Annotated in this window: 51 protein-coding genes and 1 pseudogene (1 of these 52 running past the window's edge); 37 read left to right on the plus strand and 15 right to left on the minus strand. The window is 36.1% G+C overall.

Annotated elements, in window-relative coordinates:
- The first annotated feature begins 429 nt into the window (after positions 1-429).
- From ACIGHG_RS14125 to ACIGHG_RS14135, 3 genes are all read left to right on the plus strand, one after another.
- A complete protein-coding gene (locus tag ACIGHG_RS14125; protein WP_396548977.1) occupies positions 430-1,458 on the plus strand; it encodes a GlgC family sugar phosphate nucleotidyltransferase in 1,029 nt (342 codons plus the stop codon).
- A gap of 86 nt (positions 1,459-1,544) precedes the next feature.
- Positions 1,545-3,050 carry a glycogen synthase GlgA gene (gene glgA / locus ACIGHG_RS14130; RefSeq protein ID WP_396549119.1) on the plus strand — a complete coding sequence of 502 codons (1,506 nt, stop codon included), beginning with the start codon at positions 1,545-1,547 and terminating at the stop codon, positions 3,048-3,050.
- 67 nt (positions 3,051-3,117) lie between these two features.
- Complete coding sequence (locus ACIGHG_RS14135; protein ID WP_396549121.1) at positions 3,118-5,526, plus strand: glycogen/starch/alpha-glucan phosphorylase; 2,409 nt, start codon at positions 3,118-3,120, stop codon at positions 5,524-5,526.
- Between the two features lie 395 nt (positions 5,527-5,921).
- On the opposite strand, the gene ACIGHG_RS14140 is transcribed toward ACIGHG_RS14135, so the two are convergent.
- Positions 5,922-6,668 carry a lipase family protein gene (locus ACIGHG_RS14140; RefSeq protein WP_090919246.1) on the minus strand — a complete coding sequence of 249 codons (747 nt, stop codon included), beginning with the start codon at positions 6,666-6,668 and terminating at the stop codon, positions 5,922-5,924.
- A 71-nt stretch (positions 6,669-6,739) separates the two neighbouring features.
- Positions 6,740-7,522, minus strand: coding sequence for a TIGR00266 family protein (locus ACIGHG_RS14145; RefSeq protein WP_090919249.1), 783 nt, complete (start codon positions 7,520-7,522; stop codon positions 6,740-6,742).
- Between the two features lie 290 nt (positions 7,523-7,812).
- Here ACIGHG_RS14145 and cspD point away from each other — a divergent pair, with 290 nt between their 5' ends.
- Complete coding sequence (gene cspD / locus ACIGHG_RS14150) at positions 7,813-8,013, plus strand: cold-shock protein CspD (RefSeq protein WP_035432508.1); 201 nt, start codon at positions 7,813-7,815, stop codon at positions 8,011-8,013.
- Between the two features lie 44 nt (positions 8,014-8,057).
- On the opposite strand, the gene ACIGHG_RS14155 is transcribed toward cspD, so the two are convergent.
- Entirely contained in the window at positions 8,058-8,789 is a 732-nt protein-coding gene (locus ACIGHG_RS14155; RefSeq protein ID WP_396548980.1) for a yteA family sporulation protein, read from the minus strand.
- Between the two features lie 510 nt (positions 8,790-9,299).
- Here ACIGHG_RS14155 and ACIGHG_RS14160 point away from each other — a divergent pair.
- On the plus strand, positions 9,300-10,085 hold the full coding sequence (locus ACIGHG_RS14160; RefSeq protein ID WP_396548982.1) for an enoyl-CoA hydratase/isomerase family protein: 786 nt from the start codon (positions 9,300-9,302) through the stop codon (positions 10,083-10,085).
- Between the two features lie 3 nt (positions 10,086-10,088).
- Complete coding sequence (locus ACIGHG_RS14165; RefSeq protein ID WP_396548984.1) at positions 10,089-10,214, plus strand: hypothetical protein; 126 nt, start codon at positions 10,089-10,091, stop codon at positions 10,212-10,214.
- Between the two features lie 68 nt (positions 10,215-10,282).
- Here ACIGHG_RS14165 and ACIGHG_RS14170 read toward each other — a convergent pair whose 3' ends face one another.
- Positions 10,283-11,236, minus strand: coding sequence for a 1,4-dihydroxy-2-naphthoate polyprenyltransferase (locus tag ACIGHG_RS14170; protein ID WP_336473569.1), 954 nt, complete (start codon positions 11,234-11,236; stop codon positions 10,283-10,285).
- Between the two features lie 225 nt (positions 11,237-11,461).
- Between ACIGHG_RS14170 and ACIGHG_RS14175 the strand changes: the two genes are divergently transcribed.
- Genes ACIGHG_RS14175 through menB form a run of 4 tightly spaced genes read left to right on the plus strand, consistent with a single transcriptional unit; the run spans position 11,462 to position 16,246 of the window.
- On the plus strand, positions 11,462-12,856 hold the full coding sequence (locus ACIGHG_RS14175) for an isochorismate synthase (RefSeq protein ID WP_396548986.1): 1,395 nt from the start codon (positions 11,462-11,464) through the stop codon (positions 12,854-12,856).
- A complete protein-coding gene (gene menD / locus ACIGHG_RS14180) occupies positions 12,853-14,607 on the plus strand; it encodes a 2-succinyl-5-enolpyruvyl-6-hydroxy-3-cyclohexene-1-carboxylic-acid synthase (RefSeq protein WP_336473571.1) in 1,755 nt (584 codons plus the stop codon). The genes ACIGHG_RS14175 and menD overlap by 4 nt, the downstream gene beginning before the upstream one ends.
- Positions 14,604-15,431, plus strand: a complete 828-nt coding sequence (menH, locus tag ACIGHG_RS14185) for a 2-succinyl-6-hydroxy-2,4-cyclohexadiene-1-carboxylate synthase (RefSeq protein ID WP_336473572.1) — start codon at positions 14,604-14,606, stop codon at positions 15,429-15,431. Before menD ends, menH begins: the two co-directional genes overlap by 4 nt.
- Positions 15,428-16,246 (plus strand): 1,4-dihydroxy-2-naphthoyl-CoA synthase, encoded by an 819-nt coding sequence (menB, locus tag ACIGHG_RS14190; RefSeq protein ID WP_090919266.1) that lies wholly within the window; start codon positions 15,428-15,430, stop codon positions 16,244-16,246. The genes menH and menB overlap by 4 nt, the downstream gene beginning before the upstream one ends.
- 403 nt (positions 16,247-16,649) lie before the next feature.
- On the opposite strand, the gene ACIGHG_RS14195 is transcribed toward menB, so the two are convergent.
- From ACIGHG_RS14195 to ACIGHG_RS14220, 6 genes and pseudogenes are all read right to left on the minus strand, one after another.
- Positions 16,650-16,781 (minus strand): hypothetical protein, encoded by a 132-nt coding sequence (locus tag ACIGHG_RS14195; RefSeq protein ID WP_396548988.1) that lies wholly within the window; start codon positions 16,779-16,781, stop codon positions 16,650-16,652.
- A 97-nt stretch (positions 16,782-16,878) separates the two neighbouring features.
- Positions 16,879-17,364: a GW domain-containing glycosaminoglycan-binding protein gene (locus ACIGHG_RS14200; protein ID WP_396549123.1), complete on the minus strand. Its 486-nt coding sequence runs from the start codon at positions 17,362-17,364 to the stop codon at positions 16,879-16,881.
- Between the two features lie 12 nt (positions 17,365-17,376).
- Positions 17,377-17,505, minus strand: a pseudogene (locus ACIGHG_RS14205) (GW dipeptide domain-containing protein); the annotation flags it as partial.
- 21 nt (positions 17,506-17,526) lie between these two features.
- Positions 17,527-18,123, minus strand: coding sequence for a GW domain-containing glycosaminoglycan-binding protein (locus ACIGHG_RS14210; protein ID WP_396548990.1), 597 nt, complete (start codon positions 18,121-18,123; stop codon positions 17,527-17,529).
- Between the two features lie 12 nt (positions 18,124-18,135).
- Positions 18,136-18,246 carry a GW dipeptide domain-containing protein gene (locus ACIGHG_RS14215; RefSeq protein WP_396549125.1) on the minus strand — a complete coding sequence of 37 codons (111 nt, stop codon included), beginning with the start codon at positions 18,244-18,246 and terminating at the stop codon, positions 18,136-18,138.
- A gap of 3 nt (positions 18,247-18,249) precedes the next feature.
- Positions 18,250-18,825, minus strand: coding sequence for a hypothetical protein (locus ACIGHG_RS14220; RefSeq protein WP_396548991.1), 576 nt, complete (start codon positions 18,823-18,825; stop codon positions 18,250-18,252).
- A 779-nt stretch (positions 18,826-19,604) separates the two neighbouring features.
- On the opposite strand from ACIGHG_RS14220, the gene ACIGHG_RS14225 reads away from it, so the two are divergent.
- The 21 genes from ACIGHG_RS14225 (at position 19,605) to ACIGHG_RS14325 (ending at position 41,858) form a co-directional block, all read left to right on the plus strand.
- Complete coding sequence (locus ACIGHG_RS14225) at positions 19,605-19,901, plus strand: WXG100 family type VII secretion target (RefSeq protein WP_396548992.1); 297 nt, start codon at positions 19,605-19,607, stop codon at positions 19,899-19,901.
- A 375-nt stretch (positions 19,902-20,276) separates the two neighbouring features.
- Positions 20,277-23,663, plus strand: coding sequence for a type VII secretion protein EsaA (esaA, locus tag ACIGHG_RS14230; protein ID WP_396548994.1), 3,387 nt, complete (start codon positions 20,277-20,279; stop codon positions 23,661-23,663).
- Positions 23,638-24,150 (plus strand): type VII secretion protein EssA, encoded by a 513-nt coding sequence (essA, locus tag ACIGHG_RS14235; RefSeq protein ID WP_396548996.1) that lies wholly within the window; start codon positions 23,638-23,640, stop codon positions 24,148-24,150. Before esaA ends, essA begins: the two co-directional genes overlap by 26 nt.
- 13 nt (positions 24,151-24,163) lie before the next feature.
- Positions 24,164-24,415 carry an EsaB/YukD family protein gene (locus tag ACIGHG_RS14240; protein WP_098917902.1) on the plus strand — a complete coding sequence of 84 codons (252 nt, stop codon included), beginning with the start codon at positions 24,164-24,166 and terminating at the stop codon, positions 24,413-24,415.
- Positions 24,416-24,812: 397 nt separating this feature from the next.
- Positions 24,813-26,021 (plus strand): type VII secretion protein EssB, encoded by a 1,209-nt coding sequence (gene essB, locus ACIGHG_RS14245; protein WP_396548998.1) that lies wholly within the window; start codon positions 24,813-24,815, stop codon positions 26,019-26,021.
- 40 nt (positions 26,022-26,061) lie between these two features.
- On the plus strand, positions 26,062-30,591 hold the full coding sequence (gene essC / locus ACIGHG_RS14250; RefSeq protein ID WP_396548999.1) for a type VII secretion protein EssC: 4,530 nt from the start codon (positions 26,062-26,064) through the stop codon (positions 30,589-30,591).
- 19 nt (positions 30,592-30,610) lie between these two features.
- On the plus strand, positions 30,611-30,955 hold the full coding sequence (locus ACIGHG_RS14255; RefSeq protein ID WP_396549001.1) for a chorismate synthase: 345 nt from the start codon (positions 30,611-30,613) through the stop codon (positions 30,953-30,955).
- A gap of 5 nt (positions 30,956-30,960) precedes the next feature.
- Positions 30,961-31,260, plus strand: a complete 300-nt coding sequence (locus tag ACIGHG_RS14260) for a WXG100 family type VII secretion target (protein ID WP_396549003.1) — start codon at positions 30,961-30,963, stop codon at positions 31,258-31,260.
- Between the two features lie 3 nt (positions 31,261-31,263).
- Positions 31,264-31,983: a DUF5081 family protein gene (locus ACIGHG_RS14265; RefSeq protein ID WP_396549005.1), complete on the plus strand. Its 720-nt coding sequence runs from the start codon at positions 31,264-31,266 to the stop codon at positions 31,981-31,983.
- A complete protein-coding gene (locus ACIGHG_RS14270; protein ID WP_396549006.1) occupies positions 31,976-32,296 on the plus strand; it encodes a hypothetical protein in 321 nt (106 codons plus the stop codon). Before ACIGHG_RS14265 ends, ACIGHG_RS14270 begins: the two co-directional genes overlap by 8 nt.
- Positions 32,297-32,299: 3 nt before the next feature.
- Complete coding sequence (locus ACIGHG_RS14275; protein WP_396549008.1) at positions 32,300-34,048, plus strand: pre-toxin TG domain-containing protein; 1,749 nt, start codon at positions 32,300-32,302, stop codon at positions 34,046-34,048.
- Positions 34,049-34,059: 11 nt separating this feature from the next.
- Positions 34,060-34,509: an SUKH-3 domain-containing protein gene (locus ACIGHG_RS14280; protein ID WP_396549010.1), complete on the plus strand. Its 450-nt coding sequence runs from the start codon at positions 34,060-34,062 to the stop codon at positions 34,507-34,509.
- Between the two features lie 623 nt (positions 34,510-35,132).
- Positions 35,133-35,582, plus strand: coding sequence for an SUKH-3 domain-containing protein (locus ACIGHG_RS14285; RefSeq protein WP_396549011.1), 450 nt, complete (start codon positions 35,133-35,135; stop codon positions 35,580-35,582).
- A 621-nt stretch (positions 35,583-36,203) separates the two neighbouring features.
- The gene (locus ACIGHG_RS14290; protein ID WP_396549012.1) at positions 36,204-36,713 is read left to right on the plus strand and encodes a hypothetical protein; all 510 of its coding nucleotides are present in this window, start codon (positions 36,204-36,206) and stop codon (positions 36,711-36,713) included.
- Between the two features lie 744 nt (positions 36,714-37,457).
- Complete coding sequence (locus tag ACIGHG_RS14295) at positions 37,458-37,838, plus strand: hypothetical protein (protein ID WP_396549014.1); 381 nt, start codon at positions 37,458-37,460, stop codon at positions 37,836-37,838.
- A 53-nt stretch (positions 37,839-37,891) separates the two neighbouring features.
- The gene (locus ACIGHG_RS14300) at positions 37,892-38,227 is read left to right on the plus strand and encodes a hypothetical protein (protein WP_396549015.1); all 336 of its coding nucleotides are present in this window, start codon (positions 37,892-37,894) and stop codon (positions 38,225-38,227) included.
- A 129-nt stretch (positions 38,228-38,356) separates the two neighbouring features.
- Positions 38,357-38,869, plus strand: a complete 513-nt coding sequence (locus ACIGHG_RS14305; RefSeq protein ID WP_396549017.1) for an Imm6 family immunity protein — start codon at positions 38,357-38,359, stop codon at positions 38,867-38,869.
- A 123-nt stretch (positions 38,870-38,992) separates the two neighbouring features.
- Entirely contained in the window at positions 38,993-39,433 is a 441-nt protein-coding gene (locus tag ACIGHG_RS14310; RefSeq protein WP_396549019.1) for an SUKH-3 domain-containing protein, read from the plus strand.
- A gap of 86 nt (positions 39,434-39,519) precedes the next feature.
- Positions 39,520-39,981 (plus strand): hypothetical protein, encoded by a 462-nt coding sequence (locus ACIGHG_RS14315; protein WP_396549021.1) that lies wholly within the window; start codon positions 39,520-39,522, stop codon positions 39,979-39,981.
- 467 nt (positions 39,982-40,448) lie between these two features.
- Positions 40,449-40,898 (plus strand): SUKH-3 domain-containing protein, encoded by a 450-nt coding sequence (locus ACIGHG_RS14320; protein WP_396549023.1) that lies wholly within the window; start codon positions 40,449-40,451, stop codon positions 40,896-40,898.
- Positions 40,899-41,381: 483 nt separating this feature from the next.
- Entirely contained in the window at positions 41,382-41,858 is a 477-nt protein-coding gene (locus tag ACIGHG_RS14325; protein ID WP_396549025.1) for a hypothetical protein, read from the plus strand.
- Between the two features lie 232 nt (positions 41,859-42,090).
- Here ACIGHG_RS14325 and ACIGHG_RS14330 read toward each other — a convergent pair whose 3' ends face one another.
- On the minus strand, positions 42,091-43,959 hold the full coding sequence (locus ACIGHG_RS14330) for a SpaA isopeptide-forming pilin-related protein (protein WP_396549027.1): 1,869 nt from the start codon (positions 43,957-43,959) through the stop codon (positions 42,091-42,093).
- Positions 43,960-44,173: 214 nt separating this feature from the next.
- On the opposite strand from ACIGHG_RS14330, the gene ACIGHG_RS14335 reads away from it, so the two are divergent.
- Together ACIGHG_RS14335 and ACIGHG_RS14340 are read left to right on the plus strand one after the other, a co-directional pair.
- A complete protein-coding gene (locus tag ACIGHG_RS14335) occupies positions 44,174-45,016 on the plus strand; it encodes a hypothetical protein (protein ID WP_396549029.1) in 843 nt (280 codons plus the stop codon).
- A gap of 328 nt (positions 45,017-45,344) precedes the next feature.
- Positions 45,345-46,160 carry a DUF3952 domain-containing protein gene (locus ACIGHG_RS14340; protein WP_396549031.1) on the plus strand — a complete coding sequence of 272 codons (816 nt, stop codon included), beginning with the start codon at positions 45,345-45,347 and terminating at the stop codon, positions 46,158-46,160.
- A gap of 308 nt (positions 46,161-46,468) precedes the next feature.
- Here the strand turns inward: ACIGHG_RS14340 and ACIGHG_RS14345 are convergent, their stop codons facing one another.
- On the minus strand, positions 46,469-49,321 hold the full coding sequence (locus tag ACIGHG_RS14345) for a SpaA isopeptide-forming pilin-related protein (protein ID WP_396549033.1): 2,853 nt from the start codon (positions 49,319-49,321) through the stop codon (positions 46,469-46,471).
- Positions 49,322-50,909: 1,588 nt separating this feature from the next.
- On the opposite strand from ACIGHG_RS14345, the gene ACIGHG_RS14350 reads away from it, so the two are divergent.
- The 4 genes from ACIGHG_RS14350 to ACIGHG_RS14365 all read left to right on the plus strand — a co-directional run bounded on the left by ACIGHG_RS14350 (position 50,910) and on the right by ACIGHG_RS14365 (position 54,272).
- Positions 50,910-52,355, plus strand: coding sequence for an o-succinylbenzoate--CoA ligase (locus tag ACIGHG_RS14350; RefSeq protein ID WP_396549035.1), 1,446 nt, complete (start codon positions 50,910-50,912; stop codon positions 52,353-52,355).
- Entirely contained in the window at positions 52,356-53,462 is a 1,107-nt protein-coding gene (menC, locus tag ACIGHG_RS14355; protein WP_396549036.1) for an o-succinylbenzoate synthase, read from the plus strand. It begins immediately after the preceding gene.
- 4 nt (positions 53,463-53,466) lie between these two features.
- Positions 53,467-53,769 (plus strand): nucleotidyltransferase family protein, encoded by a 303-nt coding sequence (locus tag ACIGHG_RS14360; protein WP_396549037.1) that lies wholly within the window; start codon positions 53,467-53,469, stop codon positions 53,767-53,769.
- 317 nt (positions 53,770-54,086) lie between these two features.
- On the plus strand, positions 54,087-54,272 hold the full coding sequence (locus tag ACIGHG_RS14365; protein WP_336473596.1) for a YjcZ family sporulation protein: 186 nt from the start codon (positions 54,087-54,089) through the stop codon (positions 54,270-54,272).
- 52 nt (positions 54,273-54,324) lie between these two features.
- Here ACIGHG_RS14365 and ACIGHG_RS14370 read toward each other — a convergent pair whose 3' ends face one another.
- The 3 genes from ACIGHG_RS14370 to ACIGHG_RS14380 form a co-directional block, all read right to left on the minus strand.
- A complete protein-coding gene (locus ACIGHG_RS14370) occupies positions 54,325-56,307 on the minus strand; it encodes an FtsX-like permease family protein (protein ID WP_336473597.1) in 1,983 nt (660 codons plus the stop codon).
- The gene (locus ACIGHG_RS14375; protein WP_336473598.1) at positions 56,304-57,056 is read right to left on the minus strand and encodes an ABC transporter ATP-binding protein; all 753 of its coding nucleotides are present in this window, start codon (positions 57,054-57,056) and stop codon (positions 56,304-56,306) included. Before ACIGHG_RS14375 ends, ACIGHG_RS14370 begins: the two co-directional genes overlap by 4 nt.
- Positions 57,057-57,179: 123 nt before the next feature.
- Positions 57,180-57,671: the end of an FtsX-like permease family protein gene (locus ACIGHG_RS14380; RefSeq protein ID WP_396549040.1), read on the minus strand. Its footprint extends 1,473 nt past the window's final position; only the last 492 of its 1,965 coding nucleotides appear in the window; its start codon lies off the right edge, out of view — the gene reads right to left on this strand; its stop codon occupies positions 57,180-57,182.

Here is a 57,671-nt window from a genome sequence, read left to right on the forward strand (position 1 = left end):
ATTTATATGTATAGAAGTTAAAAAACATCATAAATCTCTTTTCTTAAGGGGGACGAGAGCCTCTGGCCATGCGTAGAAGCGGTCAGTGCCTTATCCTGCCACATGCAATGGTTTAAAACAAAGGGAGAAAGTGAGAGCAAGTCTTTTTTTGTTCTGCATAGCAGCGATTTATATGTATAGAAGTTAAAAAACATCATAAATCTCTTTTCTTAAGGGGGACGAGAGCCTCTGGCCATGCGTAGAAGCGGTCAGTGCCTTATCCCTGCCACATGCAATGGTTTAAAACAAAGGGAGAAAGCGAGAGAAGAATCTTTTGTTCTGCATAGCAGCAATCTTTATGTCGAAAGGTCAAAATGAATTTCTATAAGTGGTTTTTATGAATGACTATTTTACTGTCTGTTAGAGCGCGACGAAAAGGGGATGAGATGAGTGAGAGAATCAATGTTAGGAATTATTAATGCGACAGAGAATTTTCCATCATTGCAGCAAGTAACAAATCATCGATCATTGGCGGTATTGCCGTTTGGCGGACGTTACCGTTTAATAGATTTTATGCTTTCCAATATGGTAAATTCTCATATTCATAGTGTAGCTATTTTCACAAGTCATAAAAATCGTTCTCTCATGGATCATCTCGGTTCTGGGAAACAGTGGGATCTAGATCGAAAACGCGACGGCTTATTTTTATTTCCTCCAAATTGCCAATGTATGCAAGATGAGTTTGGATCGTTTGCTCATTTTAGTAGACATATTGACTACTTTTTACGTAGTAAGCAAGAATATGTTGTGATTACAAATAGTCATGTTGTAACAGCGCTTGATTTCCAAGCTGTATTAGAGCGTCATTTATATACAAACGCACATATTACGGAAGTATGTCACCGTGGTAAGTCGCTTCAGACGTATGTACTAAAGAAGGAGTTATTATTACATTTGTTTGAGACGTATCAAGAACTGGGCTACTATAGCTTACTTGATGTTGTCAAAGAAAAACGAAATGCTTCGCTGCGTATGGAAAGATATGAGCATACTGGTTATGTGGCAGTCATAGATTCAATTGAAAGTTACTATAAACATAGTTTGGAGATACTGCAGCCGTGCATTTGGAAGCAACTCTTTAAAAAAGAGGCGCCAATTTTTACGAAAGTAAAGGATGAACCACCAACAAGGTACGGAAAAGAGGCAAGTGTACATAATACGATGATTGCTAATGGCAGCATTATTGAAGGGGAAGTAGAAAATAGCGTTGTCTTTCGTTCTGTAAAGATTGGAAAAGGCTCTATCGTTCGTAATAGCATTATTATGCAAAAGAGCCAAATTGGAGAGAATTGTATACTAGATGGTGTAATCCTTGATAAAGATGTAAAGATTGAAGATGGAACAATATTAACAGGTTCAAGTTATCCATTTGTTGTAGAGAAAGGAAAGATTCAAAGTAGTGATGTAACAATTCATTAAGATAAGAATTGAGAGGAGGAATCTGCATGCGCGGCATAGGTAAATGTAGTTTACCTATGCTTGACTATTGCGGAGAGACGACTACAGTGAATATTTTATTTGCAGTATCAGAGTGCGTACCATTTATTAAATCGGGTGGATTAGCAGATGTGGCTGGGGCACTTCCGAAGGCGTTACAAAAGCTTGGGATGAACGTGCGCGTTATGCTTCCATATTATAGTTTAATTCCGGAGCATATAAGAAAAAAATGTGTGCTTCATAAAGTGATTACGGTTCAGCTTGGCTGGCGTAATCAATATTGCGGTATTTTGAAAATGGAACATAAAGAAATTACGTATTACTTTATCGACAATGAGTATTATTTTAAACGTGATTCACTATATGGTCATTATGATGATGGCGAACGTTTTTCATTTTTCTCAAAGGCAGTATTAGAGTGCATTCCATATTTAGATTTTGAAGTGGATGTTCTGCATTGCCACGATTGGCATACAGCGATGGCAAATTTTTTATTGCGAGAAAAATATCGTGAGCAGCCATTATATGAAAAGATAAAGACGGTTTTTACGATTCATAATTTGCAGTTTCAAGGGGTGTTCCCGCGCATTGTTATGAATGACTTATTAGAGCTTGGTGATGAGTATTTTCATAGTGAACAACTTGAATTTTACGGAAACATTAACTTTATGAAAGGCGGAATTATTGCCTCTGATATCATTACAGCGGTAAGTCCGACATATAAAGAAGAAATTCAATATTCGTTTTTCGGAGAGAAGTTAGATGGTTTACTGCGTAAATATAACGATAAACTTGTTGGGATTGTAAATGGAATTGATGATGTGTTGTACAACCCAAAGAATGATAAAACGATAGCGACAATGTATGATGCAAATTCACTCTATAAAAAAAGAGAGAATAAACGTGCTCTGCAGCGTTATTTTGGATTACCAGAAAAAGAAGATGCACCAATTATTGCAATGGTTACTCGTTTAACGAAGCAAAAAGGATTAGATTTAGTGCGTCATGTTTTTCATGAAATCATGCAAGAAGATGTGCAATTTATTGTGCTTGGGTCAGGCGATAAAGAATATGAACAGTTTTTTGAACACATGGCATATGAATACTCAGATAAAGTGAAAGTGTATATTGGGTTTCATGAAGAACTGGCACATCAAGTATATGCCGGGGCCGATTTATTTTTAATGCCATCTTTATTTGAGCCATGTGGTCTTGGTCAGCTCATTGCTCTTATGTACGGGGCGATTCCAATTGTACGGGAAACAGGCGGTTTAAATGATACTGTTCAATCGTATAATGAAGCTACAAATGAAGGAAATGGCTTTAGTTTTACGAACTTTAATGCGCACGATATGCTGCATACAGTGCAGCGTGCTCTGCATTATTATCACGACAAAAAGGTATGGCAGTCTCTTATGAAACGTGCGATGACAGAGGATTATAGCTGGAAGCAGTCTGCACAGCAATATAAGGAGCTATATGAAAGCTTGTCCGGCTCACATCAAGAATCGCAGTCTAATAAGGAAGAAAAGAAGAGTAATCATAAGCAACCGATTTTTTCTGTTAACAAGTAGTAGGATAGAGCGAACCACCAGTGGAAAAACCATTGCTGGAAGTTTCACTTTGAAAGAGGTGAGAAAGTTGTTCTCAAATACAGAGAATTTTAAAGCTGCTTTTTTAGAAAAGCTCGAAACAATGTATGGGAAAAGTTTTAAAGATTCGACTGTGCAAGATCAATATAATACGCTTGGTCATATGGTACGTGAATATATTAGTCAGCGCTGGATTGGGACGAATGAACGGTACCGGACAGATAATCAGAAGCAAATGTATTATTTATCTATTGAGTTTTTATTAGGACGTTTGTTAGGAAGTAATATATTAAATTTAGGAATACGCGATGTATGTGAACGAGGATTAGAAGAGCTTGGGATTTATTTGCAAGATCTTGAGGAAATTGAAGCGGATGCTGGCCTTGGAAATGGCGGTCTCGGTCGTTTAGCTGCCTGTTTTCTTGATTCGCTTGCTTCGTTAAATTTACCAGGACACGGGTGTGGGATTCGCTATAAGCACGGTTTGTTTGATCAAAAAATTGTGGATGGTTATCAAATTGAACTGCCAGAGCAATGGCTGCGGCACGGAAATGTTTGGGAGGTACGAAGGCATGACCAAGCGGTGGAAGTTAGTTTTTGGGGACAAGTTGATACATTTCAGTCTGGTGGGCGTTTGGAGTTTCGGCACATTAATGCGGAAACGATTATGGCTGTACCGTATGATGTACCTGTTGTTGGGTATGAGACAAGTACTGTCAATACGCTGTGCCTTTGGAGTGCAGAGCCGGTTCCATTTCCGCCGAACTGCAAGGACGTATTAAAATATAAGCGAGAAACAGAAGCGGTGTCGGAGTTCTTATATCCAGATGATACGCATGATGAAGGGAAAATACTTCGTTTGAAACAGCAATATTTTCTTGTGTCGGCCAGCTTACAAAAAATTGTACGGTTGCACCGGGAACGAAATGGTACGCTTCGTAATTTGCATGAGAAAATTGCCATTCATATTAATGATACGCATCCGGTTTTAGCAATTCCAGAATTAATGCGCATTTTGCTTGATGAGGAAAAGATGAGTTGGGAAGATGCGTGGTACGTTACAACACATACGATTTCTTATACAAATCACACAACTTTATCGGAAGCGTTAGAAAAATGGCCGATTCATATTTTCGAACCGCTATTACCACGCATTTATATGATTGTACAAGAAATTAATGAGCGTTTTTGTCATGAATTATGGGACCGCTATTCGTATGATTGGAATCGTATCGAAAACATGGCAATTATCGCTCATGGGCTTGTGAAGATGGCGCATTTGGCAATTGTGGGCAGTCATAGTGTAAACGGCGTTGCGAAAATTCATACGGAAATATTAAAACAGCGAGAAATGCGGTTGTTTTATGAGTTTTATCCAGAGAAGTTTAATAATAAGACAAATGGAATTACGCATCGGCGCTGGTTATTAAAAGCAAATCCACAGCTATCGAAATTAATTTGTGACACAATTGGAACAGATTGGATGAAAGAGCCGGATCAGCTGCAAGCTTTAGAAAATTATAAATACGATGCAGCGTTTCAGGATTCGCTTCATAATGTAAAACAAGTGCGAAAAGAATTGCTAATGAAACGGATTGAAAAACAAACTGGTATTGTTGTGGATCCGTATTCCATTTTTGATGTACAAGTAAAGCGTCTGCATGCTTATAAGCGGCAATTGTTAAATGTATTGCATATTTTATATTTGTATAATCGTTTAAAAGAAGATTCTAGTTTTTCCTTTTATCCGCGTACATTTATTTTTGGTGCAAAGGCATCGCCTGGTTATTATTATGCAAAAAAGATTATTAAACTCATAAATGAATTGGCGCGAAAAGTAAATGATGATCCGTATGTCAATCAATATATGAAAGTTATTTTTCTAGAAAACTATCGCGTTTCACTTGCTGAAGATATTTTTCCAGCAGCAGATGTAAGTGAACAAATTTCAACTGCAAGTAAAGAAGCATCGGGAACCGGAAATATGAAATTTATGATGAACGGTGCGATAACGCTAGGTACGCTAGATGGTGCAAATGTTGAAATTAAAGAAGCTGTTGGGAATGATGCTATTTTTATTTTTGGTTTAACGGCTGAAGAAGTGCTGCATTATTATCAAAATGGCGGATACCGTGCAAGCGATTATTATCATCATGATACACGCATTCAAAAAGTTGTTAATCAGCTGACAAATGGTTTTTTTGAAGATGCGGGTGATGAGTTTGAAGCCATTTTTGATTCTCTCCTTATTCAAAATGATGAATATTTTGTTCTTCGGGATTTCGCACCATATGCAGATATGCAAGAAAAAGTTGGAGAAACATACGAAAATCGAAAAAAATGGTTAGAAATGAGTACGATGAATATTGCGAAATCTGGTCATTTTGCAAGTGATCGAACAATTTTGCAGTACAGTCATGATATTTGGAGAATCACAGAAGGTATGTGGGTGAGATAAAGTGGGGGGCTTACTGCCTAACAATATATCGGCGGAATCAGAGCATTTATCGGCGATTCGACACAAGCTAAAGACCCTTCGACGTTGTTCGACATGAAAAACGACTTGGAAAATTCCAAGTCGTTTTACTTTACTACAGAAATAGAATAGAACGTTGTATATAATATATAGATTCACTTTGATTTTCCAACATATAAACCGCTGCTATGCAAAATACAACATGCCCGCTACTGGCCTGCTCTTTTTGTTTTAAACATCGCACGTAGCAGAAAAAGGCCCTGACCGCTTCTATACATGGCCAGTTGCTCTCCCCACCTAAAAAAGGAGGGTTTATGTCGTTTTTTTAATTTGTATTTATATATACCGTGTCCATCGTAAATAAGTATAAAAGATTACTACAATTCTTCAAATGTATCCCTTTGAAAATGAGTAGAAATTGCCATTTTATATGTTGTAATGTGATGGTTTTTTATAAAGGAATGCATATTTTTTGTAAATGTCATACTACGATGGGTATGGGAATATTCCCATTCATTTTCTTCAAATTGTACTTTACGTGGAGGAAGAAGCGGAACAACATCAAATAGATTTACGAAACGAAAGCTATTGGCAACTTGTATTTTATAATAATTTCGAAAGGCGATATCACCGACTTTTGGAGAGCCGAAACTGTAGAGTGCGTAATGAGAGAATGAAGTGTTTACACGAGCATCTAGTATGTGCAAAGTAGCAAGGGCTCCTCCTAAACTATGTCCAGTAACGAAAAGAGCTTTAGAGGAAGACAAGGAAACGAGGGTATCCATAATTGTATCTCGGCATGATTCATAAATAGAAAGAAAACCGCTATGAACATGCCCACTGTTTGCAGTAAATGGGTACGGTTTTTGTTGGACGATAGAATCAGCAATCCAATCACGGTCTGATTGTGTCCCGCGAAAGGCTACAATAATTTGATCGTCCGACTCTAAAATGAATCCAAACCATTCTGTTTCTTGAATAGCTGTTGCTTGAAAGCCTTGTACATACCGGAAACCTTTCGGAATAGTAAAAATGCCATTTTGGTTATATTGCTCATATGTTAGTTCGCAGCATGTAGCTAACAATATAGCGGTATCCTTATGAAAGGATACAGAAGTTGGCATAGAAAAATCCTCCTCATGATGAAGTATAATTCAATATATGAGGAGGATATATGTTTCATTCTTTTACAAGATTATTCGCTTCCATCAAGAATGCGGCCGATCCCGCCAAGAATACTACCTTCTCCAGAGTTTTTTGCCCCTGGTCCTATGATGCGCTCCGCTAAGCGGCTTAATGTTAAGGATTGAACCCAAACTGTTCCAGGTCCTTGTAATGTTGCGAAGAATAGGCCTTCGCCGCCGAAGATTGCGCTTTTTACATTGCCAACAAATTGAATATCATAATCAACATCTTTCGTCATAGCAACAAGGCAGCCTGTATCAATTTTGAGTTTTTCTCCTGGCTTTAAATCACGCTGATAAACTGTTCCACCAGCATGCATGAACGCAAGGCCGTCACCTTCAAGCTTTTGCATAATAAATCCTTCGCCGCCGAAGAAACCACTGCCTATTTTTTTCGTAAATTCAATACCGACAGAAACACCTTTTGCAGCACATAGGAAAGAATCTTTTTGACAGATTACCTTTCCTTGATATTTCGTTAAATCAACAGGAATAATTTTCCCAGGGTACGGAGCTGCAAATGAGACGTGACGTTTTTCATACCCTGTATTTGTAAATACAGTCATAAACATGCTCTCACCTGTCACAAGGCGTTTTCCAGCACCAACAAGTTTGCCGAAAAATCCACCTGTTTGGGCGGAACCGTCACCAAATACCGTTTCCATTTCAATATTGTCTTCCATCATCATCATAGCACCAGCTTCAGCAACTACGCTCTCCTCTGGATCTAATTCAATTTCAACAAATTGCATGTCATCGCCATATAATTTGTATTCGATTTCATGTGCTTTCATCGTTTCACCTCAAGTAATAAATATGTATGAATATATTTATATTGTACCGGAATATCTTCAAATAGAAAATACAAGTTTTGTAAATTTTCAAACAAGATATTTCTGTTTTGTTTGACGTTTTATTTCGGGCATGATATAGTAAAAGAACTATTGAGCTGCATAATGTGGTACGGAAATAAAGCGTGTTCGTTTCAAAGCATTAGCTTGTGAGAAAATCATGATGTTTATCTCTACCTTTGTATGTAGTTTCCAATAGATAGATTTCTTTTTTATTTTAGGAGGTACATGCAATGCAAACAGGAAAAGTAAAATGGTTTAACGGCGAAAAAGGTTTCGGTTTCATCGAAGTTGAAGGTGGCGAAGATGTATTCGTACATTTCTCTGCAATTCAAGGCGAAGGCTTCAAAACTTTAGAAGAAGGTCAAGAAGTTTCTTTCGAAATCGTTGAAGGTAACCGTGGACCTCAAGCTGCTAACGTTACTAAAAAGTAATGATGGCAAAAAGAAACATTCCTAAATAAGGAATGTTTCTTTTTTTATGGCCTTGAACTGGACTCGTCTGAGGAAAGTTCGCCTTTAAATGTTCTTGCTTCGTAGTCATCTAGCATTTGTTCATATTCTTCGTGTTCTTCTGTAGCGTATACTTGCACGTTTTTTCCGTACATATCTGTTCCGATAAAGTTTTCAAAATCCTCAACATATCCGCGAGGTTCCTCGGCATCTACATACATCTCATCAAAATTTTTAGAGTCGCGGCGCTCTAAATCAGAAGGTGTTTCGGATGTTCCATATAAAGCAACGTCTTGCCAAGCATCTTCAGCGTCATATCCAACGGCACTATCCATATCATATTTACCAAAAGGCGGCTCGATAAGTTCTTCCTCAATCGGACGTGCGCCAAGGATTAGCTTATTATGTGTGTGTTCGATACAAGTGGTGGCGGTTGGCATGGCTTCTAAACGTTCAAGAGGAATTGGTTCACCTGATACTTCACAAACCCCATATGTTCCAGCTTCTATTTTTTCTAGGGCGTGTTTTACATCTGTAAGTTGTTTATGCCAAAATTCTACTAATCCTAAGTCCTTCTCGCGTTCATACAATTCTGTTCCCATATCCCCAGGATGATTATCATATGCAGAGAGTTCGCCAACTGCATCGCGTTCAGAAGCTTGCCCTGAATGCTCATGATTTTGCAGCGTATGTTCCAGCTCTTGTTTTTGCTTTTGTAGTACAGATTGAAAATGATCCATTTGTTGTGGAGTTAGCATAAAATCCACCTTCCTACAATTCGGTTTCTTTAAGTAGTATGAGCTCAATTGCAGGAATTATGAAAAATAATCCGTTAATATATCGGTGGTTCAACGTAATATAGAGTGAAACTCCCATCAGTAGGAGACTTACTGTGGGTTTAAAATAAAGTCGTGACATAAAGTGAAACTTTAATCAGTGGGGGTTTTCTTTATCCCCCACTGATTATTAGTTGAACCAATCGGGCTTTTACGGGCAGTTTATCTCTCGCCTAACTTCTTTGCTTTTGCTGAATTTTGAGGGGGGAGTATTACTGCCCGTTAATGCGGGATAAAAAAATTGCGAAGTTTTTCTCCTTTAAATGTTTTGTCTGAAGAGGATTTTTATGTAAGAACATCTAATATTGAAAAGTGTTTCAAGGAAGGATAAGTGATGGCATCTCAGTAAAAGCCCGCTCTTAATGCTATAAAAAGAGTGACAACAATAAGCAACCTTTTTTGTCGGTACACTAAACTATTGGAGGGATTAAAATGTTAAATGAAAATGTCGTCCTCTACACTGAAGAAAATGGTATCGCAAGAATTACACTAAACAGACCGGAAGCACTAAATGCGTTAAACCGAGATGTTCTTGAACAACTTTCGTCCGTCTTAGACAGGGTTAAAACTGATTCAGGTGTAAAGGCAGTGATAATCATCGGTGCCGGAGAAAAGGCATTTTCCGCAGGTGCTGACATTCAGTTTCTCAATAAAGCCACTCCGTTAGAAGTACGAGATTTAGCTCAGTTAGCTGTTACAGTTACTAATAAAATTGAGTCATTGGGAAAAGTAGTTGTTGCTGCCATTAACGGCTTCGCACTAGGAGGCGGACTGGAATTAGCTGAATCCTGTACGCTCCGTGTTTGTGCTAATCATGCTAGATTAGGACATCCTGAAGTCCGTATTGGAGCAGTTGCTGGTTTTGGAGGAACTACGAGACTGCCCAGACTTATAGGTAAGGGGCGTGCTACAGAACTATTGCTCACCGGAAACGTGATAAGCGCAGACGAAGCTTATAGAATAGGACTGGTTAATAAGATTGTTGAACCCGATAAATTACTATCAGAAGTAGAAACGCTTATTTTAGAAATTTTGTCTCAGGCTCCTATCGCAGTGAAAATGACTTGGGAGGCAATTCATCGGGGAGGTAATTTAACTTTAGAAGAATCCGCACTTCTCGGTGCAGATTATTTTGGTTTGATAGCGTCCACCGAGGACTTCAGGGAAGGAACTAAATCATTTCTAGAAAAGACCCAACCATTATTTAAAGGAAGATAGTTAATGAAAACAATCATGTGTGGATTTAAAATAAAGTTTGATGAAAATAACACAAAATCTTGGGATAACCCCTTGATTTTATTAAACTTTAATCCAATTCAACACTTACTGCTCGTTCATGCGGGATAAAGACGATTTGACAACATACAACATAAATGCACCTAAAAAACGCAAGTGCTTCTACACTTGCGCCTTTTTTATAGGAAATATCCAAGTAATAACCCAATTCCCATTAAAAATCCAAAAATTGTATTTGTTTTTGCTGTGGCAATCATCGCAGGTGCCATTTCCATTGGAATGCTCTTTCCGATAAAACCTTTCGTTGCTTTAAATGCCTTTGGAACACTTAAAAAGACTACAAGCATCCATGGCGAGGCAATACCGACAAGAATAAGGGCAATCGTCCATATATAAGAAATGATAAACATAGATGCCAATATGCTAATTGCATTGTTTCTTCCAACTAAAATAGCTAATGTTCTTCTGCCGTTTTCTTTGTCGCCATCTAAATCGCGAATATTATTCGCAAGTAGAATGGCTCCGATTAAAATTGCATTTGGAATGGAGAGTAATACAACTTCTGATGTTACCATTCCGGTTTGAATAAAGAATGAAATTCCAATAATAATAACACCCATAAATAGCCCCGCTGTTAATTCACCAAAAGGTGTATAAGCAATTGGAATTGGACCGCCTGTATATAAATAGGCAACAGCCATACATACAAGACCAAGTGCTGCGAGCCACCAACTGGAGTTCATACAAATGTAAACTCCTAATAGAATTGCAATGCCAAAGAATCCGAACGCTAAACTCAATACTGTTTTTGGCTGAATCCCATCGCGAACGATTGCACCGCCAATTCCAACAGATCCTTCATGATCGAGCCCTCTTTTGTAATCAAAGTATTCATTAAACATGTTTGTTGCTGCTTGTATGAGAAGGCAAGCAAGAAGCATGATAAGGAAAAGAGGCACATTTATTTTGTTAATACCTTCAACTTCCATCGCATAAGCTGTTCCAATAAAAACAGGCACAAAGGCTGCAGTTAATGTATGAGGACGTAATAAGCTCCACCAAATACGCCAGCCTGTTTGTTTACTTGGCTTTGGCTGCATGGAAGAGGGATTTATTTCAACTTTTGCATCCATATGGAATCCTCCTATCTGTCTATCGTATAAAATAAAATGAGTCCTAACACGGGGCAAAGCCCACAATTAAGTGTAGGAAAAGCGTCATATAGTGTCAACGTTTATTTTCTAGGAATGTACTCGGATTTTCTCAGAAATGCTAAACATTGACACACCTTTCATTTGAGGTGTATCTTAAAATCAAGCGTATTTATGACTATTTTTCGCCCATAGGGGGGAGATTTTGTGATTCAAACGAAACAACATGATGTAAAAGATGTGATTCTGACTGCAATTCAGCGCGCAGCTGAGAGACAAGTACTCGTTAGTTTTGTAAAGCAAGTGGAATGGGTCGATCCACTCCTTTTTTATGCAGCAGGAACACAATTTGGATATAGAGATAGATGTTACTTTGCAGACCCAGCACAGCACGTTATTTTCGCTGGAATAGGTTCTGCTTTTACTATAGCAAATTCTTCTAAAAAGCGCTTTCAAAATGCTCGCAGGGAGTGGGCAAAGGTGAGAGAAGAAGCGGTAATTCACCGCGGTGCTTATAAATTTGGGACAGGACCGCTTTTGTTTGGTGGTTTTTCCTTCGATCCGCGAAAAGAAAGAACAGACTTGTGGAAGACATTTGACGATACGACGTTGCAATTACCAGCCTTTTTGTTAACGGTAAAAAATGAAAAAGCTTGGTTAACGGTAAACCGTTTCGTATCTGGAAATGATTGTGCGGAAAAGATTTACGAGGAATTGCAAAGTGCTGAGAAGCAATTGTTGCAGCAAAGTAAGCATCCCTTTGCAGAAGAACATGTAACCATTCTTTCAAAAGTAGAGGTAGAACCGGAGAAATGGTTGCAAGCAATTAAACAAGTGCAGGAAGAAATGAAGCGAGGCGCTGTTCAAAAAGTTGTGTTAGCTCGTGAAATGCAACTTGTTATGGATAAAGATGTAGATTCGACTTCTGTTTTGGCAGCACTTCGTATTGGACAACCGGATTGTTACGTATTTGCGTTTGATTATAAAGGAACATGTTTCTTAGGAGCAACGCCAGAGAGGCTTCTTCGCAAAGAGGGAGAAACATATACATCTATGTGTCTTGCCGGTTCGATTGGACGAGGTGCTTCAGAAGAGGAAACGAAAGAGAATGGATACGAGCTTTTGCATGATAAGAAAAATTTAGCAGAGCATGCTTATGTTGTAAACATGATTCGCAGTGTGTTAACAAAGCATTGTGAAACAGTTGATATTCCATATGAACCGAGTGTATTGAAGACGAAAAATTTACTTCATTTATATACATCAGTAGAGGCAAACGGAAATGGTGATTTGTTAACGATTATTGAAGAGCTTCACCCAACACCAGCTCTTGGCGGGACGCCGCGAGAAGAAGCACTAAAACTCATTCGTGAAGTAGAACTATTAGACCGTGGTTTATACGGAGCGCCAATTGGCTGGATGGATGAGCAGGGAAACGGTGAGTTTGCGGTGGCACTTCGCTGCGGGTTATTGTCTGGCAAACATGCTTCATTATTTTCCGGTTGCGGTATTGTCATAGATTCGAAGCCGCATTTGGAGTATGAAGAAACAAGATTGAAATTTAAGCCGATGCTTTCTGCTTTGGAGGGACTATCTAGATGAGCGATCATATAGAAGCACTATCATATTACTTAGGCGCGTTTGTTGATGAATTGGCGCGCCTAAGTGTAGAGGATGTTGTCATTAGCCCGGGTTCGCGGTCAACGCCGCTTGCCTTATTAATGGCGCAGCATGAACAAATTCGCACATATTTACACGTAGATGAAAGATCAGCGGCCTTTTTTGCGCTTGGCATTGCGAAGGCAAAAAAACGCCCTGTCGCCTTGTTATGTACGTCAGGAACAGCGGCAGCAAACTATTATCCGGCTGTATGCGAAGCATTTCATTCGCGCGTCCCACTTCTCGTGTTGACAGCGGATCGTCCGCATGAATTACGAGATATTGGTGCACCGCAAGCGATGAATCAATTTCATTTGTTCGGTTCGTTTGTGAAACAATTTATAGAAATGGCACTTCCAGAAGCAGTAGAACCAATGTATCGGTATGCGCGGATGACAGCCGGACGAGCAGTAGCTGGGGCGTTGCAAACGCCAAAAGGACCTGTTCATCTAAACTTTCCGCTTCGTGAGCCGTTAATTCCGGACTTTTCTTTAGAAGAATTATGGGAAAAAGGACGCGGAGAATATGGCGCAACCATTCATCAAGGGAAAATAGCAGTGACGGACGAATATGCAGCATCTTTACGAGAGCGCCTTTCGCATATGGAAAAGGGGCTTATTGTATGTGGAGATGATAGTCATCCGAATATTGCAGAAGCTGTCGTGGCTTTTTCTAAAGCATACGGTTATCCGATTGTTGCAGATCCGCTTTCTGGGCTGCGCAGCGGTCTTCACGATAAAGAGACAATTATCGATTGCTATGACACTTTTTTACGTAACGAACAACTTCGTGATAACTGGAAACCAGATGTGATTATTCGCTTCGGTGGTATGCCGGTTTCTAAAGCACTTACGCAATATTTAAAAAAGCAAACGGAAGCATTGCATATTGTCGTTGATGAATCTGGAAATTGGCGAGATCCGGTGCTTATGTCCACAGAAGTTGTGTATGCAAATGACGCTACATTTTGTGAGCAGCTTGCAAATGATGCGAAGCAGCGAAGCGAACGAGAGTGGCTTCATATGTGGCAACATATGAATGCCGCAGTAAAAGAGAAGCTTACAGAAATGGAATGGTATGAGCACGCATTTGAAGGAAAGGTAATTACAGAACTTGTAGATGTTTTGCCGGAAGATGCAACTTTATTTGTAAGTAATAGTATGCCGATTCGCGACACAGATACGTTTTTCTTCACAAATGAGAAGAACATTGAAGTAGTAGCCAATCGCGGTGTAAACGGTATTGACGGCATTATTTCGACGGCGCTTGGAGTAAGTGTAGCTCGCAAGCCGCTCGTATTAGTCGTGGGAGATTTAGCGTTTTACCATGATTTAAACGGATTGTTAGCGGCAAAACTACATGATTTACATGCGACGATTGTTGTTGTAAACAATGATGGTGGCGGTATTTTCTCATTTTTACCACAGTATGGACAAAAAGAACATTTTGAAGCGCTATTTGGCACGCCGCTCGGACTTGATTATGAACATGTCGTGAAGATGTATAACGGTTCATTCCAGCGCGTACATACGTGGGAAGCGTTTCGTCATGAAGTAGAGCAAGGAACGAGAGAAGATGGACTGCATGTTATTGAAATAAAAACAGATCGCGAAGAAAACTTGCAGCTTCACCGCGACGTTATGAAAAGGGCAGCAGCAACTGTTTCACGAGCATTGCAAGGTGAAGAGAAATGAAAGTAAACGTACATGGTATTTCGTACGAATATGAAGTGATTGGAAGCGGTGAGCCGCTTCTTGTCCTTCATGGCTTCACCGGCAGTATGGAAACGTGGCGTTCGTTTGTTCCGGTGTGGAGCGAGCAGTTTCAAGTCATTTTAGTTGATCTGATCGGACATGGTAATACAGAAAGTCCAGAAGAAATCCAGCACTATCACATAGAAACGGTAGCTGCGCACCTCATTGCTGTGCTTGATCATTTGCAAATCGAGAAAGCGCATCTATTAGGGTATTCTATGGGAGGGCGCCTGGCGCTTACACTTGCTTGTTTATATCCAAAGCGTGTCTCGTCTCTTTTATTAGAAAACTGTACAGCAGGACTCACAGCAGAAGAAGAACGTAAAGAGCGCAGACAGAAGGATGAACAGCTTGCTGACAAGATTGAACGAGAAGGCGTTGCTGCTTTTGTTGAAAAGTGGGAAAACATTCCGCTTTTTGCTATGCAAAAAAAGCTGCCTCTCCATGTACAAGCTCGTGTACGTGAAGAAAGATTAGCGAATCATCCCAGGGGCCTTGCAAATAGCTTACGGGGCATGGGAACAGGAGCGCAGCCATCTTGGTGGAATGAACTAGAACACTTGCAAATGCCTGTCTTACTTATGAGCGGAGAATATGATGAAAAGTTCTTTCACATCTTAACAAAGATGAAAAAACAGATCCCTCATGCTGAATTTGTACAAATTATTGGATCGGGTCATGCAATTCATGTGGAACAACCGCAAAAGTTTGATACAATAGTAAGGGGCTTTTTACAAAACATAAAAGGAGGTAGAAATAAATGACGATTGAATGGGTAAAAGAAGGAAATTATGAAGATATTATTTATTCCACATACAATGGAATCGCAAAGATTTCGATTAACCGTCCTGAAGTACATAATGCATTCCGGCCAAAAACGGTAATGGAGTTAATCGATGCGTTTGCACATGCACGCGATGATCAAAATGTTGGTGTTATCATTTTAACAGGTGAAGGTGGCCGTGCATTCTGTTCTGGCGGTGACCAAAAAGTTCGCGGTCATGGCGGATACGTTGGCGACGATCAAATTCCACGTCTAAACGTATTAGATTTACAACGCTTAATTCGCGCAATTCCAAAACCAGTTATCGCAATGGTAGCAGGTTATGCAATCGGCGGCGGACATGTACTTCACATCGTATGTGATTTAACAATCGCAGCAGAGAACGCAGTATTTGGCCAAACAGGTCCAAAAGTAGGAAGCTTTGACGGCGGATACGGCGCTGGTTATTTAGCTCGTATGGTTGGTCATAAGAAAGCGCGCGAAATTTGGTACCTATGCCGTCAATACAACGCACAAGAAGCGCTTGATATGGGCTTAATTAACACAGTTGTACCATTAGAACAACTAGAAGAAGAAACTGTGAAATGGGCAGAAGAAATTTTAGCAAACAGCCCAATGGCACTTCGCTTCTTAAAAGCTGCATTTAATGCAGACACAGATGGCCTTGCAGGTATTCAGCAACTAGCTGGCGATGCAACGCTACTATATTACACAACAGACGAAGCGAAAGAAGGCCGCGATGCGTTTAAAGAAAAACGCCGTCCGGATTTTGGACAATTCCCTCGTTTTCCGTGATAAAAGCGAAGCCGACTGTTTAGACCCGTCGGCTAAGGTTCTCTCCCGCAGAAGGCGCTTTTTGTCTTCTCGCGGGGGAGGTTCTTAGACGGAAGGGTTTAGGAGGCGTAGCTGGATAAGATAAAAGCGAAAGCGGCTCGCTCAGAATCGCAGGGCGTTGGAGTACCCGACAGAGAGGCGCTTTTTGCCTCGTCCGAGGGTGCGAAACGACTGGAGATTCTAGCCGCTGTAGCTGGATAGTAATGAAAATGAGAAGAGACTTAATGAGAATTCATTAAGTCTCTTTTTTGCATAGTAGCTACAGTTCTCAAAATTGTTTATTTTATCCCGCTATTCGTGGGCGGTAAACTTTACATTTCAAGCGCTCAAATTAGAGGTTTTGCCCTATTCCTTTATTCATATGCTAATGTGGAAACAACAACAATATGTGATAAAAATATGGTTCATCACCATAACTTGTGGTGATGAACCTTTCTTCTTTATTTACATTTATAATATATGCACCTTTATCAATTGTCTTCGTTAGTCTCCACATATCGTACTCCTGTACTGCTACATTGAGCAACTACGGTTACAATTTGGTTTGTACGTTTAGCTGTATTTGATGAGCCTACAAGTTGAGTAAATCCGTTTTAGTTCACTTTACCCTCACTCACTACATCACTATCCAGCCAAAATACACCGCCACGACCGTTATCGAAAGCAAGCCAACGTGTTTTCCCCATGTAGATTGACATTTTTGACTCTAGCTTTTTATTCTTGTACGCTACTGCTGAATCAATCCAAGAAGCGTTTTTCACACCGTATGGTTTAGACCATACACTATGACTCGTATCGTTCGTTGTTACATGATATTCCCCGCTTTGTTCAGCTGCTTGGTTTGGGATTGCCTGAAAATCTACCCAACCAATATCATGACCATCTATGTTTATGTGACACCATAAAGTACGGTCGACTCTCATTCTTTTGTCTACATGCGCGAAGTTGTTCGCATAATCACTCGCATTACCTAGGTTTCTAGCCCCCTCTATCCCGTAAGGAATCGACCAAATGGCATGACCCTTTTCTATTTGGGGGATCACAGCAAACGTGTCTTCTTCATAGATAGACCGATCCACTAGTGTTTGAGAGTCTACCCAACCAAGTACGCGGTCTCCAACTTGGATTTTACACCAAGTTATGTAACCTACTTTTGCGGAGAATATCTTCACTTTTTGAACTATTTTTACAGGTTTCAAGCTATAATCACTTACAGAACCAACCCACTGTGCATCCTCTTCTCAGTAAGGTTGAGTCCATATGCTGTGACTTGATTTTAAGTTTCCTTTCACTGACGCCGCGCCATTACCGACAGGTTTGGGGTATGCATAATTCTCTGTTGCCTTTTTCAGGTCAATCCATCTAATCACACCATTTTCGTTCTCCACTTGCCCCCACTCTGTACCTTCAATTGTTACAGTTTTATTTACTAATACCTTTTCATATGCATATTGGCGAGTTGGAGCCACATATTTGCTATATGCAAGTCCATATGGCTTTGTCCAAATTGCATGATGATTTGAGTTTCTGATTTTTACCACCTTGAAGGATACAGACTTTACAGTGCGGCCATTATCTAATGCTTTATCGTGAATCCAACCGATATGTTTTCCATCTACACTAAATGCATACCACATTTGACCATTCATCTTTGCTTGTGCTGTTATTTTGATCGTATCAAAAGAGTATACATTTGAACTTGCAATATATTTTGCACCGCTCACACCGTAAGGTAAAGACCATACTCCATCGTTTGTATCTTGACCGACAATTTTGTCATTAATTGAGGCATTCGGATAACGCCGAGATTCAACTTCTGTTAGACCATTATCAAACAATTTACTTTCTACTCAACCAATTTCTTTTCCATCTACAGTAAACTGATACCATGTTGTATTCTCTACAACCATCTTTTGAGACAAATGCACGATGATACCTGTATATGCGTTTGCAGGACCTATATATTAAGAACCCTCTAAACCTTTTGGTTTCGTCCAAATACCGTTCTCACCGTCAGTGTTTATAAGAATATTATCTTTGCTTATGCGAGTAACTTCTGTCATTTGTGAAGATAACATTTTTTCATTTGTTACATCTTGTTTCGCTTTTTCTTCCTCGACTACTTTTAAGTTGTCAGCTTTCGTTTTGCTTTCTTTTTGAACACCTTGTTTTTCTTTTTCCTCTTGTTTAATTTGGTTACCCTCTTTACTGTTAGCTGTCTCTACTTGATCCTTTTGAACTTTCTCTTTTTGACCTTCTTGCTTTTGAATGTCAGTTTTAGGAGGGTTTTTCTTTGACTCTGTCTCTACTTGATCCTTTTGAACTTTCTCTTTTTGATCTTCTTGCTTTTGAATGTCAGTTTTAGGAGAGTTTTCCTTTGATTCTATCCCTTTTACCTCTACATTCGTTTGTAGGTTACCTTCGTTTTGGTTATGTGTTTCCGCACTTAATAATGATGGAGTCGATAACAGAACACTTACCCCTAATGCACCTGCAATGACCGTTTTACTTGATTTTGTGAACTTGTTTTCTTTACTCATTTGTCTCTCCCCTACTCCGTTTAGTAGTTTGTATCCTTTGTACTGAAAATCTTTAATATTAATATAGAATTATTATAATTTATTCAAAAATTAAGATTCAATAAATTTGTAGAAATAAATGGAAAAAAACCTTTCTGCACAAAGAAAGGTTTTTTCTTGATCCCATATAGTAAATTTAGAAATCATGCGGTACTTCCGTATTTTTGCGGTGAACCTCATTTTTGTCAAACATGTAGAAACCCTTACTAGGACAAGGTGGAGATAAATTGCCGTTATATCCGTAAAAATATTTTTAAATAAATCACGAATATATGTTCTGTTTTTGGTGTTTTATGGTATAATAAAGGAAAGGAGGGGGTGGAAATGAAATCTAAAAAAGGAATATGTAACCTGCCGAATTAAGGTCAAGAAAGATTATAAGTTATACTCTTACTTCCTAGAAATAGGTTAAAACGCAAAAAATCTCTACAATACAATAAACTTCTATATTTGCTAGTTATATACAGTTATGCGTGCTTAAAAGCTATTGCAACCACTTCAACAAGAAATTCTCCATACATTACAAGTATATATAGAAGTTATGAATGAAAATCAACTTCTTATGTATCAAAAACGTGTGCAAAGCAGAAAAAATCGGCAGAAAAATACAAATAAATTTTACCAATATTGGATATTTTATATACAAAAAGGTTTTCTAATTTTGTAACTATTGCTATAATAGAATTAGTAAAATTATAGTTGATTTTACAATTTTCGCAGATTGATAGGAGGAATATTTAATGGCTGGACAAATTCGTATGAGCCCAGAGGAGCTGAAATCAAAAGCAGCTCGTTATGGTAACGGTGGTAGCACTATTGAGGATATTCTACGCGATTTAACAAACTTACAAAGCGACTTACGCGGAGAATGGGAAGGTCGTGCATTTGAAGGATTTGACCGACAATTTATCGATTTAGCACCAAAGGTAAAAAACTTTGCCCAATTACTACATGACATCGAAAGACAATTGAAGGATACAGCAGATGCTGTGGCTCGTCATGATGAAGAATTATCTCGTAATTTTGGACTTAGCTAATTACGGTGATGTTATTAGTTGAGGGGATTTTTCATGCTTTACATATTAACGGGCGCGAGTAAATTCTCTTAGTAGTGAGCCACGCAGCAATGCTGCGTGGCTTACTTATTGGTTTTATTTGTAAAGCATGGAAGAGATACTACGATTTTTCTTGAGAGTATATAAAAAAATAAATATAAATGCTCAGTAAAAAAAGATAGAAGGTAGCTTGAAGTTTGTTTGCATTTATCCCGCATTAACGGACAGTAAGGCTCCTATTAATGGAAGTTTCACTTTACCTTGGGCATTAAAAGGAGTATCCGTTTTCGCAACCACCAAAAGCAAACGAATAACAGGACATAGACAAATAGTGTTTACTAGCAGGAGTGGTGATGTGTGAAGAAAATAAAGTGGAGCGTAGTATTTTTTATTATACTGACGCTTGCGCTGTCTACTGGAACCTCCTTTCTAGCGCTGAATCAAGTGAAGAAAGGAAAGAGCGATAAAGACACGCAAAAAATGACGGTTGCACTTGTTAACGAAGACCAAGGTGCAAGCCTGGGTGGCAAAAAGATTGAATTTGGTAATGAGTTTATTACGAGTGTTGAAAAAGATACTACACACGATTGGTATGTAGTTAGCCGCGGGGTAGCGGAAAGCGGACTAGCGCGTAACGTTTATAATATGATGATCGTTATTCCGAACGATTTTTCACAAAAAGCATTATCAATTGAGTCGAATGCACCGGAAAAAGTGACGCTTAACTACAAAGTAAATGCAACTGGTAATAATGATGTGAAAGCAGAAGCGGAAAAAACAGCAAGTTCGATTCTTGAAGATTTTAACCGCCGAATTATCGATGTTTATTTTGCTAGTATTATTGGAAACTTGCAAAACGCACAGGATAACATTACAACTCTTGTAAAAAAAGAACAAACTTACAGCAATATGTACAATGATGAGGTTCATAGCCCACTAGCTGGTTACACACAGCAGTTTAAAAGTGTGCAAGATCAAACAGGCGTGTCGAAGTCCAGTTTTAAGGGCTTACAAGAGATTTTAAACGGGTTTGGCAACAATTTAAATGAGGGTATGAAATCCAATCAAACATATCAGACAACCTTTGGTGATTTCAATAAAATGAAGGAAGCGAATGGCCTTGTTGTAAAAGACTTCACGACGCAGCTGACTCAGTTTGACCAAGGTATGAATACGACAGATATCTCGCAGCGATTTGTTAATTTAGAATCAGCAAATAAATTAATCTATGATCAATTTCAGTTGAAGGAAGATAAGCCTACTATTTTATCGAATTCAGATGCTATTAAAAATTATTTTGAGGATAACGGTAAAAAAGTTCGTGATTATAGCACAGAGTTGGACAATAAATTGGGGACAGACCTAGAGACAGCAATAACCGACAAGTTGAAGAAGGACATTCCAGATTACTCTGAAGGTAATTTCTTTAGTAAACCCGATGAGCATATGAATAAAAAAATCCAAGAGCTTATTGATCAGTTGCCTTCGCGAGATCAACATGATATTCAAAATATTGGTTTATCAGATGGGACTAAGAAAGAACTGGAAAATGTTATTGCCATCACAAATGAATATATCAAGGAAGAGGAAAAGGAAGAGGAAAAGGAAGAGGAAAAGGAAGAGGAAAAACCTTATATACCCAAGCAAAATGGCATTCCGCTTGCGAATATGGTACAAGATGTGAAGAAGAAGCTAGCAGATTCAGGTGTTGAAGTAACAGATAAAGCAGTACTACCTGCTACGAAAAAAGCAGGGCAATATATCACATTAAATGTACCAGAAACTTATGAAGTGACAAGTGTGAAACTGACTATCGGAGAAGAAAAAGGTTATACTCAGGAGTACCTTGAAAATAAAAAAATTGTTTTACCAGCTACAGACAAAAGCGATTTCGAAATCAAAGTGACATTACGTTTAAAAGACGTTAACAGTGATATTTCTATTTTTGAACCTGTAACTTGGAGTTGGAATTTGATACAAGAGGACACGGATAATGTCCTAAATCAACCACCACCTGTCATAAAACCAAGACCATCTGAACCGCCTATATTAAGTCAATCACGTGCAATCGCTAATCCGAAGTCTTTGAATAAGGTAGAGAAAAGTGATAGCCAGACAGGGGGAAATGACAGTCAAACGCAAAATGGTACTAGTCAGCCAGGAAAAAATAACGGCGAGACACAAATAGAACCGCCTCCTACACAAGATAAAAAAACAGGTACAGAAGATGAATGGAAACCTGTAAATAACAATTACATTACCCACCAAGTTATGTCACCGTTAGATAAGAATGAGGATCAAAATGTGACTAATAAACTTATACAAGCAGTTGAAGAGACGATTAAAAATTATCAAAAATTATCCAGCTTGTATAACTTGTATTACGGTATTGATGCGTCAGTTGATTTACCAGATTTTAGTGAAAAATCACTTACGGATATAGCTGGTGAAGACCGTGAAGATAAAAAATATCCATTATACTACCTGTTCAACAGAAGCAATGCACTTGACTTACTAGCAGAATATGTTGCTAAGCAAACGACAGAAAAAATAGGTGAACAAAAAACAGATTTGAAAACCAAAGTAGATGCTTACAGTCAATTGGTTGAGGAAGCAGGTAAAAAATCTCAAGACTTAACAAATGCAATTGAGCAGACAACTAAGCAAGCGAGTGTAATGAATACGGATCTTACACAGACCCTAAAAGATTTAGTAACATGGCGTGAAATAAGCCGTAAGCTAATTGAACAGCAAGGAAAAGTTGTGACAAATAGCGATGGTGAGCAAACGGCAACGCTTGCGTTAGACGGGGCATTCAAGTCTATTTTTGCACAAAGTCAAACACTGGCTGATCAATCGAAGGGTAACTTAATATCAGCTGACGATGTGTATAAAACGTTTGATAATATCGATAACCAAGCGAAAACGATTCAAGATAGTGGAAATAGATTAGTGAATCAGGCAACATCGCTTTCGATCGATCTTAGTAAGAAAGTGCTTGACGATAAAGATTTCTCGAAAAACTTTACAAAAGTTTTAGCAAATAGCCGTGTTGGCGAAAGACAAAATGAAAACTTATATAGCTTCCTTGCAAATCCAGTGCAAACGAAAAATGATGGTGTTGTTGTAGCAGCAGATGCGTTTACGCCATATTTATTAGTGCTCATTTGCTTTATTGTTTCTCTATTTACAGCTTATGTCATTTCAAACCAAGAAAGAAAGCGCATAGAAGAAAGTGCTTTTGAGGAAGAGTTGTCATTGGTACTGAAAAACGTACCAACTACGACTGTTCAAGTTGGTATTGGAATTGTAGAAGGGATTCTAATTGGCGGTATTTCAGGCTATTTATTGAAAATTGGTCATGCGAAGTTTTTAGTATGGATCAGCATTTTTACCATCACTATGTTAGTGCTGGTTCTCATTTCAGGCTACTTACTACGCCAAATGAAGATGATTGGAATGTTCATTCTACTAGCTACATTTAGCCTGTACCTGTTCCTGACAGATGCAGTTGGATTGAACCTTGATAAAATGTCGACTGCTGCTAAAATACGTGAATTTTCGCCACTTCAATATATTGAGAGTATGATCACTGGTTTTACAAATGACCGAGCAGATTGGCTGACTATTATGTATGGTTTAATTGCAGTTGCCGTTATTGGCCTCGTGGCAAACTTGTTTGTCATACACAAATACCGGGAAGAAGAAGGGGATGAACATGAAGCTGATTCTCATACGAGCTAGTTTCATTACTGCTTTTTTGTTGCTTATTCTTACACCGGTGTCCATTCACGCTGAGACGGATAGCTATCTTGAACATAACGGGAAGATGGATTTGAAAACTGATCGTGTTGAACAGACGAACCAGGAAAAAATTGAAAAGGAACAAAAGGAAAACCAAGAAACTGAACTCGATAAATATGCACCAGGCTTGTTTAAAGAACAAACAAAAGATGCAATTAAAGAGAAGCAAAAACAAATAGAGGGCGACACGAAATACTTAAATAAATCATTATTTGTGACATCAAACAAGAAGGATACAACTGTGAAGGATAAACAGAACAGCTTGTTTGCTCAAGATTATTCGGTTAGCACCGCTGTTAACGCTAGCCAAAACAAGAATCAACAAGAAACGGATCCTATTAGTAAGCAAATGATAGGAATCCTAGCTGCTGTGGTATTAGCAATTTGCTGCGGCATTTATGTTGTAATACGGAAAATTTGGCGGTAAGGGAGAAGAACGTATGGCAGGACAAACACATATTAATGTCACAATTGACTTTAATAAAGGGGATGGCAGATTATATGATCTGCGCATCCCTACCCATCAGCCTATCAAGCAACTGCTTATGAACATTGCTGAGGCGCTAAAGCTTGATGTGATGGAAGTTTCTCGCTGCGCTGTTAAGGTTGTTAATAAAGAACTGTTACTAACTGATGATGATCGATTAATTGATTATCAGATAACAGACGGGGATATATTAAAAGTTTTGTAAAACCATAAAAACCCCTTTCTTTATAGGTGGGTGAGAGCAACTGGCCGTGTGTAGAAGCGGTCAGTTCCTGTTTCTGCCACGTGCGCGGTTTAAAACAAAGGTAGAAGGCGAGAGCAGGTCAGGTTTCTTTTGCATAACATTGACTTATGTGTTGAAAAAACAAAATAGATTTATATAGGAATGTAAATTGAAAAACTGATATAAAATCCTTTCGTTTGGATGGACAAGAGCAACTGACCGTGCGTAGAAGCGGTCAGGGCCTGTTCTTACCACGTGCAAAGGTCAAAACAAAGATAGAAAGAAAAAGCAGGTCACTTCTACATAGCAGCGACTTATATGTTGAAAAAACAAAATGGACTCATATAGAAAAGAACATGACAAAGAGGAGTAAAGGACTATGACAGAAAGAACGATTCAGCTAGATTCGATGCAGTATCTATTTGAAACGACTGAACATGTACGGAAATTGAAGTTATCGAAATCACAGACGCGTGTTAAGGACATACGGCAACTGGAGTTAATCACGGAAAAATCTAATTTCTTTGTACCAGCTACAGTAGAAGATCATGAAGATATGTTTACATTCGAATTCGACGTTAAGGAACAAACAAGGGAATGGCAAGATGTACAAAAACTAGGTAAAAACGATAAATTACGACTATTACTTAATGTTGCTCGTTTTCAAGAGTGTTTACAAACTCGAAAAACTTTCTTCCTTCATCCAGACAATATCGTATTCGATGACAATTATATGCCATATCTTGTTTATCGTGGTATTCGTGATATCGTACCACCGTATCGCTTAGATGATGCGAAATTTTTACGCCAGTATAAATGTTTAGTTGTTGCGCTATTCTCGAAGAAATATAGTTTTGATGAGTTATATTCTGGTTCATTGGAAAATGCGAAGGATACAGCGTTTGATCGTAGTGTTGTTGATGCTAGTACGTTTAATGATCTTGTAAAGTTGTTAAATGATCATTACAGAAGAGAACAAACGACAACAGAGAAAAATATGCAGCTTGTGCCGAAAAAACGATTCCGTTTATTTAAACGATTATCCATTTCGATGATTGTTGCTTCGATTGTTCTTGCTGTGCCGCTTGGCTATTTCAGCTTTGTGAAAATGCCGTATCAAAATAAATTGTTAGAAGCAGATAAGAATTTCTTAGCGACAGACTACGATAAAGTAATTAACACTTTAAAGGAGCAAGATCCTGAGAAACTGCCAGATGCCTCTAAGTATGTTTTAGCTTCTTCATACGTGAAAGCAGAAAAATTAACAGATGATCAAAAAGCAGCAATTATGAAGAATGTGAGTCTAAAAAGTGATAAAAATTATTTACTATATTGGATTTACAACGGGCGCGGGGATTTCTCAAAGTCTTTAGATCTCGCGAAATATATTGATGACCCGCAATTGATTATGTACGGATTAATTAAACAAATCGAACAAGTGAAAAACAATCCAAAATTAACTGGCTCGGCGCGTGAAGAAAAAGTACAGAAATATCAGAAAGAATTGGAAGAATACCAGAAGAAATACAATACAGATTCCTCAGGTGACTTATCAAATAAAAATCCATCAGGAAATAAAGCGAACTAAGCATTATACGAAATAAAAATACAAGAAACGGGAGATAGAGATGGTACAACTACTAACAATTAGTTACGGCAATCAACTGCATAAATGTCATCTTAATCCGGAAAAGCGCGATTCAGTCACAATCGGTAATGAGTGGTCTGATACTGTTACATACGCGGACTTAGAAACGCGTGTAGTGGTGAAGTGGGATGGCGAAGTATGGAACATTGAGAATGAAGCCTTACGTGTAAATGAACATGTGACAATAGATATCACGAAAGAGAAACAAATGCACTTTTACTTGACGGAATCAGGAGAAGAGTATGTGTATGATACAGCGTCCAAATATAGTATTTCGTTTGGCGCAACAGATCGCGATGATGTGATGATTAAGAATATGAAAGCTAACTTGCTGTTTATCCGTGAAACATTAGGAGATCGTTTTAAGGTTGTTGTCAATGACGGCTATGTATATCACAACCTTTTCCGTATTACTGGTGAGGAAGTGCTTGAACCGGGCGATCAACTTTATTTTGACGGTATAACAATCAAAATTGGGAAAGAAGATATTCAAATATTAGCTTCATCTAATCGCGTTATATCAAAATTAACACGTTTAATGGAAGCTGATAATGATTTTGGAGAAGAATATCCGAATTATCATCGTTCCCCGCGTATTATTTATCGTGAGCCAGAGGAACAGATAACGATTGGAAAGCCATCTCACCTACCGTCAAAACCAAGTGAACAACTGGCGCAGATGATCGTACCGCCGATTGTGATGATTGTGTTGACCGTAGTAGTGGCACTCTTTCAGCCGCGTGGAATTTTTATTCTCGCATCACTAGGGATGACAGTGGTAACGGTAATTATTTCATTAACCACGTATATAAAGAATTTAAAGAAATACAAAATTGACATGAAAGAGCGGAACGAAAGTTATCAAAATTATTTGAAGCAGAAAACGCAAGAATTATATGCTGCAAGTGAAGAACAAAGGCACGCTCTGGATTATCACTATCCAAACATTGAACAAATTCGTGATATGGCAGTAAAAGTAGATTCTCAAGTCTATGAAAAAACAATGTTACACCATGACTTCTTAACATATCGCGTTGGATTAGGTCGTGTTGATTCTAGTTTTGAGATTAAGTTTAGCGAAGAAGAGTTTACGCAAAACAAAGATGAATTAGTAGAAGCCGCAAAAGAATTACGTTCGCAATATGTAGGCTTAAAGAATGTACCAGTTGTGACAGACTTAGTAAATGGTCCAGTAGGTTATATCGGACAACGAAAGTTAGTAATTGAACAGCTGCAAATGCTCGTTATGCAGACAGCTCTGTTTCATAGTTATTATGATCTACAATTCATTACAATTTTCCCGGAAGAAGAAAAAGCAAATTGGGATTGGATGCGTTGGTTACCGCATGCGAGTTTGCGAGATATTAATGTTCGCGGGTTCGTTTATCATGACCGAAGCCGAGATCAAGTATTGAACAGTTTGTATCAAATTTTGAAAGAACGTAAGTTAGCTGTGGAAGAGAAAGGCAACTCCAAAGAAAAAGTGTATTTTGCACCTCATTACGTTGTATTGATTACAGATGAAAAACTAATTTTAGATCATAGTGTAATGGAATTCTTTAATGAAGACCCAAGCGAACTTGGTGTATCTCTTATCTTTGTAGAAGATGTTATGCAAAGTTTACCAGAACATGTGAAAACAGTTATAGATATTCGCGATGCGAAAAACGGGAACATCATCTTAGAAAAAGGGGAACTAGTGAATCGCCACTTTACGCTCGATCACTTCCCAGGTGGCTTCAACAAAGAAGATATCTCTCGTGCATTAGCACCGCTGAATCACTTGCAAAACTTAAGAAACAGTATTCCAGAAAGTGTTACATTCCTTGAAATGTACGGTGTTGAAAAAGTTCACGAACTAAACATTAAGGGTCGCTGGGCGAAAAATGAAACATTTAAGAGCTTAGCTGTACCACTTGGCTTACGCGGTAAAGATGACATCGTAAACTTGAACTTACACGAAAAAGCGCACGGACCGCACGGATTAGTCGCAGGTACAACAGGATCTGGTAAATCGGAAATTATTCAATCGTACATTCTATCTCTTGCGGTGAACTTCCATCCATATGAAGTAGCATTCCTACTTATCGACTATAAGGGCGGAGGAATGGCGAATTTATTTAAGGATTTACCGCATTTATTAGGAACAATTACGAACTTAGACGGCGCCCAAAGTATGCGTGCCCTTGCATCGATTAAAGCAGAACTACAAAAACGTCAACGCTTATTTGGCGAACACGATGTAAACCATATTAACCAATATCAAAAGCTATACAAACAAGGAAAAGTGACAGAAGCAATGCCGCACTTATTCTTAATTTCGGATGAATTCGCGGAATTAAAAGCAGAGCAACCTGAATTTATGAAAGAATTAGTATCAACAGCACGTATCGGTCGTTCTCTAGGAATTCACTTAATCTTAGCGACGCAAAAACCGAGCGGGGTCGTAGATGACCAAATTTGGAGTAACTCTAAATTCAAATTAGCATTAAAAGTACAAAATGCATCTGACAGTAATGAAATCTTAAAAACACCAGACGCTGCAGAAATTACACTGCCAGGGCGGTCGTATTTACAAGTCGGAAATAACGAAATTTATGAACTGTTCCAAAGTGCATGGAGCGGGGCGGATTATATTGAAAACAAAGATGATCAAGAACAGCTAGATACCACTGTTTATGCAATCAATGAGCTTGGGCAGTATGAGATTTTGAGTGAGGACTTGAGTGGTTTTGGGAAACAAGAGAGCATCGCAAAAGTACCAACCGAATTGGATGCAGTTATTGATCATATTCATAAATACACAGAAGAAGAACAAATTGAAGCTTTACCAAGACCGTGGTTACCGCCTTTAGAAGAACGTATTTACTTGCCGGAACTGCAATTTACTGAGTTCCAACATGCATGGAAAGAACCAAAAGGTGATTTAGAACCAATGATTGGTATTGTCGATATTCCAGAAATGCAGGCACAAGAGCCATTGCAGCTTAACCTAACAAGAGAAGGACACTTAGCTGTTTTTGCGAGTCCAGGATACGGTAAATCGACGTTCTTACAAACTGTTGTAATGGGATTAGCACGGAAGCATAGCCCTGAACATTTAAATGTTTATTTATTAGACTTTGGTACAAATGGTTTGTTAGCACTAAAAGGATTACCACATGTTGCCGATACATTTATGGTGGATGATTTAGAAAAAATAAGTAAATTCATTAGACGTATATCTAAAGAAATTAAGGATCGGAAACAAAGACTAAGCAAATACGGCGTTGCTAATATAGTCATGTATGAAAAAGCAAGTGGTGAGACGGTGCCAAATATCCTAATTGCTCTGGATAATTACGAAACTGTACGTGAAGGGGGATTTGGTGATGAGTTTGAAAAGACGATTACACAAATTGCTCGTGAGGGTGCTAGCATCGGAATTCACTTATTGATTAGTGCTGGCCGCCAAGGCGCAATGCTTATGTCACTTTTATCGAATATTAAAATGCAAATTGCACTTTACAATATTGAACAAAATGAAGCTCGTAATATTGTTGGCCGTACAAGTTTAACAATTGAAGAGTTATCAGGCCGAGGACTTGTGAAACTTGAAAATCCTGCAGTTTTCCAAACAGCATTACCAACGATGGGACAGGATGCTTTAGCAAATGTTGAAGCGATTCAAGCAGAGGCTAAAGCAATGGATGACGCATGGAAAGGTGAAAGACCACTTCCAATTCCGATGGTACCAGAAGTGTTGCATTATAAAGAATTTATTGCTTGGCCGAAAACGAAGCAGCTTCTTGAAGGTAGACAAATCCCATTTGCAGTCGATATGGAAGATGTACAACCTGTCGCGTTTGACCTAGAAAAAGACCAAAACGTTGTTGTAGTAGGGGATCAATTAGAAGTAATCGAGAATTCTGTGGGAATGATTCTTCAGCTTCTGCAACGTAGTAATATGTATGACATCGTTTTATTTGATAACAGCACAATGGGGTTCAGCGGAAGCAAAGATGCTGTGGCCCAGTATGTTTCAAGCCGAGAAGAGATGGACGAAGTAACTGCCCAGCTAAGAAATGTATGGAAAAGACGAGAAGAAGCGTTTATTGAAATGCAAAAAGAAAGTAATGGTCAATTATCTATCCATAAATTTAAGAAACAGCTGCGTTCGATTGTAGTGGTAATAACAGATGTTCCATTTATTACGAACACGATGAGTGCAACAGTAGAAGACAGCTTAGGAGAACTTATTGAAAATGGTCACCGGATGGGTATTCACTTTATTATTTCTGGTCCAAACGGTCTATTAGGAAAATCATATGACAAAGTAAACCAAGCTGTGAAAAAACAAAAAACAGGTATCGTATTAACGAAAGTATCAGATCAAATGTTGTTTGACATTTCAAATCGACCTTATAAAGAAAAGAACTTACAACCTTACGAAGGCTACTTCGTACAACAGAATATGGCTGGGAAAATTAAGCTGGCTGCTTACCTAGCACCAGTAGAAGTTTTACGTTAAAAGGATGTGAAATAGCTTAATGAGTCTATTCGATTTTTTTAAAAATGAAGAAGAGAGAAAGCGGGATCATTATCAGAAGTTATCCGAAGAGTTACAAGAAAGAATTTCCGAATACTCCAATTGTATAGCTGAGGTTAATAGTGCGCTAAGCAGTTATAGAGGAAAGATGCCTCATGTATCAAGTAGCAGCATCCCAGTAAATGATTTTGAACCGAAGCGTGAGCAATTAGATGATAAGCTGATGAAGTATATTTCGGATGCAGAAGAGAAAAAGTCTAGTTTAACGACAGCTAGACAAGCGGCTTATGATCGGTACGTATATTACAGAGATAAGGCAAATGCAAAAGCAGCAGAAGGAAAGTGATAAAGATGGGAAAAGTTGAGATTATTGATAGCGACCTGCAGCAAGCCATTCAATATTCCAAAGTAATTCAAGAGGCGTTACATACATCCTATGATAAAAGTAATGATTTGAAAAGTTATGTGAAATCAGCAAAATGGAGCGGCAGCTCGCGAAAATCATTTGAAGCTTATTTAGATTTAATTACGCAATATCACAAAGATATGAATAAAGTTATAGAAAAGCATACGAAGGCCCTAGAAAACTTAAACAAGTACATGCAGAATTTTGAAGAGACAGCAGATGTGAGGAAAGTGAGGAGTTTATAACTCATGATAGATTCACAAATAATTAAGGATACCTTCAGTACAGAAGAATTATACTTACTAGCAAGTGCATTTGAAGCTAACGTCGTGTTCGGTCTAGATCCAAAAGAAGTACTGATCATGAAGGGTCAAGATGTAATGGAACAAGCAAAACAAAAATTAATCGAAAAAGAAATATTAACTATAGACGGGAAAATAACAGACGGTGGAGCCGTTGTTGTTCAAGCATTGCAGGCTTATTATAACAGCCGCAAATATGTACGACTAAATCAATTTATGTTTGCATTCTTGGAAGAGAATGCAAACGAATTGGTTGTGTTAGTTGAAGTTGTGCCTCACAGGCAATACCAATTACATGTTTTATCAAAAGTAATTGTACTAAACATGTTACTTGAACATTTCCCTATACTATTACGGGAACCGGAAGAAGAGGAATACAAAGAACTCACGCGCAAAGCGTCTGACCAGGAAAGAAAACAGCTAGAGGAACGTTCATTATCAGATACCGGTATCAATATAGAGCTGTTTCACCTAACAGAAGAACCACGATTACAGTCTAACCCGCGCTACTACCAACAATGGCTTTGCTTAGAATCTAATCAAAGAGTAGCGGCTATTGATCTAGTAAAAGAACAATATTTATATGTAAGTCAATTTTGGTTGTTGAAACTTCTGTTTGATGAATTGGAAATTCCTTATGCAAAGGAGGAAGCAGTACATGGCTAATGTTGCACCTGGTGATCAAAGCATTCAAATGAATGTGGATGAAATGACGACGATTTATAAGTATTTAGAAGAAATACTTGGCACATTTAGAAGCGAGATTCAGGCTAACAGTCATAACATCCAGCAACTTAAATATTATAAAGATGGAAAGGCAACACCAGTTGTAAAGGAATACGAGCATATCTTGAATAAAACGATGGAAATCGGAGATCATTATGAGCGCATCATGTCGCTAGTTGCCTATACGTTACAATCAATGATGGCAACAGATGAACAATTGGCACAAGAAATTATCAGGAAAATTGGGGGATAGGCCATGGATGTGAAGTATATCCCTGAGGACTGGGAGAAAACAAAAGAGGGAATAGGTGAATTAGTCGGTTCAGGTTGGTTGAGCAAAGGTGCTATTGAAAATCTAAAAAAACTAGATACTATAATAGAAAAAGCAACAGGTTCTATTATGAGGAACGATGAGGACAAGGTCGTCCACCTTCCGTATAAGAGTCAAAAAGGAAAATATCAGGAATTACAAAAAGATTACGAGGTGCTCCATAATTTTAGCGGCAAAGTAGGCGAGCTTATCGATACTGAAATCGACCAGCCGTTTTATGAAGATATGGATGCCTTCGCAGTAGCGATGCGAGATTTAACGATTGATAAATATGAAACTAGTAACACCATTGGTGCCAAAGAAACAATTATAACAGGCTCATATGGGCAAACAGCGGAGCACATAAAAGACAAGATCAAAGTAAGTGATATTTTCTCTTCCAATAACTTTTTTATGACCAGTTTAAAGGCAGAGTTTGACGCATATAAGAAAGAGAATCCGAAAGAAAATATGTCCTATGAGACCTATCAACAGAGAAGATTAAACAGCCGCGCATTTAACTATGAATCAATCGAAGATAAACAAGAACATAAGGAATTTTGGCGAGATGTGGGGATACTGGGCACGACGCTATTCTTAGCTGGTGCCACAGTGTTCTTTCCACCAGCTGGTGCAGCATTATTTGCCTTTACAGCGAGTGTTGGTGTAATGGAAGTCTCCAGTGCAGTAACGGGAAAAGATTGGTTGACAGGAAGGAAACTTGACACAAACGAACGCTGGTTACGAGGTGTGTTGGGATTCGTAGATGTAGCACCTATTGCAAAAGGATTGCATGCTTTTGGAAATGTCACAACAGGCTTAAAATCAGGTGTTAGTACGACAACGATTAAAGGTGCTTCCAAAGTCGGGTTAGAAGAAGGCGGATCTCGTTTGAAGCAAGCTGATAATCTTATTACAGAACGAGCGCAAAATGTGGACAGATTATCTGGAGAGAAATTCGACAATCTTTCTCTTAATATAGAGAAGAAAACACCTGTGGAAAATGCGCCAGTGTCTGAGAAGAAATCGGCGGAGTTTTTTGATGGGTTGAATTTGAAGGGTGGGCAGAAGCTTCCTACAGGGGAGGTTACTGGAGTTGATTGGCTAAAGCAACTCAATTTGCAAAATTCTAGAGAAACAATGATAACTGACTTAAGTAACCTTAGAAAAGATTTATTAAAAAGGAAAGATGTAAAGAATATGAGCAAAATTTGTGTTATTATGGATACGGAAAATCCATCTTTGAAAGGCATCGCAGGTAGTGGAAATTGGCAGTATAATCCAACTGTAATTGATCATAGAGGGATTGATCCTAGAGAATTTTGTAAAATACCCGAAGATTACACTAAGTATTATAGAAGTCTATTATCGGAAGAGTATATAGATAGTTTACCTGATAGCTTTTTTATTGGAAAAAATAAAGAGTTTATAAGAGAAGATATGGCTAAATTAAGAGCCAGTATTGATAGGGTTAAGGATGAGGCAACAGAACTTAACCGATATGACGAACCGAGTTTTGAATATGATTGGAATGTTGATAATTGTGCAGAAATTTGGAGCGCAAGAGATGCGATATTAAAAGGCGCAAGATATGATAATTTTATCGTTAGAACGGAAAACTTGCAAGGTGGTTTTGCTGAACCTTGTGATAATTGTAGTAGAACGTTTTTGGATTTCTATAACATTGATTACTAGGAGGAATGAAAATGGAAATATCAAATAAGACAATAGAAGAATTAAAAAAAGCGGGATGGTATGAGGGGAGAAAAATAGACATATCAGAAACTGTAAAGTTTCTTGAAGAAAGAGGATTTGAGGTTTTTGAAAGTGCAAAAAAATTTATGGAGGAGTTTGGAGAATTACGAATCAATGTTGAAAAGATTCGTTCAGATGGGTCTAAGAAAATATCTAAACATACCACTTGCATTAAGGAAATAATAGGTGTGTTAAATAGTTCGTTTTTTGGTTTAGAGGATTATATTGATGAAAAAGTTATTCCTATAGGTTCACTCTATAACTTTGAGATAAATTTATACATATCAGAATCAGGAAGAATGTTTAAATCAATAGGATGGGTAGGAGATAATGTTTTGGAGGCACTTGAAAATGTTATTCTTGAAAAAGAAACAGTGATTTGGAGTAAATTTAAAGGGTAATAATATTTTTTTATGCAAAATTATGCCCTAACCTACTGCATAACTGTAATTAAACAGTGAGTAGGGGAAAGGGAGCAGAGTGGTAGATAAAATTAAAAAGTAATTTAAAGTTGATGAAACTAAAAAATAGTTTTAAAATACTCTGCCATTTAATCACCTTTTGCTCCAAATGAAAGATGTAATGAAAAGAAAAAATAAATTTATATTATAACTAAGAATAGGACCAATGTTTCTAATGAAAGAAGCGTTGGTTCTATTTTTATACAAAGAAATTGAAAGGAGTAATAACAATCTATTAAATAATTGAAGATTTTAAGATAAGTCTAATTGAGGATGATAAGTGCCCTAAAACAATTGAAAGCTATGTTGGTGACGCTAAAGCTTCCGTAGAATTTTTAGCGACTAAAGGAATTGATTTCAATAATAATCTATAAAGCTTCTACGTAATTATTCAATAATTATGCAGAAGTTTGGAGCGTAAGAGATGCAATATTAAAAGGCGCAAGATATGATAATTTTATCGTTAGAACAGAAAACTTGCGAGGTGGTTTTGCTGAACCTTGTAGAAATTGTAGTAGAACGTTTTTGGATTTCTATAATATTGATTACTAGGAGGAATGAAAATGGAAATATCAAATAAGACAATAGAAGAATTAAAAAAAGCGGGATGGTATGAGGGTAGAAAAATAGACATATCAGAAAATGTAAAGTTTCTTGAAGAAAGAGAATTTGAAGTTTTTGAAAGTGCAAAAAAGTTTATGGAGGAGTTTGGGGAACTACGAATCAATGTTGAAAAGATTCGACCAAATGGATCTAAGAAAATATCTGAACATACCACTTGCATTAAGGAGGTGATAGGTGTGTTAAATAGTTCGTTTTTTGGTTTAGAGGATTATATTGATGAGAAAGTTATTCCTGTAGGTTCACTAAATGATTTCGGGCTAAATTTATATATATCAGAATCAGGAAGATTATTTAAATCAATAGGATGGGTAGGAGATGATATTATGGAGGCATTTGATAATATTATTCTTGCAAAAGGAACAGTGATTTGGGATAAATTTGAAGGATAATAATATTTTTCAATGCAAAATTCTGTCCTAACCTACTGCGTAACTGTAATTAAGCAGTGAGTAGGGGAAAGGGAGCAGAGTGGTAGGTAAAATTAAAAAGGAGTTTTAAGTTGATGAAACTAAAAAATAGTTTTAAAATACCTTGTCACTTAATCATCTTTTGCTCTAAATGAAAGATGTAATGAAAAGATAAATTTATATTATAACTAAGAATAGAACCAATGTTTCTAATGGAGGAAGCGTTGGTTCTACTTTTATACAAAGAAATTGAAAGGAGTAATAACAATGTATTTGGATGTAGCAAGAAAAATAGATACGATATACACAAACATAAAAAATAACTGCAGAAAATCTAGATTCAAAGCTACGACCACTAGCAGCTTGGGGCGTATCTGTAGAGAATAACTAGTGGCTTGAGGAGAAAACGATGCAGTTTTTTGAGAACTAGAATTTGAAGAGTGGACAGAACGTACCTATAAAGGGGGTGGAGAAAGCTCCGAAATGATATAGGGATCCTTCTGTTGAGGTAAAATTAAAGATTGATACAGTGACAGAAAAAAAGGCAGAGTGAATAGAAGGAAAGTGTCGCTCAATTTAATAATCTTAAATGGAGTGAATGATATGAATGATGTAATGAAACAGGCAATAACTCGTATTTCCCAGATTACATGGGAAGCTTCTGAAGTGAAAAAGAAATCTAGTGAACTTTTAATCGCTGAGTATTTGAGAAGGGGCTCGTTGTTTTTAGAAGTTTATCCATTTGAATGTGGACCATTTTTTAGCCCCGCAAAAGTGTTAGATATTAATCTGGATTTCGAGGATGTTATTACAAGTATTTTTACTGAGCCAGGTAAACCAAATTTATTATGTAAAACAATTTGTCTGCGTTACTTAGAATGGGTTGCCCTAGTTGAGAATGGAAAGATACTTAACGGTGATTTTCAAGACGTTTATGAGCCATTAATAAAGTACTTTGAAAGGGGAGGCACTCTTAGAATTGATAAGGGTATCTATTTAGACTATGGATTTGGAGCATTTCCTATAGACAATTGGTGGGAACGATATGTAAAGTTACAAGCTGCTGATATTTCAGATGAAAATTTAGACAATATTGATATTGAGAATAATTGAACTGACTATAATTTACGTTTACAGCCTTGGTGATAAGATTGTAAAATACAACCAACAAACCAAACGTTCAACAATTTGCTAATTACTTGATAAATTTTCAAAGGCTTATTCTAACTTGAACGATAAGAAGGAATGAACTTTTTTACATGTAATCAAACTGCGATCTAGATACAACCTAAAATACGGAAAATATGGACTAACATTGGATGATGATTTCTTTGTTAGTCTTTTTTAATACTTAAAAGCAATAAAGAGAGGAATAAATATAATAATAGTAGAGCAATTCAACACATACATAATTGAAGATGGGAATGGTTCTTTTTCTATATGAGTGATTTTTTTTAGTGCTCTGGTATTTGTTTTAGGTTTATTGTCTTTAGAAGCCATTGATAATGATAATTTAAAGATTGTAAAAAGGTCTATGCTACACTTGTCCTTGAATTTGGATAATTTTGTAGTATATGTATCGAAGGATTGATAAATTACTTCCTAAAAAATATTATTTGTTTGGTGGTAGTTTGAAAAAGGCGTAGGATTTGCTGACAGAACGGATGTAAAATGTGGAAAGATTGTTAGAGGAGAAACCCCAAAACCTTTTGCTGAATATCGATATTTAGATGGATACTTAATTTGTGGTAAAGCATCAAATGGAATGAAGTTTATGGGGGATTTTAGGAATGGGAAACTCACAAATTTTTACCAAGTAACAAGTTTTGATTAAGGTATGTAGTTAGGAGAATGTTTATGAGCGAGAAAAAGATTATGGATGATGAATGGAATAAGAATTTTATTAGAGGGATTTTTATTAATAAATCAAGAATAATAAAATGTATAAATGTAATTTTAACAAAAGAAGAAGTTATTTTTGATGATGTTTGTATGATAGCTACTTACAGTACCTATGACGACGGTGATTCTGAAAGATGTGAGATGGATGAAGTTGTATTAAGTATGGAATTTCCCGGTTATCCAGAAGAGATATCATGTTTAAAATATAAAGAGTTTTTTTTATTAATAGAGTATGGTTTAGAAGAGAAGATTTCTAGAATTAAGGAGTCAGAAAAAGAAGAAATCTTAAAAGAACTTGAAAAAGCAAGGAATTTAATTGGATGGTTTTTAGTTTAAATTACAATATTAAAGTTGTTATTATATATAAATTAAATTAAGGATTGTTAAAAATGATGAATTATTATGAATTAAAATACTTGGTTACAGAAACATTTTATGAAAATATTTTAGAAGAAAAATATACTGCTGGGCAATCAGCTGGAAGATGTTTTATTGAGTTTTATAGTGAGTTAAAGTTAAATAATATTGAATCTTTAATAGTATCCAGTACAGTGCTTGCAAGAGTAGCAAAGCATGAAAAAAGTGTGTTAAATTCATTGGAAAAAGAGATACAGCAAATGAATAATTTATTTATTCAAAATGATATTTTACATAATATAAATGAGGACGAAGTTGAAGCATTAAAAGAGGATGTAGATTATGTAAATTCAAAGCTTAATAAATAAAATGGATTCAAAATATTGAAGTTATCAGTAATAATAGCTAAATTATATTGACTCAAATGCAGAATATTTTGTAGCAGGTATTCTTATTGACTCCATTCAGGGTGGTGAAGAATATACATGATAAAGTTTATGAAACAAATTACAATTGAAGCAAGAACAACAATTTATTTGATAATAGCAGAAAAGATGTTTCAAAAAATAAATAAAAATGATGAAAAATACACGTATGGTAGAGAAGCACTAGATAAGTGTTGGCAATGGATTGAGTGTAAAGGTATATTAGCAGATGATTTATATGAATTAATTGATAGCAGGGATTGTTATGATATAACTGAATTTGCAGAAGACGAAAATGATATGAATAGAGCTGAAATTTGGTATGCTCTTGTAGGTGCTGTTTCCTATACTATTTGGCAAGCATATAAAAATGAAAATTCAAAGTATGTACCTCAAGCAATTGAGATAATTAAGGATGAATTAATTGAAGGCTTAATTAAAAATGCAACTGATACTAGTTTCTTTCATGTTGAATCTATCGAAACGTTAAGAAACTATTTATTAGAAAATTATCTTGTTGATAGTGCTTTGGAAAGTGGGGCCATTACTAAAGAAGAGATAATGAAAATGGTAGATAATAATTAATTAGTTGGTACTGGATTGAAAATGAAATTGATCTATTAGAGGAAATATAGAAGCAAGAAGTTAAAGAATTTATGAAGTCTAAGGAATAAGAAGAGTGATTTTATGAAATTATCGGGTATTATAATGGAAAGATTAACAAATGCGGGATGGTATGAAGGTAGGAAGATTGATATACAAGATATAAAAGATTTATTTAAGGAAAGAGGAATTGATTTATTTGAAACGGCAGGAAAATTTCTAACTGAATTTGCAATGCTAGAAATTACTTTTCAATACCCTAATCCAGCATTTGATATGGAAGAATACATTCACTTTAATCCTAAATGGTCCGTTGGAGATTGTTTAGATGTTAAATATTTTCAAGATTTAGCAGAAGAACATAATGATGAAATTAGAGAAAAAGTAATTCCAGTTGGAGAAACAGATAGAGGCAATTTAATTTTATTAATTACACCGAGCGAAAAATACTATGGATATACTGATGGATGTTTAGTTAAATTTGGTGATAATACAGAAGAGATGCTTGAGTGTTTATGCCTTCCTAAGGTACCTAAAATATTTTAATAATAATATATAATAGGAGTTATTAATTAAAACTTGCTGCACAAACATAAATAAACTAATGTTCTAGGGAATATATAAATTGAAAAATGGTAGGATCATTACAAATTAGTTTTATTGAGGATAGAGGATATATGGGACAAGATTTTTTAGTGCAATACGAATATGAGTTTCCTAACGAATATACTGATGAACTAGTAGAGCAGATAGGTGGAATAATGGTAATTCCCGTTGATTTAACAAGAGAAAATAAGATGGAGCACATACAAGATTATGAATCTGAAACAGAGATTATTCGTTTAATAAAGAGTCTTAAAGAACCAAAAAGTTTTATTTTGATTAAATTTAATAAAAAAGATTGGTACTACGCAATTGTGATAAGGTGCCGAGAAAGCATACACCAAGAAGTTAAACAAGTTTTGCTTGACGTGAATGAGCAAATTATAGAAGAGTATGGTGATACACCTTATAAAAAAATCAAAAATGTTATATCTAATAAGGATACATTACTAGATAAGTTTCTGGAAAGATACAATTTTCCTATTAATTAAAGAATGCATCAGTCGAGTCTTTAAAGAATTTTGTTTAAACTGATCTAATAAATATCTTCTAAAGATATAAAAGGTTCACATCGTGAAAGCGGGATTATACAATACAACCAACAACCAAAACGTTAGAAAACTGATAAACATACTTAATGAAATTTCAAAGGCTCGTTCCAACTTGAAGAGGAGAAGGGATGAGCTTTTTGTATGTCAAAAATTAAAAGAAGAAAGGAAAATGTCCAGACAAGTATAGGAAAATAAATTAAATGGAAAAGGTAGACATAGAGTATGAGAGGTTAAAGAGAAACATGATTAAATATTGCTAATATCTTCATTTCCAACAATGTGTTTACAACCACTATCATAATTTTATGATTAACGGAAAACTTGCCAGGTGGTTTTGCTGAAATTCATACTAATTGTAGTAGAACGTTTTTGGATTTCTATAACATCGATTACTAGGAGGAATGAAAATGGAAATATCAAATAAGACAATAGGAGAATTAAAAAAAGCGGGATGGTACGAGGGGAGAAAAATAGACATATCAGAAAATGTAAAGTTTCTTGAAGAGAGAGGATTTGAGGTTTTTGAAAGTGCAAAAAAATTTATGGAGGAGTTTGGAGAATTACAAATCAATGTTGAAAAGATTTGGTCAGATGGGTCTAAGCAAATACCTGAACATAGCACTTGCATTAAGGAAGTGATAGGTGTGTTAAATAGTTCGTTTTTTGATTTAGAGGATTATATTGATGAAAAAGTTATGCCTGTAGGTTCATTATGTGATTTCGGATTAAATTTATACATATCAGAATCAGGAAGAATATTTGAATCAACAGGTTGGGCGGGAGATAATGCTTTAGAGGCATTTGATAATATTATTCTTGAAAAAGGAACAATGATTTGGGGGGAATTTAAAGGGTAATAATATTTTTTAATGCGAAATTATGTCTTAACCTACTGCATAACTATAATCAAGCAGTGAGTAGGAGGGGGAAGTGAAATCCTTTCACTAAATATTGAGAAGAAAACACCTGTAAAAAATTCACCTGTGTTTGAGAAAAAACCAGCGCAGTTTTTTTAGGGGCTGATTTAATACAAATTAGTGATGATAGAATGCTACATGGATTAATTAAGGATTCTAATTTGATTTTAAGTGTGATGACAGATAAGTATTCACAATGTTTCCTCAATAACATTAGAAATGGAGATGGGTTTGAAGTAGATAATTGTTTTCATGAAAATGGTTATGGGGATAGGAAATCACCATTAAATCAAGATTTTACAACTTCTAAAATAGTTGTTCAAAACAAGACCAGAGGTTACTAGCATTTCATTTGAATTTCCACCAATTTAAAATAAATAACTAGCATGGAATTCTAAAGTATTGAAATAGGAGAGTATTTATATGTATCTACAACCTGAAGGTTATGAGAATATAGTTGTTTTGGTTAAAGATAATGAAGAATATGAATATTATGTTTCAGATAAGGAATTATGGATTCTTGATTTAAGAAAATTGAAAGAAGCATTTGAAATAAGTGGATATAACACAAACACAAGCTCATTTGAAGGCGAAAGAACTGGATTTGATGTTTTGACAAAAGAACAGTACGGTATATATAAAAATAAAATAGAGAAATATAAGGTGAGTTATGATGAATTGAAAGGTTATTATGAGCTATTTCGATTAGCACAACAACCTGAAGATGATGTTCGTGAAATTTTACCTACATTTTATATTGATTTTGATAAAAATATATTTTATTCATTTTATACAGAACCGGGTTCATATGGAGAGTATATTCCAGATGGATGGCAAGGATATTTGATAAATGGTTGCGACAAAGTAATACCTAGTAGTGTGGTGTATTGGAGGAAATAATAAATGAGAAGAATATGCAATTGTTAGAGGAGAGTTATATTGATTCAAAAATTGGCAATGTAGCAACAAAACTTGAATTTAATAAAAAACTTGGATGGGTTATGGTTAATTAGGAGGCAGGTATAATAAATATTAGAGCATTAAAAAGTTCATTGAAAGAGAAAAGAAGATAATCACCTACTATATAGTTGATTATCTTCTTTTGTTTTTTTATATAGTATCATAGTTTCCCTTACACTTTTCGTCCCATTTTTAACAGATAGCCTCCTGCAATAATAGATCCGATTCCGAAAAGAAGTAAGGACGGAAATTTCATTCCAGTAGATGGAAGGTACCTTCTATTCTTACTTATAGGCTTATCTATAAGCTTCGTATTTGTTGAAATTTCATTATTCGGAGTTTGTGGTTGATTTGGTGTGGGTGTTCCTGATGGTTGCTTTTTCTCATTCTTCACTGTATGTTTAATAATTTGCCCATCTTCTTTAATTTCAAAAGAGAAGGTTTCTTCGTTAATAACATAGCCATCAGGAGCTAAAGTCTCTTTATAGGTGTATTTGCCGTAAGGAAGTTTAAATGTGGCAGTACCGTTTTTATCGGTTTTCCCTTTTGTAACTTCTTTTCCTTGCATATCATAGATAGTGAACTCAGCATTCGGAAGTTTCGTGTCGTTATTTGCACTGTCAACTTTTGAGATAATGAATTCTCCAGAAATCTTTTTATTGTTCACTGTATGTTTAATAATTTGCCCACTTTCTTTAATTTCAAAAGAGAAAGTTTCTTTGTTAAGAGCATAGCCATCAGGAGCTAAAGTTTCTTTATAGGTGTATTTGCCGTAAGGAAGTTTAAATGTGGCAGTGCCGTTTTTATCGGTTTTCCCTTTTGCAACTTCTTTTCCTTGCGTATCATAGATAGTAAATTCAGCATTCGGAAGTTTCTTGTTGTTATCTTCACTGTCAACTTTTGATACTTCTAGTTGTCCTAGTATATTTTCATTTTTAACTTCTAGTAAAGCAGTTTCACCTGTTTTTACTTCAATTTTTTTAGCCGTATCATCTAATATATAGCCATCAGGCGCCTGAACTTCCTTTACTATGTAAGTTCCAATAGGAAGTTGATGCAATTTAGCAATGCCTTTATCATTTGTAGTGATATTTTTTTTGATATCACCTTTTTCACTTGAAACTTCAAATACAGCACCTTTTAAAGGTTGTTTCTTTTCTCCTAATTTCATAATTTGTAAAGATCCTAGTGTTTTCCAATTTACGACTAAATCTGTACTAATGTTTTCGCTATTTCTTTGTAATAATACGCCTACATTTTGAACGATTTTTCCTCCATCAAAAGCAATGGCTTGTAAATTTGTTAATGTTGATTTTAATCTGAATTTGAAATCTCCACTAGGTGTATTTTTAGGAATTAAAATTTTAAATTTTTCCTTGATAGAAAATGTAGTTTTCTTTTCCCCATTTTCATTTAAGATTTGGGTTCCTTGAGGTGCATTTTCAGTTTGAACTGTATATGTTCCAGAAATTGCGTTTGTTTGAATTGTATATAGACCTGTTTCTAAATAGTCTCCCTTTTGTTTTGCGGTTTGGGGATCAGCAGGGGTTACATTGAAAACAATCTTTTGTGATTCTGACTCATCTTTAGATTTTTCGACTAATTGTTTCATAAGAGTGTGTACGTTTTGATTCTTGGGCACTAAATCATCTACTTGTAATTGTCCCATAGCAATCCATATCGCTAATTGGGTGGCATAATGTGCTTCTTCTTTGGTAGATACACCTAATTCAGCAGGACTTTTTTGTGGATATCCATGTAATAGTATACGATATACTGGATCACTTGCTTTCCCCATTTCTGGTAAATCCTCACCGTTAGGGGTACGTAGGCCTAGTATTAAACAATATGCGACATTCCCTGATCCAGTTTTGAATAATGCTGCTTTAATTTCTTTGTCTTTTGATTTACTATAACTCCAATTCATTTGATAGTTTTCACGATGAATAACTTCGGCTTTAACTTGTGGAACAGAAACTCCTAGCAACATAATAAGTACACTTAACATGCAAACCCATTGTGCTAACATCTTTTGTTTCATTTCATTCTCCACCACCATTTATCAAATTTTATGGATAGAAAATCTTATATTTTCATTGTACTTGTTGTTCGAAAAAGAGAATAGGTGGTTTTTTTGTAAAGTTTTGTAATTTTCTGAAAAAGAAAAATGTCGTGAAGATCATGTGAAGTTTTACTAAAAAGAAGCCTCCCCTCTTTTTTGACAAGTATGTATAATAATGGAGGGGGGTGCTCGTATGAAATATAAAAAAATATTAGTAAACACAATGTTAGCGGGTGCATTATTAACATTATCTGCTTGCGAGGAAAAAGAAGTAGTAAAGCCAGTAGAGAAGAAAGCGGAGTCTCAAAAAGAACATGTAACATCTGATAAAACAGAGAAAGTCACTACAGAAAAAGAAAAGAAAGATGGACAAAAGAAGGAAGAAGGACAAATTGGTATACAAACAACAGTAGAAGAACTTCAGCAACATATTGATAAACGCGGCTACATACTTTACACGGATCATCCGATTCGCCGTGTTACAAGTGAAAATAGTCGAGTGACTGATATATCTAATTATGGTGATTCAGTTGTTAACATTCGTACAGAAGAACCACTTGAAAATTTATCACCGGATTTGGTGAAAGAAGGATATGCGTTTATGACAGTAAAAGAAAATCCTTCTTTTCAATATAAATCATGGGATGAAATAACAAATTTAGAAAGGGCACTTGTAAAAGCAGTATATGCATCAGTTCCTGCACTTCGTGTGCTAGAAGCTCCTGCAAGAAAGGGAGATTTTTCAAATACTGCTGAGATTACAGCGGCACTTTCATACTTGCGAAAAGGTGGAGAATTTGATTATATGGCTCCTGTTGCGCAAGGCGAAGTAGACCAAGGGCTATTTCAAAAGAATGATAAACTGAAAAAAAGTTGGAGTAAGTTAGCAAACATAGAAAACCCAAAAGAGAATAAAGTAGCCTTTTCCCAAGCATACGAGGAGGCGCGACAAGAGACAAATAATATGCTAGGCCTTCTCAATATTTTATTATCTAAAAATTATGAGAAACGTTTGTCGCAGGTTCCTAGTAAATAGATTGTTATAATTAGCTGTTATTTTTTATATGTAAGGTAAATAGCCAAGAAAATAGGTACTCAGGTGAGTATCTATTTTCTTGTTCATTGAATTCAGGAAATTAATAACGATTGTATTTATTATGGGTATTAAAAAAATTAAATGAGTGGGATGCAGAAGGGAACTTAATAAGGGAAAAACAAGGGCCTACAGAATTCGAAATTAAATATATAAAGAAGGAAAGGGGGATAAAAATTTAGGACGAGGAGGAAGGATAAAGATTCTAATTAAAAATAGTATTAAATCTTCAATTTTAAAATGCCAAGAGAGTAACAAAAGAGGTGGCTATATGAAAAAGAAAGTTAAAGTGCTGCTTGTTATGACAATAGTAGCAACTTTATTAGGTGGATGTAGTTTAGGGGGAACGAAAATTGAGTATGAAAGATTAGTAAAGGCGTTAGATGAAGGGGATATGAAAACAATCATGACCCCGAGTGATGATGGGTATGCGTATGTGCAAGAACGAGGTATATATAGTACGTATGAGAAAAAAGGAGAGGAAACACACAGTAGAATAATATATCAGACTACGGAAGGTGTATATAATACGAAAGATAAAAGTTTATATGGGGACACAACGCAAAGCATTGTTACTGATATAGAGAATGAAAAGGAAGTATGGACAAATAAAAATTATAAAAAAGAAACTGTTTATAGTACAAATATTATGTATAAAAAGGGACAAGGGATAAGTTCGAACCAAAATCTAGATGTTTCAACTGTGAAATTCATTATAGATCGTTTACAAGGAATTGGAAAACTAAAACCTAAAGATGATAGAGCCGGATTTGATGAGCCGAAAGGGGTTTACTATAGCTTAACAGAATCACAATTTCAGGAAATAATTAATAATAAACTGCAATTGCAATATGATAAATTTGGAAGTGCAATAATTAGTTTGGATTTTACTCAAGCTAAAGATTATAAAGAAAATCCTATGGAAATAGATAACATAGACATAGTAATTGATTATGACAAAAAAAATGAAGAGGGGAAGGTGTTATCACATGGGCAACAAATATCGGTAAGTTTTAGAAATAAAGAATACAATACTGAAAATGCGAAAACAAAGTACTTAGAGTATGAAAAACAATATAACAATTAAGCAGACCTCCCCCTTCCTATATAGAGAAAGAGGGAGGCTTTACTTTGTATTTCGTAACTAGTACTGCAAGAAATATGTAAGCATTGTAATGTGATCTTATAAAGTAAAACTTTAATCAATGGGGGTTTTCTTCATCCCCCACTGATTATTAGCCCTCCCAATTGGGCTTTTACGGGCAGTATTACTGCCCCAAAATAGCGGGATAAATTTCTGTTTATAAGTAGAAATCATTATAGAATTTGCTTTTTATTTTTTAAATCGAATTCTTTGAAAGATTCAGAAAATTCTTCTTAAAAAAAGTAATTTTTCTAGTATCTCATTTTGAATACGTAAATTCCTGCCATGATAAATCCAATTCCTAAAAGAGGTAAGATTGGAAATTCTGATCCTGTAGATGGTAAAGATTTTGTATTCTTACTAACTGTTTTTTCTATATGCTGCATGTCCGGTGTTTTTGTATCAACTGTTTTCTCTACATGCTGTGGGTCTGGTTTAATTTCTTTATTTAGAGTTTCTGATTGATTTAGTTTTTTTACATGAACTGTTTTCTCTACATGTTGTACGTTTGTTGTCATTTCTTTATCCGGAGTTTTTGGTTGATTTGGTACTTCGGATATTGGTTTCTTCTGATTTTTCACTGTATGTTTAATCATTTGACCATCTTCTTTTATTTCAAAAGAGAAAGTATTTTCACTAAGTATGTATCCCTCTGGAGCTAATGTTTCCTTATATGTATATGTTCCGTAAGGTAGTTTAAATGTGATAACACCATTTGCATCTGTTTTACCTTTGGCAACTTCTTGTCCTTGCTTATTGTATATAGTAAATTCAGCATTTGACAGCTTTTTATTGTCATCTGCAGAGTCAACTTTTGAGATTTGTAGTTCGCCTTGTATACGTTTATTTTCCACTTCTAATAAAGCGTTTTCATTTGTTTGTACGTTAACCTTTTTAATTGTAGGATCAAGCACATATCCTTCAGGAGCTTGAACTTCTTTTACAATGTAAATACCGATAGGAAGTTGATGTAATTCAGCAATACCTGCATCATCGGATGCGATATGTTTTTGGATATCACCTTTTTCATTGGAAACTTCAAATATAGCACCTTTTAAAGGTTTTTTGTTTTCATCAAACTTCATAATTTTTAAAGATCCTAGCGTTTCTTTTGGTTGCTCAAGTATAGGTTTCTTCTGATTTTTCACAATATGTTTAACGATTTGACCATCTTCTTTTATTTCAAAAGAGAAAGTATTGTCGCTAAGTATGTATCCCTCTGGAGCTAATGTTTCTTTATATGTATATGTTCCGTAAGGTAGTTTGAATGTGATCATGCCATTTGCATCTGTTTTACCTTTGGAAACTTCTTGACTTTGTTGGTTATATATAGTAAACTCAGTATTTGAGAGTTTCTTATTTTGATCTGCAAAGTCAACTTTTGAGATTTGTAGTTCACCTTGTATATGTTTATTTTCCACTTCTAATAAAGCAGTTTCATTTGTTTGTACTTCCACTTTTTTAATTGTAGGATCAAGCACATATCCTTCAGGAGCTTGAACTTCTTTTACGATGTAAGTGCCGATAGGAAGTTGATGTAATTCAGCAACGCCGGTATCATCAGAAGTAATATTTTGTTTAATATCACCATTTTCATTGGAAACTTCAAATACAGCACCTTTTAAAGGCTTTTTATTTTCATCGAACTTCATAATTTTTAAAGATCCAAGCGTTTCTTCTGGTACCTCAGGTGTTGGTATCTCAGGTGTTGGATTCTCTTTATTTTCTACTACGTGTTTAACAATTTGACCATCTTCTTTTATTTCAAAAGAGAAAGTATTTTCACTAAGTATGTATCCTTCTGGAGCAAATGTTTCTTTATATGTATATGTTCCATAAGGTAGTTTGAATGTTACAAGACCGTTTGCATCTGTTCTACCTTTGGCAACTTCTTGACCTTGTTGATTGTATATAGTAAATTCAGCATTTGGAAGCTTCTTATTGTGATCTGCAAAGTCAACTTTTGAGATTTCTAATTCACCTTGTATATGTTTATTTTCCACTTCTAATAAAGAATTTTCATTTGTTTGTACTTCTACTTTCTTAATTGTAGGATCAAGCACATATCCTTCAGGAGCTTGAACTTCTTTTACGATGTAAGTGCCGATAGGAAGTTGATGTAATTCAGCAACACCTGTATCATCGGAAGTAATATTTTGTTTGATATCACCTTTTTCATTGGAAACTTCAAATATAGCACCTTTTAAAGGCTGTTTATTTTCATCGGATTTCATAACTTTTAAAGATCCTAGTGTTTCCCATTTTACTACTAACTCTGTGCTCACTTCTTCCTTACTTCTTTGAGATAATGTAGCTGTATTTTGAACAGTTCGTTTTCCATCAAACGTAATTGCCTGTAAATTTGTTAGGTTTGATTTTATTTTGAACTTGAAATCTCCGCTAGCTGTATTTTTAGGAATTAGAATCTTAAATTTTTCATTAATAGAAAATGTAGTTTTCTTTTCCCCATTTTCATTTAAAAGTTGAATTCCTGCAGGTGCATTTTCACCTTCAATTGTATATGTTCCAGAAACTGCATTTGTTTGAATTGTATATAAACCTGTTTCTAAATAGTCTCCATTTTGTTTTACGTTTTGTGAATCAGGAGAAGTTACATTGAAAAATACTTTTTGAGATTCTGCCCCATGCTTAGATTTTTCAACTAACTGTTTCATAAGAGTATGTACCTGTTGATTTTGTGGTACTAAATCATCTACTTGTAATTGTCCAAGAACAATCCATACAGCTAATTGAGTTGCGTAATGTGCTTCCGCTGGTGTAGATACACCTAATTCCACTGGACTTTTTTGCGGATATCCGTTTAGTAGTACACGATATACCTCGTCTGTTGCTCTCCCCATTTCAGGTAAATCCTGTCCATTAGGAGAAGGTAGGTTTAATGATAAACAATATTCGATACTTCCTGATGCTCCTTTAAGAGTTCCTGCTTTAATTTCTCGATTTTTTGATTTACTATAACTCCACTTCATTTGATATTTTTCCTTATGTACAATCTCGGCTTTTGCTTGTGGAACAGAAACTCCTAACAATATAATAAGCACACTTAATATAGAAAACCATTTTGCTAACATTTTTTGTTTCATTTCTTCATCCACCGCCATTTATCAAATTTAGTATAGAAAATCTTATGTTTTTATTACACTTGTTGTTGGTAAAAGAGTACTACTTGGAATATCTATAAAAGTTTCGCAAAAAAAGATTAAATAATTAGAAAATTTGTAATATTTTAACTCTATTATAAATGTTATTTCAGAAAAGGGAATAGGTATTTTTTGTTGAATTTTGTCAGTTTTCCGAAAATTACAGATATAAGTATTTAATAAAAATGAAAATAGTATTAATAAGTTGCATCTGTTTGAATAATGTTAAACTTTGTATATTTGGTTATACAGAGAATTACTGGTACATAAGAAGTAAAACATTTCAATTAATGCTAATATATGTATTTCTAAAATCTTATTTTTATTATAGATTCTATTGTAGAAAAAGAATAGGTGTTTTTTAATGAAATTTTGTCATTTTTTTGAAAATTCAAGGTATAGTTATTTAATAAAAATTAAAATAATACTATAAGTTCTATTCTTTCGAACAACGTTAAACTCTGTGTTTTTGGTTATACAGAGAATTATTCGTACATAAAGAAAAATCCTTATGAATGAATATAAAAATATGAAAATGAATATATATAATACTGTGTCCTATTATAAATGCTATTGTAGAAAAAGAATAGTCTTTTTTAAAAAATTTTTAGATGCAAGTATTTAGTAAAAATAAAAATAGTATTATTAGTTGCATCCTTTTGAACAACGTTACATCCTGTGTATTGGGTTATACAGAGAAATGTTCGTGTATAAAAGAAAATCTTTATGAATAAATATAAAAATATAGAATCCTGTGCTCTATTATAAATGCTATTGTAGAAAAATAATAGTCTTTTTTTGAAAGTTTTAGATGCAAGTATTTAGTAAAAATGAAAGTAGTATTATTAGTTGCATCCTTTTGAACAACGTTAAACTTTGTGTATTTGGTTATACATAGAGCTGTTCGTACATAAAAGTATCTTTATGAATAAATAGAAAAATATGAATATATATAATACTGTGTTCTATTATAGATTCTATTGTAGAAAAAGAATAGTCCTTTTTGGGGGTAAAAATTGTCATTTTTTTGAAAGTTTGAGATTGTTTAGCGGGAAATAAAATAGTATTGAAATGCAAAATGAAATTTTAAAAGAATAAAATTTTATAGATGAACTTAATGTAATCATCATTGTGTAAAAAATATAGATATTTTTATGGATGATATAGTTGAATTAATAAAGATACTTCAGAAGAATGGAACATAATTAGGCAAAGAGCTAACATTTGCTATAGGAGTAAGAGATAGATAATATGGAAGTAACGTTATATAAATCCATTTTAATTTTTCGACATATAAGTCACGGTTATGCGAATATAACATAATCGCTACTTGCTTTCTCCCTTTGTTTTAAACTTTGCATGGGGCAGGAAAAGGCCCTGACCGCTTCTATGTACGGCCAGAGGCTCTCGGCCCTCCTCTAACAAGAAATGGGTTTTTATGTCGTTTTTTAACTTGTATATATAGTTATACGTGAAGGAACAGAGTTAGAGCTATATGTTAGCTTTCTATTCTTTGAAAGGAGAACATAATATGGAGAGAATGCCTAATTGGCTTATGCAACGTGCTTTTTTAACACCGGAGCGCACCGCGATTGAAACGAGAGAAAGTACGTATACGTTTTTGCAGCTTCATGAGAAGGTGCTTTTATGTTGTGAACATCTTGCTTATTTACAAGTGAAAAAGGGAACAAAAGTGGCTGTTCTGATGAAAAATAGTATGGAGATGGTGATTGCGATTCATGCTCTTTCTTATATAGGGGCAGTCGCTGTTTTGCTGAATACACGTCTTTCAAGAGAAGAGCTACTTTGGCAAATGGAGGACGCAGAGGTGTCTTGTTTGCTTACAGATGAAGAGTTTGAGGGAGAGCAAGTACCTGTCTACTTGTTTACAGAGCTTGCAGCATTGCCGAAAGAAAAGGGAACCGTGCAAAATGAGTTTGTTTTAGAAGAAACGATGACGATTATTTATACGTCAGGCACGACAGGAAAACCGAAAGGTGTGATGCTTACATACGGGAACCATTGGTGGAGTGCAGTTGGCTCTTCGCTGAATTTAGGGCTTCGTGATGATGACTGTTGGTTAGCATGTTTACCGTTTTTCCATGTGGGCGGATTATCGCTTTTAATGAAGAATATTATGTATGGTATGAGGGTGTTACTTGTTCCGAAGTATGACCCGGATTTTATTCATGAAGCGCTGCAAACAAGAGGTGTAACGATGATTTCCGTTGTATCTAAAATGCTGACGGATTTATTAGAACGGCTGCAAGAAGATACATATTCACCGTCTCTTCGCTGCGTATTGCTTGGCGGAGGGCCAGCTCCAAGACCTCTTTTGGAAACGTGCGTCGCAAAAGGGATTCCGGTGTATCAAACGTATGGTATGACAGAAACGTCTTCGCAAATTTGTACATTGGCCGCTGATTATATGTTAACGAAAGTTGGTTCAGCCGGAAAACCACTATTCCCATGTCAGCTTCGCATTGAACAAGGTGGAAGGGAAGCTAGTGTAGGAACTGCCGGGGAAATTGTTGTGAAGGGGCCGAATGTAACGGGTGGTTATTTCAATCGTGAAGAGGCGACGAGAGCGAGTATTCACGATGGTTGGTTACATACGGGAGACATTGGCTACTTAGATGAAGATGGTTTTCTCTATGTGCTAGATCGCCGCAGTGATTTAATTATTTCCGGCGGAGAGAACATATACCCGGCGCAAATTGAGGAAGTCTTACTTATGCATCCTGCTGTTTTGGAAGCGGGAGTTGTTGGAGTAAGTGATGAGAGATGGGGACAAGTTCCTGTCGCATTCGTTGTGAAATCAAAAGAGATAACGGCAGAGGAACTCATTGCTTTTTGTGAAGATAAACTTGCACGATATAAAGTGCCAAAAGAGGTTCATTTTCTTTCTGACCTGCCGCGCAATGCTTCTAAGAAATTACTGCGCCGTGAATTGCGGCAGCTGGCGGAGGAGATATAAATGCATATTACAAAGGCAATGCTGTATGTAACAGAAATGCCGCTCGTTATTCCATTTGCTGCAAGTTATGGGACGTATGAAAAGCGTGAAAGTATTGTGATAGAACTAATAGATGAAGAGGGACGAAGCGGTTGGGGCGAAGTGGTCGCTTTTTCGGAGCCTTGGTATACAGAAGAAACAGTCGTAACGGCGTTTCATATGCTGCAAGACTTTTTGTTGCCGGTGTTATTTGAGCAGGAGCTTTCCCATCCTTCTGATGTTACGTCTCTTTTTCAACATATAAAACGCAACAATATGGCCAAAGCAGGAATCGAGGGTGCATTATGGGATTTGTATGCAAAGCGCAAGAATCAATCGCTTGCCGCGCTGCTTGGCGGTGTAAAACAGGAGATTGAAGTTGGTGTAGTGATTGGCCTTGATACAGTTCCTAATATGTTAAAACGGATTGAAACATACGCTGAAGAAGGGTATAAACGTTTTAAAGTGAAAATTAAACCAGACAATGACTATGCTTTGCTTCACGAAATTCGCAGAGCGTTTCCAACTATTCCATTGATGGCAGATGCCAATTCTGCCTATACGCTGGCGGATATGAAGCAGTTACAAAGGTTGGACGAATTTGAGTTAATGATGATTGAACAGCCGTTAGCAGATCATGATTTTCTTGATCATGCCCGTTTGCAGCAGCAAATTGAAACGCCCATTTGCCTAGATGAAAGCATTCATTGTTTAGAAGATGCAAGAGTGGCCATAAGACTTGGGAGCTGCCGTATCATCAACATAAAACCTGGGCGAGTTGGCGGATTAACAGAATCTATTCGTATTCATGATTATTGTCAGCAGCATCGTATTCCTGTTTGGTGCGGGGGCATGGTAGAAATGGGAATTTCCCGGGCGCAAAATATTGCGCTCGCATCGCTGCCTAATTTTACAATTCCCGGTGATATTTCTGCTTCTAAAAGACATTGGGAGCGAGATATTATCTCGCCGGAAGTAACGCTGCAACATGGGAAAATTATTGTTCCTAAGCAAGCTGGGTTTGGATATAACATAAACCGGACAAGACTAGAAGAGATAACGAAACAATGCATTGTATGTGAGAGGTGAACCTATGCAAAAGCATGAACAGGTGCTGCGTCATATACAAAATCGTTTATTAGAAACACCATTTGTAAAAGTGGCGTACATTTTCGGATCTCATGCCAGAAAAGAAGCAACACCTTCTTCGGATTATGATATAGCGATTGAGACAACGCATATTTCAGTAGGTGAGTTTCAATGGCTTTTGTTTCAATTAATGGAAGAGCTAAGCGGAGTGGGAAAAGTAGATGTGGTTCATTTGAATACATTGTCCGATAGCGAGTTGAAGCGTCATATTTTACGGGAAGGCCGGTTGTTTGCACAACGTATATAAAAAGAGTGGCGTCATTCATATCGCCGCTCTTTTTGTGTGAAATAGCATTATTAGCTGAAAATACTTTCCCTTACTTTTTAATCTACTGCACTTTTTGGAGCGTTACCATGGATTGTTCCATTTTCATCTTTTTTCGAAATTCTTCATGGGAGTTTTTACTACGGGATCTGTTTGGAATCTTATAAGATCTTATGTTAGAACAAGCCTGTTTTTAAAAAGAACAAGCTTCTTATTTTTGTCCTAAACATAGGATAAATGGAATCCACTGAAAGGATCCGACAAAGAATAAGGATTTTTATTAAAGGAGGAAAAGAGTAATGGGTGAAAGTTGCGAACATGGACATGGACATGGGCATCGTCACGGCAATGGCTTTGCGCTTTTAATCGTATTATTTATTTTGTTAATCATTATCGGCGCTAGCTGCTTTGGTGGCTGCGGTGGTTACGGTGGTTATGGTGGTGGTTATCCAGGCTACGGTTATGGCGGCGGCTTTTGTTGCTAATAAGCTAAAAACTATTGAAAATAGCCTTGTGCAGAGCACAGGGCTATTTTATTCACAGCTTAATATGTTGTGACAGTTTTTGAATGTAAAACGAGCGTATCAGGAAAAAGAAGATGATTTCAATAATGCCGAAGAGACCTAATATTAAAATTTCTTCTTTTAATAAAGAAAAAGAAAGTGTACTTTGTATGAATTTAATTGCAAATATTGTATGAATCGAAGCGATAACATAAGGAACGAAAAATAGAATTGCTAATTGAATGGTTGCTGAACATGTCATTTCGGCTTTTGTTAATCCAATCTTTGTAATGGTCTTATATTTTTCGGCTTCTCTAGTTAAATCGGTATACATACGGAAATAAAGAACGCTTCCTGCTCCCATGAAGAAAATAATGCCAAGAAATGTACCGATAAAGAAGTTGGCAACGTTCCAGCGTTTATCAACATATAATTCATCACTTGATGTAAAAATTTGAAAAGGAACCTTCTTATCTTGTTCTCCCTGCTGATCTGTATGTGGAGAAACACTTTTTATATCTTCTGTGGTCATATGCAAAATACGCTTTGTAAGCGGCATTGTATTTTCCCAATCATCCACTTGAAAATTATAAAACGTCATTGGTTCGAGATGTGGAATTTCGTTGTCGACAGCATGATCTTGCAGTACGATCAAGTAAGCATAAGCGTCCTCCGGTATAATCGGTTTGGTAGCTGTTTCTTTTATATGAAATTCTTTTTTATTAGATTGTAACGTAATCTTTGTTTGTTTAAGAAAAGGATTTGTTAATAGCTCTAATGGTATTGGTGAATATCTTGGAACTATATATGTTTCATGTCCCGTTAATTGAACTTGAGGACGGTTTAGAAATTTAGCAAGAATATTATAGTCACTTTGCTTTATAATCCAAATCTCTTCATTAGCAGCCTTATCTTTATAAATAATTGCTTTATGCTTTTGGTAAGTAAATTTATCTGTACGTAATTCTGTTTCTAATGCTGCAATATGCTTTGCTTCTAAAATATTTCCTTCGTAAGATACATAAGTAAATGGAAAAGGAAATGCCTCTAGTATAGAAGCCTTTGTGTATTTATTAAAAGCATATAATGTTGTGATAGTCGTAAAAGTTATTACAGATAGCATTGTTACTACAAAAAGCATATTAATATTGATGCGAACGCGTGATGCTAAATCAGAGATCCATAGCATATTCGTTTTTTTCATATAAAAGCGTCGACGCTTTTTTAATATCCAAATGAAAAGAAAACTAGCCTGGGAGAATAGAAAATACGTCCCAATTGTAACGAGAGGAATAATGGCCAGAATAATGAGTAGACCAATCCCGTTTGTTAAACTTTTTTCTGTTATATAGCTTTGTGGATAAGCTGCAAAAATATAACCAGAAAATAGACATAGTAAACTAAAAATTGAAATGATAACGGAAGGTGATCTCTCCTTCTTTCCGCGAATTCCTCCTCTTAGAAGATGAACGATTTTTTGTGTTCGAATTAAAGCAGGTGTAAAGATAGATACAATTGTAAAAAGTATGAGAAATGTCGCTACAGTTGTCTGAATTGCTTCTGATGGCCAATATAAATAAAGGCCGTTAATACCTGAAATTTTTGATGTAATCAATAAGAAAAAGTTAGAAAATACAAGACCAGCTTGAATGCCAACAAAAATAGAAAGAAGCCCAATAATCATATTTTCTAAAAAAATAAGTCGTTTAAGTTGCCTGTGTGAAATACCTAAAATCGTTAAAACGCCAAACTGCTTTTTGCGTACGTTCAAAAACGTTCCAATTGAGTACACCAAAAAGAAAAAAGAAAACAGTACAATTACAAATTGTGTAAAACCAATTAAAGTGAAAAGAGGTCCTGTTTCTTTATAGTTTTGTATATGTTGTAAACGTGGATGATACCGATACACAGCAAATGAAAAGAACACCGTAATAGAAAATGAGCTGCTTAAAAAATAGGCAAAATAAGCTCTGGCATTACGGATAACATTTCGTAATGCGAATTGCCAAAACTTCATCCGCGTCTTCCTCCTAGTAATGCTAATACATCTAATATTTCTTGATAGAACTTTTCGCGGTGCAGGCCGCGGTGCAGCTCATTATAAAGCTCACCGTCTTTAATAAAAATGATACGGTTGCAATAACTAGCAGCAAATGGGTCATGTGTCACCATTAAAATTGTCGCTTGTTCTTCTTTATTTAACTTCGTAAATAGCTCCATTACATCAGTTGCAGCTTTCGAATCTAAGTTTCCTGTTGGTTCATCAGCAAGCAGTAATGAAGGTTTATGGATGACTGCACGGGCCACTGCGGTACGCTGTGCTTGTCCTCCGGAAACTTCAAAAATTCGTTTATTTAAAATATGATCGATACCGAGTTTGTTTGAAATAGTATCTAGCTTTTCATCCATTTCCGCAAGCGGAACATTATCTAACGTCAAGGGCAAGACGATGTTTTCTCCAATTGTTAATGTGTCTAATAAGTTAAAGCTTTGAAATACAAATCCTAACTCTTGCCGGCGAAAGATAGCTAATTTTTCGTTGCGAAACGTATGAGGCTGCTTTCCGTTAATAAAGACTTCTCCTGCTGTAGGAGAATCGATAGTCGAAATAACATTTAATAAAGTTGATTTCCCGCTTCCGGACGGGCCCATAATCGCAACAAATTCTCCTTTATCTACATGTAAATTAATATTTTTTAAAGCAGTATGAGGGACTTTCCCCTCATACACTTTCGATACATTTCGAATATGTAATACTTCTTCCATATATCAATCACCTTTCTAACGTTATAAATCCATTTTAATTTTTCAACATATAAGCTATTGCTATGCAGGAACAAAGGCTCTCGTTCATCTAAAAAAGGGGAGCGATTTTTTGCCTTATATTTTTTATAGTTTAATATGCTGGGACAATTTTTGCATATATAATGAACGAATTAAAAGGAAAAAGAGAATTTCAACCGTTCCAAAAATGATAAGGACAACACTAACCTCAGTAAACAAGGATAGTTTGATTATGCCTTTCCACATTTTTGCGGCAAACATCGTATGAATGGAAGCCATTATATAGGGCACAAAAAATAAGATAGCAAGCTGAATGGTAGCTGACCGCTTCATTTCTGATTCTGTTAAGCCAATTTTTGTAATCGCAATATACTTGTCTTGTTCATTCGTTAAATCTGTATACATACGGAAGTAAAGTACGCTTCCAGCCCCGATAAAGAAGATAACACCAAGGAATGTACCAATAAAGAAAAAGGAAGCATTTTGTAGTTTCGTTTCATATAGTTGATTGCTTCCTTCAAAAGCTTCATATAAACGTTCTTCAGAATGAATTTGTTTGCGATCTGCATAAAGCTTTTCGATGAATGCGGCGGCTAT

This window comes from Bacillus sp. NPDC077411 (assembly GCF_044543425.1).
Lineage (GTDB): Bacteria > Bacillota > Bacilli > Bacillales > Bacillaceae_G > Bacillus_A > Bacillus_A bruguierae.

Bases quoted from the DNA above. Each gene is read 5' to 3' on its own strand.
- ACIGHG_RS14360 (WP_396549037.1), top strand. From the start codon at position 53,467: ATGCAAAAGCATGAACAGGTGCTGCGTCATATACAAAATCGTTTATTA.
- menH (WP_336473572.1), top strand. From the start codon at position 14,604: ATGAAAGTAAACGTACATGGTATTTCGTACGAATATGAAGTGATTGGA.
- ACIGHG_RS14225 (WP_396548992.1), top strand. From the start codon at position 19,605: ATGGCTGGACAAATTCGTATGAGCCCAGAGGAGCTGAAATCAAAAGCA.
- essB (WP_396548998.1), top strand. From the start codon at position 24,813: ATGACAGAAAGAACGATTCAGCTAGATTCGATGCAGTATCTATTTGAA.
- ACIGHG_RS14220 (WP_396548991.1), bottom strand. From the start codon at position 18,825: ATGAGTAAAGAAAACAAGTTCACAAAATCAAGTAAAACGGTCATTGCA.
- ACIGHG_RS14140 (WP_090919246.1), bottom strand. From the start codon at position 6,668: ATGCCAACTTCTGTATCCTTTCATAAGGATACCGCTATATTGTTAGCT.
- ACIGHG_RS14335 (WP_396549029.1), top strand. From the start codon at position 44,174: ATGAAATATAAAAAAATATTAGTAAACACAATGTTAGCGGGTGCATTA.
- ACIGHG_RS14320 (WP_396549023.1), top strand. From the start codon at position 40,449: ATGGAAATATCAAATAAGACAATAGGAGAATTAAAAAAAGCGGGATGG.
- ACIGHG_RS14375 (WP_336473598.1), bottom strand. From the start codon at position 57,056: ATGGAAGAAGTATTACATATTCGAAATGTATCGAAAGTGTATGAGGGG.
- ACIGHG_RS14280 (WP_396549010.1), top strand. From the start codon at position 34,060: ATGGAAATATCAAATAAGACAATAGAAGAATTAAAAAAAGCGGGATGG.
- ACIGHG_RS14310 (WP_396549019.1), top strand. From the start codon at position 38,993: ATGGAAAGATTAACAAATGCGGGATGGTATGAAGGTAGGAAGATTGAT.
- essA (WP_396548996.1), top strand. From the start codon at position 23,638: ATGAAGCTGATTCTCATACGAGCTAGTTTCATTACTGCTTTTTTGTTG.
- ACIGHG_RS14275 (WP_396549008.1), top strand. From the start codon at position 32,300: ATGGATGTGAAGTATATCCCTGAGGACTGGGAGAAAACAAAAGAGGGA.
- ACIGHG_RS14265 (WP_396549005.1), top strand. From the start codon at position 31,264: ATGATAGATTCACAAATAATTAAGGATACCTTCAGTACAGAAGAATTA.
- essC (WP_396548999.1), top strand. From the start codon at position 26,062: ATGGTACAACTACTAACAATTAGTTACGGCAATCAACTGCATAAATGT.
- ACIGHG_RS14160 (WP_396548982.1), top strand. From the start codon at position 9,300: ATGTTAAATGAAAATGTCGTCCTCTACACTGAAGAAAATGGTATCGCA.
- ACIGHG_RS14285 (WP_396549011.1), top strand. From the start codon at position 35,133: ATGGAAATATCAAATAAGACAATAGAAGAATTAAAAAAAGCGGGATGG.
- ACIGHG_RS14155 (WP_396548980.1), bottom strand. From the start codon at position 8,789: ATGCTAACTCCACAACAAATGGATCATTTTCAATCTGTACTACAAAAG.
- ACIGHG_RS14260 (WP_396549003.1), top strand. From the start codon at position 30,961: ATGGGAAAAGTTGAGATTATTGATAGCGACCTGCAGCAAGCCATTCAA.
- ACIGHG_RS14340 (WP_396549031.1), top strand. From the start codon at position 45,345: ATGAAAAAGAAAGTTAAAGTGCTGCTTGTTATGACAATAGTAGCAACT.
- ACIGHG_RS14270 (WP_396549006.1), top strand. From the start codon at position 31,976: ATGGCTAATGTTGCACCTGGTGATCAAAGCATTCAAATGAATGTGGAT.
- ACIGHG_RS14290 (WP_396549012.1), top strand. From the start codon at position 36,204: ATGAATGATGTAATGAAACAGGCAATAACTCGTATTTCCCAGATTACA.
- ACIGHG_RS14170 (WP_336473569.1), bottom strand. From the start codon at position 11,236: ATGGATGCAAAAGTTGAAATAAATCCCTCTTCCATGCAGCCAAAGCCA.
- ACIGHG_RS14295 (WP_396549014.1), top strand. From the start codon at position 37,458: ATGAGCGAGAAAAAGATTATGGATGATGAATGGAATAAGAATTTTATT.
- ACIGHG_RS14255 (WP_396549001.1), top strand. From the start codon at position 30,611: ATGAGTCTATTCGATTTTTTTAAAAATGAAGAAGAGAGAAAGCGGGAT.
- ACIGHG_RS14350 (WP_396549035.1), top strand. From the start codon at position 50,910: ATGGAGAGAATGCCTAATTGGCTTATGCAACGTGCTTTTTTAACACCG.
- ACIGHG_RS14345 (WP_396549033.1), bottom strand. From the start codon at position 49,321: ATGAAACAAAAAATGTTAGCAAAATGGTTTTCTATATTAAGTGTGCTT.
- ACIGHG_RS14305 (WP_396549017.1), top strand. From the start codon at position 38,357: ATGAAACAAATTACAATTGAAGCAAGAACAACAATTTATTTGATAATA.
- cspD (WP_035432508.1), top strand. From the start codon at position 7,813: ATGCAAACAGGAAAAGTAAAATGGTTTAACGGCGAAAAAGGTTTCGGT.
- ACIGHG_RS14330 (WP_396549027.1), bottom strand. From the start codon at position 43,959: ATGAAACAAAAGATGTTAGCACAATGGGTTTGCATGTTAAGTGTACTT.
- ACIGHG_RS14165 (WP_396548984.1), top strand. From the start codon at position 10,089: ATGAAAACAATCATGTGTGGATTTAAAATAAAGTTTGATGAAAATAAC.
- ACIGHG_RS14365 (WP_336473596.1), top strand. From the start codon at position 54,087: ATGGGTGAAAGTTGCGAACATGGACATGGACATGGGCATCGTCACGGC.
- ACIGHG_RS14195 (WP_396548988.1), bottom strand. From the start codon at position 16,781: ATGTGGAGACTAACGAAGACAATTGATAAAGGTGCATATATTATAAAT.
- menC (WP_396549036.1), top strand. From the start codon at position 52,356: ATGCATATTACAAAGGCAATGCTGTATGTAACAGAAATGCCGCTCGTT.
- ACIGHG_RS14300 (WP_396549015.1), top strand. From the start codon at position 37,892: ATGATGAATTATTATGAATTAAAATACTTGGTTACAGAAACATTTTAT.
- ACIGHG_RS14325 (WP_396549025.1), top strand. From the start codon at position 41,382: ATGTATCTACAACCTGAAGGTTATGAGAATATAGTTGTTTTGGTTAAA.
- ACIGHG_RS14145 (WP_090919249.1), bottom strand. From the start codon at position 7,522: ATGAAAGCACATGAAATCGAATACAAATTATATGGCGATGACATGCAA.
- ACIGHG_RS14315 (WP_396549021.1), top strand. From the start codon at position 39,520: ATGGTAGGATCATTACAAATTAGTTTTATTGAGGATAGAGGATATATG.
- ACIGHG_RS14240 (WP_098917902.1), top strand. From the start codon at position 24,164: ATGGCAGGACAAACACATATTAATGTCACAATTGACTTTAATAAAGGG.
- menD (WP_336473571.1), top strand. From the start codon at position 12,853: ATGAGCGATCATATAGAAGCACTATCATATTACTTAGGCGCGTTTGTT.
- menB (WP_090919266.1), top strand. From the start codon at position 15,428: ATGACGATTGAATGGGTAAAAGAAGGAAATTATGAAGATATTATTTAT.
- ACIGHG_RS14370 (WP_336473597.1), bottom strand. From the start codon at position 56,307: ATGAAGTTTTGGCAATTCGCATTACGAAATGTTATCCGTAATGCCAGA.